55 protein-coding genes and 1 tRNA gene (1 of these 56 running past the window's edge) are annotated in these 55,646 nt (G+C 70.5%); 37 read left to right on the top strand and 19 right to left on the bottom strand.

The window, feature by feature from the left end:
• Positions 1-817, top strand: the 3' portion of a protein-coding gene (locus ACFVNO_RS27615; RefSeq protein ID WP_220564114.1) for an Lrp/AsnC family transcriptional regulator. The gene continues 140 nt to the left of window position 1, outside the view; only the last 817 of its 957 coding nucleotides appear in the window; its start codon lies beyond the left edge, outside the window; the stop codon is at positions 815-817.
• Between the two features lie 76 nt (positions 818-893).
• Here the strand turns inward: ACFVNO_RS27615 and ACFVNO_RS27610 are convergent, their stop codons facing one another.
• Positions 894-2,351 (bottom strand): amidase family protein, encoded by a 1,458-nt coding sequence (locus ACFVNO_RS27610; RefSeq protein ID WP_355268395.1) that lies wholly within the window; start codon positions 2,349-2,351, stop codon positions 894-896.
• A 241-nt stretch (positions 2,352-2,592) separates the two neighbouring features.
• Here ACFVNO_RS27610 and ACFVNO_RS27605 point away from each other — a divergent pair, with 241 nt between their 5' ends.
• The 5 genes from ACFVNO_RS27605 to drt3b all read left to right on the top strand — a co-directional run bounded on the left by ACFVNO_RS27605 (position 2,593) and on the right by drt3b (position 9,391).
• Positions 2,593-3,381: a DUF5058 family protein gene (locus ACFVNO_RS27605; RefSeq protein ID WP_355268398.1), complete on the top strand. Its 789-nt coding sequence runs from the start codon at positions 2,593-2,595 to the stop codon at positions 3,379-3,381.
• A gap of 28 nt (positions 3,382-3,409) precedes the next feature.
• Positions 3,410-4,165, top strand: coding sequence for a hypothetical protein (locus tag ACFVNO_RS27600; RefSeq protein ID WP_378896904.1), 756 nt, complete (start codon positions 3,410-3,412; stop codon positions 4,163-4,165).
• Positions 4,162-5,376, top strand: coding sequence for an amidohydrolase (locus ACFVNO_RS27595; RefSeq protein WP_355268404.1), 1,215 nt, complete (start codon positions 4,162-4,164; stop codon positions 5,374-5,376). Before ACFVNO_RS27600 ends, ACFVNO_RS27595 begins: the two co-directional genes overlap by 4 nt.
• Positions 5,377-6,018: 642 nt before the next feature.
• Positions 6,019-7,371 (top strand): antiviral reverse transcriptase Drt3a, encoded by a 1,353-nt coding sequence (drt3a, locus tag ACFVNO_RS27590; protein ID WP_378896899.1) that lies wholly within the window; start codon positions 6,019-6,021, stop codon positions 7,369-7,371.
• On the top strand, positions 7,352-9,391 hold the full coding sequence (drt3b, locus tag ACFVNO_RS27585) for an antiviral reverse transcriptase Drt3b (RefSeq protein WP_378896896.1): 2,040 nt from the start codon (positions 7,352-7,354) through the stop codon (positions 9,389-9,391). Before drt3a ends, drt3b begins: the two co-directional genes overlap by 20 nt.
• A 317-nt stretch (positions 9,392-9,708) precedes the next feature.
• Here the strand turns inward: drt3b and ACFVNO_RS27580 are convergent, their stop codons facing one another.
• Entirely contained in the window at positions 9,709-10,254 is a 546-nt protein-coding gene (locus ACFVNO_RS27580; RefSeq protein WP_378896893.1) for a flavoprotein, read from the bottom strand.
• Complete coding sequence (locus ACFVNO_RS27575) at positions 10,247-11,662, bottom strand: helix-turn-helix domain-containing protein (protein ID WP_378896890.1); 1,416 nt, start codon at positions 11,660-11,662, stop codon at positions 10,247-10,249. Before ACFVNO_RS27575 ends, ACFVNO_RS27580 begins: the two co-directional genes overlap by 8 nt.
• A gap of 492 nt (positions 11,663-12,154) precedes the next feature.
• Here ACFVNO_RS27575 and ACFVNO_RS27570 point away from each other — a divergent pair, with 492 nt between their 5' ends.
• The 6 genes from ACFVNO_RS27570 to ACFVNO_RS27545 all read left to right on the top strand — a co-directional run bounded on the left by ACFVNO_RS27570 (position 12,155) and on the right by ACFVNO_RS27545 (position 16,107).
• Positions 12,155-12,397 carry a hypothetical protein gene (locus tag ACFVNO_RS27570; RefSeq protein ID WP_378896887.1) on the top strand — a complete coding sequence of 81 codons (243 nt, stop codon included), beginning with the start codon at positions 12,155-12,157 and terminating at the stop codon, positions 12,395-12,397.
• The gene (locus ACFVNO_RS27565; RefSeq protein ID WP_378896884.1) at positions 12,394-12,825 is read left to right on the top strand and encodes a hypothetical protein; all 432 of its coding nucleotides are present in this window, start codon (positions 12,394-12,396) and stop codon (positions 12,823-12,825) included. Before ACFVNO_RS27570 ends, ACFVNO_RS27565 begins: the two co-directional genes overlap by 4 nt.
• A 219-nt stretch (positions 12,826-13,044) precedes the next feature.
• The gene (locus ACFVNO_RS27560; RefSeq protein WP_378896881.1) at positions 13,045-13,785 is read left to right on the top strand and encodes a GntR family transcriptional regulator; all 741 of its coding nucleotides are present in this window, start codon (positions 13,045-13,047) and stop codon (positions 13,783-13,785) included.
• A 115-nt stretch (positions 13,786-13,900) separates the two neighbouring features.
• Positions 13,901-14,308, top strand: coding sequence for a plasmid replication, integration and excision activator (locus ACFVNO_RS27555; RefSeq protein WP_378896878.1), 408 nt, complete (start codon positions 13,901-13,903; stop codon positions 14,306-14,308).
• Positions 14,309-14,413: 105 nt separating this feature from the next.
• Positions 14,414-14,674, top strand: coding sequence for a hypothetical protein (locus ACFVNO_RS27550; protein WP_378896875.1), 261 nt, complete (start codon positions 14,414-14,416; stop codon positions 14,672-14,674).
• Entirely contained in the window at positions 14,674-16,107 is a 1,434-nt protein-coding gene (locus ACFVNO_RS27545) for an FtsK/SpoIIIE domain-containing protein (RefSeq protein WP_378896872.1), read from the top strand. Before ACFVNO_RS27550 ends, ACFVNO_RS27545 begins: the two co-directional genes overlap by 1 nt.
• Here the strand turns inward: ACFVNO_RS27545 and ACFVNO_RS27540 are convergent.
• Positions 16,065-16,424, bottom strand: a complete 360-nt coding sequence (locus ACFVNO_RS27540; RefSeq protein WP_378896869.1) for a hypothetical protein — start codon at positions 16,422-16,424, stop codon at positions 16,065-16,067. The two genes, ACFVNO_RS27545 and ACFVNO_RS27540, sit on opposite strands and share 43 nt — an antisense overlap.
• A 99-nt stretch (positions 16,425-16,523) precedes the next feature.
• A complete protein-coding gene (locus ACFVNO_RS27535) occupies positions 16,524-16,805 on the bottom strand; it encodes a hypothetical protein (protein WP_378896865.1) in 282 nt (93 codons plus the stop codon).
• 71 nt (positions 16,806-16,876) lie between these two features.
• Here ACFVNO_RS27535 and ACFVNO_RS27530 point away from each other — a divergent pair, with 71 nt between their 5' ends.
• The 3 genes from ACFVNO_RS27530 to ACFVNO_RS27520 are packed head-to-tail and all read left to right on the top strand — an operon-like array spanning position 16,877 to position 20,016.
• Positions 16,877-18,562, top strand: a complete 1,686-nt coding sequence (locus ACFVNO_RS27530; RefSeq protein WP_378896862.1) for a replication initiator — start codon at positions 16,877-16,879, stop codon at positions 18,560-18,562.
• Positions 18,559-18,768 (top strand): helix-turn-helix transcriptional regulator, encoded by a 210-nt coding sequence (locus ACFVNO_RS27525; RefSeq protein ID WP_378896859.1) that lies wholly within the window; start codon positions 18,559-18,561, stop codon positions 18,766-18,768. The genes ACFVNO_RS27530 and ACFVNO_RS27525 overlap by 4 nt, the downstream gene beginning before the upstream one ends.
• Positions 18,769-18,813: 45 nt before the next feature.
• Positions 18,814-20,016, top strand: coding sequence for a tyrosine-type recombinase/integrase (locus tag ACFVNO_RS27520; RefSeq protein WP_378896856.1), 1,203 nt, complete (start codon positions 18,814-18,816; stop codon positions 20,014-20,016).
• 123 nt (positions 20,017-20,139) lie between these two features.
• Here ACFVNO_RS27520 and ACFVNO_RS27515 read toward each other — a convergent pair.
• Positions 20,140-20,213 (bottom strand) — tRNA-Pro (locus ACFVNO_RS27515).
• Between the two features lie 74 nt (positions 20,214-20,287).
• On the bottom strand, positions 20,288-21,217 hold the full coding sequence (locus ACFVNO_RS27510; RefSeq protein ID WP_378896853.1) for a metallophosphoesterase: 930 nt from the start codon (positions 21,215-21,217) through the stop codon (positions 20,288-20,290).
• Between the two features lie 159 nt (positions 21,218-21,376).
• Between ACFVNO_RS27510 and ACFVNO_RS27505 the strand changes: the two genes are divergently transcribed.
• On the top strand, positions 21,377-21,832 hold the full coding sequence (locus ACFVNO_RS27505; RefSeq protein ID WP_355268418.1) for a GatB/YqeY domain-containing protein: 456 nt from the start codon (positions 21,377-21,379) through the stop codon (positions 21,830-21,832).
• A gap of 72 nt (positions 21,833-21,904) precedes the next feature.
• Here ACFVNO_RS27505 and ACFVNO_RS27500 read toward each other — a convergent pair whose 3' ends face one another.
• Positions 21,905-24,289 carry a penicillin-binding protein gene (locus ACFVNO_RS27500; RefSeq protein WP_355268421.1) on the bottom strand — a complete coding sequence of 795 codons (2,385 nt, stop codon included), beginning with the start codon at positions 24,287-24,289 and terminating at the stop codon, positions 21,905-21,907.
• Positions 24,290-24,720: 431 nt separating this feature from the next.
• Here ACFVNO_RS27500 and ACFVNO_RS27495 point away from each other — a divergent pair, with 431 nt between their 5' ends.
• Positions 24,721-25,086: a WhiB family transcriptional regulator gene (locus ACFVNO_RS27495; RefSeq protein WP_355268424.1), complete on the top strand. Its 366-nt coding sequence runs from the start codon at positions 24,721-24,723 to the stop codon at positions 25,084-25,086.
• Positions 25,087-25,362: 276 nt separating this feature from the next.
• Here ACFVNO_RS27495 and ACFVNO_RS27490 read toward each other — a convergent pair whose 3' ends face one another.
• Both ACFVNO_RS27490 and ACFVNO_RS27485 read right to left on the bottom strand, forming a co-directional pair.
• On the bottom strand, positions 25,363-26,493 hold the full coding sequence (locus tag ACFVNO_RS27490; protein ID WP_355268427.1) for an ArsA family ATPase: 1,131 nt from the start codon (positions 26,491-26,493) through the stop codon (positions 25,363-25,365).
• Positions 26,490-27,527 (bottom strand): ArsA-related P-loop ATPase, encoded by a 1,038-nt coding sequence (locus tag ACFVNO_RS27485; protein ID WP_378896848.1) that lies wholly within the window; start codon positions 27,525-27,527, stop codon positions 26,490-26,492. The genes ACFVNO_RS27490 and ACFVNO_RS27485 overlap by 4 nt, the downstream gene beginning before the upstream one ends.
• 114 nt (positions 27,528-27,641) lie before the next feature.
• Between ACFVNO_RS27485 and ACFVNO_RS27480 the strand changes: the two genes are divergently transcribed.
• From ACFVNO_RS27480 to ACFVNO_RS27465, 4 genes are read left to right on the top strand one after another with little or no spacing between them, the layout of a single operon-like run.
• Positions 27,642-27,815: a DUF4177 domain-containing protein gene (locus tag ACFVNO_RS27480; RefSeq protein ID WP_013156298.1), complete on the top strand. Its 174-nt coding sequence runs from the start codon at positions 27,642-27,644 to the stop codon at positions 27,813-27,815.
• Between the two features lie 2 nt (positions 27,816-27,817).
• On the top strand, positions 27,818-28,279 hold the full coding sequence (locus tag ACFVNO_RS27475; protein ID WP_220564127.1) for a RidA family protein: 462 nt from the start codon (positions 27,818-27,820) through the stop codon (positions 28,277-28,279).
• A gap of 14 nt (positions 28,280-28,293) precedes the next feature.
• Complete coding sequence (locus ACFVNO_RS27470; RefSeq protein ID WP_355268435.1) at positions 28,294-29,097, top strand: NUDIX hydrolase; 804 nt, start codon at positions 28,294-28,296, stop codon at positions 29,095-29,097.
• A 6-nt stretch (positions 29,098-29,103) separates the two neighbouring features.
• Positions 29,104-29,910, top strand: coding sequence for an MBL fold metallo-hydrolase (locus ACFVNO_RS27465; RefSeq protein ID WP_220564129.1), 807 nt, complete (start codon positions 29,104-29,106; stop codon positions 29,908-29,910).
• A 253-nt stretch (positions 29,911-30,163) separates the two neighbouring features.
• Here ACFVNO_RS27465 and ACFVNO_RS27460 read toward each other — a convergent pair whose 3' ends face one another.
• Complete coding sequence (locus ACFVNO_RS27460; RefSeq protein WP_218619586.1) at positions 30,164-30,838, bottom strand: Crp/Fnr family transcriptional regulator; 675 nt, start codon at positions 30,836-30,838, stop codon at positions 30,164-30,166.
• 290 nt (positions 30,839-31,128) lie between these two features.
• Here ACFVNO_RS27460 and nth point away from each other — a divergent pair, with 290 nt between their 5' ends.
• The 3 genes from nth to ACFVNO_RS27445 all read left to right on the top strand — a co-directional run bounded on the left by nth (position 31,129) and on the right by ACFVNO_RS27445 (position 33,992).
• A complete protein-coding gene (gene nth / locus ACFVNO_RS27455) occupies positions 31,129-31,872 on the top strand; it encodes an endonuclease III (RefSeq protein ID WP_355268441.1) in 744 nt (247 codons plus the stop codon).
• Between the two features lie 233 nt (positions 31,873-32,105).
• On the top strand, positions 32,106-32,759 hold the full coding sequence (locus tag ACFVNO_RS27450) for a CoA pyrophosphatase (RefSeq protein WP_355268444.1): 654 nt from the start codon (positions 32,106-32,108) through the stop codon (positions 32,757-32,759).
• A 54-nt stretch (positions 32,760-32,813) separates the two neighbouring features.
• A complete protein-coding gene (locus ACFVNO_RS27445) occupies positions 32,814-33,992 on the top strand; it encodes a MarP family serine protease (RefSeq protein ID WP_355268449.1) in 1,179 nt (392 codons plus the stop codon).
• Between the two features lie 81 nt (positions 33,993-34,073).
• Here the strand turns inward: ACFVNO_RS27445 and ACFVNO_RS27440 are convergent, their stop codons facing one another.
• Both ACFVNO_RS27440 and ACFVNO_RS27435 read right to left on the bottom strand, forming a co-directional pair.
• Positions 34,074-34,616 (bottom strand): ATP-binding protein, encoded by a 543-nt coding sequence (locus ACFVNO_RS27440; protein WP_220564133.1) that lies wholly within the window; start codon positions 34,614-34,616, stop codon positions 34,074-34,076.
• 13 nt (positions 34,617-34,629) lie between these two features.
• Complete coding sequence (locus tag ACFVNO_RS27435) at positions 34,630-34,977, bottom strand: STAS domain-containing protein (protein ID WP_073381848.1); 348 nt, start codon at positions 34,975-34,977, stop codon at positions 34,630-34,632.
• A 170-nt stretch (positions 34,978-35,147) separates the two neighbouring features.
• Between ACFVNO_RS27435 and ACFVNO_RS27430 the strand changes: the two genes are divergently transcribed.
• Positions 35,148-37,415 carry a DEAD/DEAH box helicase gene (locus tag ACFVNO_RS27430; RefSeq protein ID WP_355268452.1) on the top strand — a complete coding sequence of 756 codons (2,268 nt, stop codon included), beginning with the start codon at positions 35,148-35,150 and terminating at the stop codon, positions 37,413-37,415.
• Between the two features lie 5 nt (positions 37,416-37,420).
• Here the strand turns inward: ACFVNO_RS27430 and ACFVNO_RS27425 are convergent, their stop codons facing one another.
• Complete coding sequence (locus tag ACFVNO_RS27425) at positions 37,421-37,936, bottom strand: hypothetical protein (protein WP_355268455.1); 516 nt, start codon at positions 37,934-37,936, stop codon at positions 37,421-37,423.
• 235 nt (positions 37,937-38,171) lie between these two features.
• On the opposite strand from ACFVNO_RS27425, the gene ACFVNO_RS27420 reads away from it, so the two are divergent.
• The 5 genes from ACFVNO_RS27420 (at position 38,172) to ACFVNO_RS27400 (ending at position 40,820) form a co-directional block, all read left to right on the top strand.
• On the top strand, positions 38,172-38,396 hold the full coding sequence (locus ACFVNO_RS27420) for a DUF4244 domain-containing protein (RefSeq protein ID WP_355268458.1): 225 nt from the start codon (positions 38,172-38,174) through the stop codon (positions 38,394-38,396).
• On the top strand, positions 38,374-38,736 hold the full coding sequence (locus ACFVNO_RS27415) for a TadE family type IV pilus minor pilin (protein ID WP_355268461.1): 363 nt from the start codon (positions 38,374-38,376) through the stop codon (positions 38,734-38,736). The genes ACFVNO_RS27420 and ACFVNO_RS27415 overlap by 23 nt, the downstream gene beginning before the upstream one ends.
• Positions 38,733-39,188 carry an Rv3654c family TadE-like protein gene (locus tag ACFVNO_RS27410; RefSeq protein ID WP_378896836.1) on the top strand — a complete coding sequence of 152 codons (456 nt, stop codon included), beginning with the start codon at positions 38,733-38,735 and terminating at the stop codon, positions 39,186-39,188. The genes ACFVNO_RS27415 and ACFVNO_RS27410 overlap by 4 nt, the downstream gene beginning before the upstream one ends.
• Complete coding sequence (locus ACFVNO_RS27405) at positions 39,185-39,811, top strand: hypothetical protein (RefSeq protein WP_355268467.1); 627 nt, start codon at positions 39,185-39,187, stop codon at positions 39,809-39,811. The genes ACFVNO_RS27410 and ACFVNO_RS27405 overlap by 4 nt, the downstream gene beginning before the upstream one ends.
• Positions 39,812-40,382: 571 nt before the next feature.
• Positions 40,383-40,820, top strand: coding sequence for a hypothetical protein (locus tag ACFVNO_RS27400; RefSeq protein ID WP_220564138.1), 438 nt, complete (start codon positions 40,383-40,385; stop codon positions 40,818-40,820).
• Between the two features lie 89 nt (positions 40,821-40,909).
• Here ACFVNO_RS27400 and ACFVNO_RS27395 read toward each other — a convergent pair whose 3' ends face one another.
• The 5 genes from ACFVNO_RS27395 to ACFVNO_RS27375 form a co-directional block, all read right to left on the bottom strand.
• Complete coding sequence (locus ACFVNO_RS27395; RefSeq protein WP_378896831.1) at positions 40,910-41,614, bottom strand: type II secretion system F family protein; 705 nt, start codon at positions 41,612-41,614, stop codon at positions 40,910-40,912.
• A 357-nt stretch (positions 41,615-41,971) separates the two neighbouring features.
• A complete protein-coding gene (locus ACFVNO_RS27390) occupies positions 41,972-42,661 on the bottom strand; it encodes a type II secretion system F family protein (protein WP_378896828.1) in 690 nt (229 codons plus the stop codon).
• A gap of 162 nt (positions 42,662-42,823) precedes the next feature.
• On the bottom strand, positions 42,824-43,963 hold the full coding sequence (locus ACFVNO_RS27385; RefSeq protein WP_378896994.1) for a TadA family conjugal transfer-associated ATPase: 1,140 nt from the start codon (positions 43,961-43,963) through the stop codon (positions 42,824-42,826).
• 104 nt (positions 43,964-44,067) lie between these two features.
• A complete protein-coding gene (gene ssd, locus ACFVNO_RS27380; protein WP_355268477.1) occupies positions 44,068-45,156 on the bottom strand; it encodes a septum site-determining protein Ssd in 1,089 nt (362 codons plus the stop codon).
• Positions 45,157-46,136: 980 nt separating this feature from the next.
• Positions 46,137-46,961, bottom strand: a complete 825-nt coding sequence (locus tag ACFVNO_RS27375; RefSeq protein WP_378896824.1) for an oxidoreductase — start codon at positions 46,959-46,961, stop codon at positions 46,137-46,139.
• A 213-nt stretch (positions 46,962-47,174) separates the two neighbouring features.
• Between ACFVNO_RS27375 and acs the strand changes: the two genes are divergently transcribed.
• From acs to ACFVNO_RS27340, 7 genes are all read left to right on the top strand, one after another.
• Positions 47,175-49,145 (top strand): acetate--CoA ligase, encoded by a 1,971-nt coding sequence (gene acs, locus ACFVNO_RS27370; protein WP_355268483.1) that lies wholly within the window; start codon positions 47,175-47,177, stop codon positions 49,143-49,145.
• 201 nt (positions 49,146-49,346) lie between these two features.
• Positions 49,347-49,832, top strand: a complete 486-nt coding sequence (locus ACFVNO_RS27365) for a phage holin family protein (RefSeq protein WP_220564142.1) — start codon at positions 49,347-49,349, stop codon at positions 49,830-49,832.
• Positions 49,833-49,842: 10 nt separating this feature from the next.
• Positions 49,843-50,748, top strand: coding sequence for an alpha/beta fold hydrolase (locus ACFVNO_RS27360; protein ID WP_355268487.1), 906 nt, complete (start codon positions 49,843-49,845; stop codon positions 50,746-50,748).
• Positions 50,749-50,756: 8 nt separating this feature from the next.
• Entirely contained in the window at positions 50,757-51,251 is a 495-nt protein-coding gene (locus ACFVNO_RS27355; protein WP_220564144.1) for a DUF309 domain-containing protein, read from the top strand.
• 398 nt (positions 51,252-51,649) lie between these two features.
• The gene (locus tag ACFVNO_RS27350) at positions 51,650-54,076 is read left to right on the top strand and encodes a sodium-translocating pyrophosphatase (protein WP_355268491.1); all 2,427 of its coding nucleotides are present in this window, start codon (positions 51,650-51,652) and stop codon (positions 54,074-54,076) included.
• Positions 54,077-54,243: 167 nt separating this feature from the next.
• Positions 54,244-54,720, top strand: a complete 477-nt coding sequence (locus tag ACFVNO_RS27345; RefSeq protein ID WP_378896817.1) for a SixA phosphatase family protein — start codon at positions 54,244-54,246, stop codon at positions 54,718-54,720.
• Positions 54,721-54,770: 50 nt separating this feature from the next.
• The gene (locus ACFVNO_RS27340; RefSeq protein ID WP_355268497.1) at positions 54,771-55,199 is read left to right on the top strand and encodes a VOC family protein; all 429 of its coding nucleotides are present in this window, start codon (positions 54,771-54,773) and stop codon (positions 55,197-55,199) included.
• The last annotated feature ends 447 nt before the right edge of the window (positions 55,200-55,646 follow it).

Here is a 55,646-nt window from a genome sequence, read left to right as displayed (position 1 = left end):
CTCCGGGGACGTCACCGTCGCCGGGATACTCCCCCAATCGGCGTCCACCCTGCTGCGGGTCCGCTGCGCGCCCGGCACCGCGCGCATGACCACCGAGTCCCTGGCCCAGCGCGCCGACTGCACCTTCGCCTACATGACCACCGGCGGCACCGACTGCGTCGCCGAGCTGATGTTCGACGCGGAGCGGCTGCCGCAGGTGCTCGGCACGGAGATCCCGGCCACCGTGGGCCTGCGGGCCGCGGTGAGCTACCCGGTGCTGCGGTACTTCCGCACCATCCGCGGCTGGCGCTTCGGGCCGTTGACGACCGCCCAGTCCGACGCCCTGGCCCGCGAGTACTCCGCGGACCGCGGCGGGTTCCCGGACCAGGGCGAGCTCACCGCGCAGGACCTCCAGATCGCCGGGGTGCTGGCGGAGAACGGGCGGGCCGGGTTCGAGGAGATCGCCCGGCGCACCGGCGTCTCCGAGAGCACGGCGAGCCGCCGCACCGACTGGCTGCTGCGCCGCGGCCACATCCACCTGCGCGCCCTCGTGGAGCCCGCGCTGGTCGGGCTGCCGGTGGAGGCCATGCTGTGGATCCGCTCCGCGCCCCACCGGGTGGACGGCATCGGCCGGGAGCTGGCCGGGGCGCGGGAGGTGCGCTACGCCGCCGCGCTGGCCGGGGACCACCAGATCGTGGCCAACGTGACGGTGCCCGACACCGCGGCGCTCTACCGGTTCGTCACCGACACGCCCTGGGCCGAGCAGGTCGACGCCGTGGAGACCACCCTGCTGCTGCACGCCCGCAAACGCGGCGGCCGGATGCTGTCCGCGGGCTGATCCGGCCGCCCGCCCCGGCGGCCCGCCCGGCGCGCCACCCGGACGGGCCGCGAGCCGGACGGGCCCCTGCGGCCCGCTACGCGGTGGCCGCCGCGGTCGCCACCGGCCGCAGCCGCTGGCCGGCGCCGATGTCCGGCCTGCGGTCCGCGCACCGCGTCCGGTCCTCGAACGCCTTGGCGTAGCGGAGCAGCTCCACGTCCCGGTAGTGGTCCACCGCCATCTGGAAGCCCACCGGGAGCCCGCCCGGAGTGAACCCGGCGGGCATCGCCAGCACCGGCAGGCCGGTCGCGGACAGCAGGCAGGCCGACCGCATCCAGTCCAGGTAGGTCGTGGACTCCACGCCGTTGATCCGCTCCGGGTACCGCAGCCGCGCGTCGAACGGCAGCACCTGCGCCGCGGGGGAGAGGAAGAGGTCGTAGCGCTGGTAGAACCGCCGGACCGCGGCGGCCAGCCGGGTCCGCGCCGCGGCCGCGTCGATGATCCGCTGAGCGCTCAGCCCCCACCCCGCCTCCACGTTCCAGACCACCTCCGGCTTGACCAGGTCGCGGTGGGCGCGGACCAGCGGGCCCAGCGCGGAGGCGAAGTCCAGGGCCCGGGTGGTGTGGAACACCTCGTCGGCTCCGGCGAGGTCCGGGGCGGCCTCCTCCACCACCGCACCCGCGTCCTCGAACACGCGCAGCCGCTCGGTCAGCACCGCCAGGACCTCCGGTTCCACCGGCACGCCCATCCCCAGGTCCGGGCTCCACCCGATCCGCACCCCGCGCAGGTCGCCGACCACAGGGCCCGCGAAATCGGCCCCGGTCAGCGGTGCCGGGGGCAGCACCCGCTCCGACGGGCCGGCGACCGCGGACATGAACAGGGCGATGTCGGACACCTCGCGGGCCATCGGCCCGGTACGGGCCAGCCACGCGTGGTCGTTGTCGGCGGCGGGCGCCGGGATCACTCCGTAGGAGGGACGGAAACCGACCACGTTGCAGAAGGACGCCGGGATGCGCAGAGACCCGCCCATGTCCGAGCCCTCGCCCAGCGGCTGGATCCCGGCGGCGATCGCCGCGGCCACCCCGCCCGAGGAGCCGCCCGCGCTGCGCGAGGGGTCGTACGGGTTGGTGGTGGTGCCGAAGACCTCGTTGAACGTGTGCGACCCGGCACCGAACTCCGGGACGTTGCTCTTGCCGGTGGCGATGACCCCCGCTCCGCGCAGCCGGGAGACGAGCAGGTCGTCCTCCTCCGGCACGTGGTCCGCCAGCACCGGGGAGCCGTTGGTGCTGCGCATCCCCGCCACCGCGTGCGTGTCCTTGTGGGTCATCGGCAGGCCGTGCAGGGGCGGCAGGTCCGCCCCCGAGGCGGTGAGCCGGTCGGCCGCGTCGGCCGCCTCCAGAGCCCGCTCCGGGTCCACGGTGACCACGGCGTTGACGGCCGGGTCCACCTCCGCGATCCGCTCCAGGTGCGCGGTGACGGCCTCCCGCGCGGAGACCTCGCGTCGGCGGATCGCACCGACCAGCTCCGCCGCCGACATCCGCTCAATCCCGTCCATGGGTCCTCCGAATTCCTCCACCGCTCCGGGCCCGTCAGCGGCCCGGACTCGACGCGCCCAGTTTCCGCGGTGGCGGCGCGCGCCGGAACGGTGCGGGGTGATGTGTCGCACTTTGCGGGAAACGGCCACGTCCGTGGCGATTTCCCGCATCCCTTGCCACCCCGGAGACCACTGCCCGAGGGTTGGCGCAATCGGGGAGCAGAACGCACCCCGCCCACCTCGGGAAGGAGCGTCCTCAGGTATGGCACCCCCTGTCCCCACGGTCGCCGCCACCGCGCTCACCTCCGCGGCCGAAACCGTCCCGGCGCCCGCCGCCGCGGCGGCGGACGGCATCGCGGAGGTGTCCGGGACCCCGGTCCTGTGGCTGTGCGCGCTCGGCGTCTTCGCCGTCATCTTCGTCCAGACCTTCATCTACATGCGGGCCGCCCGGGTCGCCGGACCCGACGTCGGCATGAGCCGGGACGAGCTCCGGAACGCCTACCGCGCCGGGGCCGTGGCCTCCATCGGACCCTCGCTCGCCGTCGTCCTGGTGGCGGTCGCCCTGCTCGCCCTCTTCGGCGCGCCCGCCGTGCTCGTCCGCATCGGACTGATCGGCTCGGCGAGCACCGAGGTCGCCTCGGCCGGCGTCGCCGCGGGCACGGTCGGCGCCACCCTGGGCGGCGACGGCTACTCCCCCTCCGTCTTCGCCCTGGCCTTCGTGGCCATGAGCCTGTCCGGCGGCATGTGGATGCTCGCCACCCTGGTCCTGACCCCCCTGCTCAAGCGCGGCGGCAAGAAGCTGGACGCGGTGAACCCGGCCGTGATGGCGGTCGTCCCCGCCGCCGCACTGCTCGGCGCGTTCGCCATGCTGACCGTCACCGAACTGCCCAAGTCCGGGATCCACGCGGCCACCGCGCTCACCTCCGCCGCCGTGATGGCCGGGTGCCTCGTCCTGGCCCGCGCCCTCAAGGCGTCCTGGCTCAAGGAATGGGCGCTCGGGTTCGCCGTCATCACGGCCCTGGCCGTCGCCTACCTGGCCCACACGGCGTGAGCCCCCGCAAGCGAGTGGAGAAGACGACATGACCGCGGACGACACCGGCGCCACCGCCATGGCGGCGTTCGAGAACACCACCTCACGGTGGGGACGGGCGACCATGGTCGCCGGGCTGGCACTCTCCCTGGCCGGGCCCCTCTACCTGGCGTTCTTCGCCGACCTGGGACTGGACGCCGCCCGGATCTGGGTCGCGTTCCTCGCCGTCGCCGCCACCTTCGGCGTGTTCTGGGTGCTGGAACCGCTGACCTACTACCCCATCCTGGGCCCGGCGGCCATGTACCAGGCGTTCATGATCGGCAACATCTCCAACAAGCTGCTGCCCGCCGCGGTCGTCGCCCAGGCCAGCGTCGACGCCCGGCCGGGCACCCGGCGCGGCGACCTGACCGCGGTGATGGCCATCTGCGGGGCGGCCACCGTGCACCTGACGTCGCTGCTGGTCGGCGTCGGGCTGCTGGGCACCTGGCTGATCTCCGCGCTGCCCGCCGGGCTGATCGAGGTCGCCCGGCTGTACATCCTGCCCGCCGTCATGGGCGGGGTGCTGGTGCAGTGCATCGTCACCATGCGCCGGTACCGCACCACCGCCATCGCCGTGGCCGTGGCGCTGGCCGTACAGTTCGCCCTGCTCCCCCTCGCACCGGGGCTGGCCCTCTTCTCCACCGCCCTGTGCGTGGCGGTGACGATGGTCCTGGCCTGGTTCCTGCGCGACCGCCGTATCGTGCACGGGACCGCCGCCGACAACGCCCCCGAACCCGCCCCGACCCCAGAGGAAGGCCGCCGATGACCGCCGAGACAGTACCCGCCGTCACCGACCCCGAGCGCATGCACCGGATCTACCGGCACCTGCACACCCACCCCGAGCTGTCCATGCAGGAGCACGCCACCGCCGACTTCATCGCGGCCGAGCTCGACGACCTGGGCATCGAGAACTTCCGCTGCGGCGGCACCGGTGTGGTGGGCGTCGTCCGCAACGGCGAGGGGCCCGTCGTCGCGTTCCGCGCCGACACCGACGGGCTGCCCATCGCCGAGGACACCGGACTGGAGTACGCCAGCACCGCCACCGGCACCCTGGAGGACGGCACCGAGGTGCCCGTCATGCACGGCTGCGGGCACGACACCCACGTCACGTCCCTGCTCACCGCCGCCCGCGAACTGCTCGGCCGCGCCGGCGAGTGGTCCGGGACCCTGGTGCTCGTGTTCCAGCCGGGGGAGGAGACGGCCGCGGGCGCCCGGGCCATGGTCGACGACGGCCTGTGGGACCGCGCCCCGCGCCCCGAGGTAGTCCTGGGCCAGCACGTCATGCCCTCGCGCGCCGGGAGCGTCACCATCTCCCACGGCACCGCGATGGCCATGGCCGACGCGCTGCGCGTGACCCTGTACGGCAGACAGTCCCACGGTTCGCAGCCGCAGTCCTCGATCGACCCCATCGTGCTCGGCGCGCACGTGATCGCCCGCCTCCAGACCATCGTGTCCCGCGAGCTGGACCCGCGCTCCCCGGCGGTCATCACCTCCGGCACCTTCCACGCGGGGCTGAAGGAGAACATCATCCCGGACCGGGCGGTGCTCACCCTCAACATCCGCTCCTTCGAGGAGGACGTGCGCGAGCAGGTGCTCGCAGCGGTCCGCCGGATCATCGCCGCCGAGGCCGCCGCCTCCAACGCCCCGGAGCCGCTGGTGGAGGAGATCTACACCTTCCCGCGCTGCTACAACGACCCCGGCGCCGCCGCCCGCGTCGAGGCGGCGCTGCGCGCCGAGCTCGGCGAGGACAACGTGTCCGTCGGCGAACCGGTGATGGGCAGCGAGGACTTCGGCCACCTGGCCGACTCCATCGGCGTGCCCGCGGTCTACTGGATGTTCGGCGGCTTCGACCCCGACGCGGGCGAGCCCCCGGTCAACCACTCCCCGTTCTTCGGCCCGCTCATGGAACCCACCCTCACCACCGGCACCCGCGCCGCCGTCGCCGGCATCCTCGCCTACCTCGGCACCAAGCCCTGACGGACCCCGCGAACGCCGAGAGGCCGGTCCCGAAGGACCGGCCTCTCGCTCTGTCGGGGTGGCGGGATTTGAACCCACGACCCCTTCCCGTACCGGGGCCCTCCGGCGGTCTGCGGCCCGAGCCCGGAAACCGTCCCTGACCTCGACATTCTCCCCGGACGCTTCCCACCGCTTCCCGGCCTCTCTCGGACCCATGTGCATTGAATGTGCATTGCTCCGGCCCCAGCCGCAGGGCGTCTACCTCGAGTGAGCTGGCCTGCTCCGCACGCCTGAACCATGCTGCCTCAGCCCAGGTCTTCGGTAACCATCGTCTTCGGTCCGGGGTGCCCGATGGCGCCGGGGCCGGCCACTCCAGACAGTCCGTGCCGCGCCATCGGGTGCCCCGGGATCTGAACACGTCATCAACCATTGGGACCAAAGGTCCTGACAGGCACCTGTGCCCTGAGTCACCATAGATGTCTCGGGTGGCTCTGGTCCCGCTCGCCGTACGGGCTCGTCCGAGAGACGTTGCGTGCGCACGGCCACCGGCCGTGTGCTCGGGACCGGGCGTCAGCCCGCAGCCCGAGCCACGGACGAGGGCCACCGCGACGGCGCTTGCGCCGTCGCCTTGATCCCATACAGCTCGACTCAGCAAAGATACTGATGGATTATAGCTTCTCCCTAGTAAACCTCCGTCGAATCTGGGACATCCAGACACGCAAAGGAAATTATCTATTCTCTCTTTTTCCTGAACTTGAAGAAAGTTATAAACTTTATAAAAGCGAAAGGGATGGGCTTCGAGCTGTAATAAGGGAAGGTGGGCTTGATCAAGAGACCTACAATCGGACCCGAAAAAAGCTTGGTGAAATAAAGAGGGAAGCCGAAAAGCTTATTTCTGAATACTTGACAGCGACAAGCCTGGAGATCGTATCCGATATGGAGGAGGATATTTTTTCTTGGTGCTTGGAACTCGGATCCGAGGTCGGCGGGAGGCAGACCTATCGCCTTGGAGAGGGGCCGAAATTTTTCTTTGTTGATAAACAAATGCAAAGGAACCTGCAAAGTGTTATGCCGCGACGCCAAAATTCAAGAAGTCAGATCATTTCTTCGCTCGTCGCTGTAATCGATAATGATATGCCTAAGGTAGTCGTGAGGACGGATGTTAAGGATTTTTATGGCAGTATCGATCATTCTATTATCTCCGCTATGATTGCGGATTCAAAATTGAATCCCCTTTCCAAGAAATTAATCGACAAGCTGCTTCATGAGTACTCCGAAATAACTGGAAGCCGCAGAGGTCTGCCTGTTGGTGTAGGGCTCAGCTCAAAGCTAAGCGAGCTATTCATATCTCACGTGGATAGATCCTTGCAGGAGGCTGAGGATGTACTCTACTATGCCCGTTATGTGGATGATATAGTAGTCGTTTTCAGTGCGAATGATGCAAATCCTCGATCCAAAGAAGACTTTTTTAACGTCATAAGGGAAAAGCTATCAGAAATTGGCCTGGAGGCGAACGATAAGAAAGAGTTTTTTCGAGAATTAGATGATTCAAACTCATTTTCTAGTTTTGAGTTCCTCGGCTACTCGATATCTTATTCAGGAAGAGTCAAAGTTAAGATGAGCAGTCGCAGGGTGAGGAGAATTAAGGATAGGATCGATCGGTCGTTGAAAGCTTGGTCTGTGGCCGAGAAAAATGGTGCGAACCATGCAAAGAGGAAGTTGCTTATAGACCGTTTGAAGTTCCTGACTGGAAATACCAAGCTTTTTAATAATAAAAGAAATGCCTTGGTTGGCGTGTATTTTACGAACTCTCATTTGACAGATTTCAAAGATCTGCAAGGACTCGATAAGTATTTAGATTACTGTTTGTCCCGTTTTGAAGTTCCAGAAGACCTCAGAGGGAAGATATCCAAGCTCTCTTTCGAAGAGGGTTTTCAGAAGCGGTCATTCTATAATTTCTCGGCAACCCAGTTGCGCAGGATAGTTGGAGTCTGGCATGAGCAAGAAGAAAATTAATATCAGAAAAAAAGATTCTCGAGTTCTACTTAGTGAAGTGCTTCCTTATGAAGTGCCTCCCAGTTTCAACAACAGAGGTTTCTATGATTTTCTGAATGCCAAAAGAGTCGTTTGCTCTGAAAGTGAAATTAAGGCTTTCGGGTTGAGTTCTCTTGAGGTGGCCTATCTTTCTATAATCCTCGGCAAAAAGATAGAAGTTAAAAAAGATGACAAAAAGACCAATCGAATAAATGTTGTGCTCCCGAGGGGAAGGTCAGACTTCACGGTTCCTTTTAATTTCACTATCAGGCATCAGTCTAATAAGCTGGTAACGCTTTCTATGCCTCACCCCAGGGCTCAAGTGGAAGTGATGGATTTCTATTCGAGGTACTCAAATTTGATGCTTTATTACACATCTAGGGGGTCTTTCTCTTTGAGGTCCCCTGTTCGAGTTGCTCGCTACAGCGTTGTCCGGGATTGGCTATTCGATGATAGAAGAAAAGAGCTAGACGGGGCCGAGGAAGATCGGCATGAATATGAGTGGCTCCGTTCCTACTTTAAGTATGAGAAATATAGTCTTTTGTATAGGTTCTATGATTCCAAAGAGTATCGATCCTACGAGCGAAAGTTCGGTTATCTCTTTAAAGCGGATGTCACCAAATGCTTCGATAGTATTTATACACACTCAGTGGCCTGGGCTGTTCATGGTCACGAGTTTGTCAAAACCAACATTGTGAAATCCAAAGGAAGCTTCGGTGGAGGTTTTGATAATTTAATGCAGCGAATGAATCATAGTGAGACTAGCGGTATCCTGATTGGCCCAGAATTCTCTAGGATATTTGCTGAACTTATATTGCAATCCGTCGATGTAGAAGTGGAGTCGGAACTCAGAAAGAAAAACTTGCTTAATGATAAGGACTATAAGATTCTGCGGTATGTTGATGACTACTTTGTTTTTTTGGCCTCCGAGTCAAACAAGCAAGCAATTCTCGATGTTCTCGCGCGTAGTCTTCGCAAGTTCAAATTGCACTTGAACCCCAATAAAGAAGAGGGGGAATATACGCCTTGGCTATCCCCCATCACGGTCGCCAAGCAGCGTATACCTAATCTAATTCTCGAGGGCGTAAGCCGGATAGGTGATGAGAACCCTAACGAGGGCCTTCCAAGGCCGTACATCAAGGCCAATAAAATAATCGTTGATTACAAGAGTTTGCTAGTAGGCACAGGAGTTAAACACTCTGACGTGGCTAGCTTCGCGCTGACTCACACGGAGACTCTTGTCGAGAAGCTTATTGGTGTAGCTAAAGAATCTTGGGGCAATTATGAAAATTTTCCCATTGAGGAGCAAATAAAGAGTGCCAGGTCTATTACCGGCGCGCTAATGGCTCTAGTCGAACTAGCTTTTTTTGTATATTCAGGGGATCCACGAATGACGCCGTCGGTCAAGGTGGCGAGAATAGTTAGCTCGGTTCTCAAATACTGCAAATCCGATGGCGTTCCACTGCATGAGCGTGAGCGACTGGAGATGGGGATCCGAGAAGAGTTGGTATTTCAATTGGATAGGTCCAGGGGCGGCCATCAATCCAGTGTAATCACTGCCACACTTCTAGACTGCCTGAGTGACTTGGGTCCTTCATATTCTTTGAGCGAACAAGAGTTAGCAGATTCTTGCGGTTTCTCGAAGGAGGGTAGTGATTTTTTTCCTCCGGTTGATATGAATGCATTCATGCTCTTTAGTATGCTTCTGCATATGAAAAATTCTGGAGAATACCCCGGACTTCGTGAAGCTTGCATGCAGTGGATTGATTGTCTTCAGAGCCGTCCAATTAACGACGCCGAGCGCTCTATTGTGAATCTTAATATAGTAACCTGTCCTTTTGTTGATGATGATTTCAAGAAGATAATTCTTGGATATTACGGATATCGTGGGAGTGGTGATCCTCAGGAGCTTTTCGGGAGGGGGGTCTATGGAAATATCAATTGGCAGCGCTTCAGTCTGTACTCTGCCTTGCAAGAGAAGCGGCAGCATGAGGTATACTGACCCCGCGCGTGGGCAATCCCTCTATAGGGGCACACACCAGCGCTGAGCATGATGCCCACAGAATTGCTCCCTTGGGCAGGCGTCTCTAGGCGCCTGCCCAAGCACCCAAGTTGACCGAGCAAGCGAAATCAATACCCATTGTATCCGTGAATGGTCAGCGTGTTAGGCATTAGTGTGCTTGGCGGGCGGGTATTATATTTTTCTGAATCTCGTTCGGCAAGCTGCCCGAGTTCGTGTGGATCGCCCCCGTTGCTTTGGGCAACGTAGCTCATTTTGCTTTCGTTGGGATTGTGTTCCGTGTTTCCTCGCCCTTTGTTCTAGGGGTTTTTTATATGCTTTAGAGTCATGCGCCAAGGGAATTCGCTGAGCTTTCTCGATCCACTTCTGGCTTCGTGTGGAATAAACATTCCTTGTCCAATCAGCACTTTTACATTTTCTTCTTGAAGTCTTTTTGTGTTCTCCTGGAAAGGAGTGCGGCTGGCATAGGCTGAGTTCACGAAAGGAAGTACCACGATTGGGATTCCAAGACCAATCGCCTCGTTCACAACATCCAAGGCGTAGTTGTCGGCGATGCCGTTGGCCAGTTTGTTGATCGTGTTGAAGGTCGCCGGAGCGACGATGATGGCGTCCGCTTTAGGGGAGCGAGCATCTCCCGGTACCCGATGCTGACTCCGGACAGGGCGGCCGGTCTGCTTCTCTAGTGCGTCCACGTCGATGAAGCCGACAGCGGTCGGGGTAGCCATTACTTGAACGGCCCACCCCTGCTCCTGCGCCAACCCCACGAGTGTGCCGACCTCCGAGGCCGGCCCCGCTGCGCACACCACCACGTAGAGCGTCTTTTGATTGCTCACTGATTCAGGCACCGACCCTTTCCGCGAGTTCGCTGACATTCCCATAGAGATGCCCACTCGCCCGACTGCGTATGTCATTGATTAACTGGTGCACCACCGGCCGCGCGCTCAGCTCCTCGCTCGCCATGTCCTCGACGTTGCGCAACGCCTGGTACGCCTGTTCAGTCTTCCCCCACTGCTGGTACGCGCGGGCCGCGTCGATGAACAGGGTCACACGGCGTTCCATGACCTCGATGTTCTCCAACCGCACCTGTCGCGCGTAGTCGATCGCGCTCCCCGCGTCCCCCATCTCAACCGCCGCGCTCACCCGGTGCAGCAGCACGTTCGTAGGGCCGAACGCCGTCCACTGGTAGTTGAAATCCCCTCCGAGTCTGGCGCCCGCTTCGCCAGCCTCATCAAGCAGGCCGAGCGCCTGACCCCGTTTCTCGCTCTTGGCCGCCGATACTGCTCCGCTCAGCAGCAGTGACCCGTACACCGATAGGGATTCGGGCGTGGGCTGGTCCATCGCCGCGTCCACCCGCTCTGCGGTACTCGTCGCCAGTTCCGTCGCCGCCTTGTAGTGGCGCTCTCGCATCAACGCCCGGGTGAAGGCCCGAGCGCTGGCGCCTACCACCTCGGGCCGCTCGCTGGCCTCCGCTGCCCGCATGCTCCGGTCGGCTGCGAGGTAGGACAGCCCGCGCTCTTCGCATTTCAACAGCAGGCTCGCCGCCACGTGGTAAGCCTCTGCCCGTAGCGCATGCACCCGTCCGACCTCGTCCCCCTCCACACCGGTCGCCGCGTCGTCCAACCCCCGCAGCAGGGCAGGAAGCCGTTTCGCCACCTCCGTGTAGTGGCACGCCTGGTATCCGGCCTTGGCCGCTCTGGTCCTCCGGGCCAGTTCACGCAGGTTCGTCGCCGGATGCGCCGCACCCTGGCTGCCTCCGGCGTACCGGGTCAGCGCTGCGGCTATCTCGTCCATGTCGAACAGGGAACCGGTACTCGCCTGGAACAGGGCGGTGCCGGCCAGTCCGACGAATTCGCGGCGACGCACGTTCGAGTCCTCCCCGGGGCGTGGGCTGCTCCTCGGCGCGGGCCGCATCTCTGGGATGACCGGCACCGTGCTCTCGGTGCCAGTGAACGCGCCAGGAATCACCGGTGCAAGGCCGAACAGCATCCGCGCGGTGTCCGGCATCCCGAACCCGTCGGCGATCCGCTCATAGACCTCGAACGCTGTGATGGTCTTGCGGCCGTTCAGTACCTCGCTGACACGCCCTTGCGAGATGCCGGTTGCGGCTGAGATCGCCATCTGACTCGCGCCTGCGTACTGCTGCGCGAACTGGAAAAGCGCCTGGACATCACGCCTGCGCAGGAACTCCGCTGTGCGCTCTCGCTCCCAAGCCCACGTGGGGATGGTGATCCGGCTCGTCGCGGGTCCCGTCATCCTGACTCCTCGGCGCTGCGAGTGCGGGGGGTGAACGCCAGTATCCACCTTCGTTATCCCCATCAGGAATGGGTTTCGGGAATCCGTATCGGGATTCTTGGGCCATGGACAGCAGCAGCGGAACCACATGCAGGGCATGTCGTGGCCGGGGGCGGAAGTCTCTGCGGCCTCGCCGCCTGGTCGTCGTCCGGCTCTCGACGGACAAGCAACCGGCGGTGCGTCAGGTCGTGTGCTCCTCCTGCAAGGGCACGGGCATGGACCCCGCTTCCCTGACCCCTCCGGGCAGCGGTCTCGCCTGCTGATCCATGACATGACAGACCCCCGCGACGCGGTGGAAGGCGTCCGGGGGCACGGCCAACCTGAAGGAAGCAGGCTGACGTGAGCGACCTTATCGCCCTGATTCGGGCTTTGGTGACTCTGGTACGACCGAAACGACACGGCAGGCACCACCGGACCGGCCCTCGGCCGTTCCATCTGCCCCAGCCTGCGCGGGTGGAGCTGTGGCCAGAGCCGGAACCGATCGTCATGGACGGTGGTGACCCCCGGGCCTACTCCCTGCACCGTGGCCCCTTCGTTCACTGGGAACACAGGCGCACCCTGGAGCGCGCAGAGCGGGACCGGCGGGGCCTGGACCTGCTGTTGAGCATCTCCGCTGCTCGCAGGGTTCCCGACGACCTGGCCGAGCTGCGTGACCTGGTGCGCACGGCCATCGCGGTCGGGGCGGTGCGGCGATGAACGGCGATGGCGGGCCCCTCCCCGACAGCCGCGAACCCTTGGCCGCCTGGGCGCGTGAACGGGGTGTGCGGGTGCGGGTGGCGGCTGAGGACTGGGAGTCGATCACCTATGAGGCCATCGCCTCCGGCCCGGACGGTCCCCACGTGGTGGACCGGGTCCGGTGCGCTCTCCCCGAAGCCGTGGTGCGCCGCCGCATGCTCGCGACCTACCTGGTGGGCCTGTCCCATGAGGTGGGCGGGGCCGAGTGCAGCCATGTCCGCCGCGTCGTTCCTCCGGCGCTTTTTTCCTCGGACGAGGCCGACCGCCATGACGTGACGCTCGTGGCCGCCGCCCTGGTGGAGAGCGAACGCCGCGCGGTGTGCGGTGCCACGGTGGACAACCTCACCGTGTACACGGTGCAGCGTGCCAAGGACTGGCGGCCGTTCTAGAGACCCCCGCGTGCCCTGACGTCTTTTCGAGACCACGGGGCCCAGGGCACGCGGGCCTTTCCCTCTTCAACGACGACGTGTCCGCGCCTTCGCTGCTGTCGGACTTCCCGTCGTTCGCTCTGTTCAGTGTGCTTTCGGGGCTCATATGTGGCCCCACCTGCTGACAGGGCGGGATCGTGTCAGTAAGCTACTCGACCACACGAGTACTAGAGTCACCAGGTGGACAACGTGTCGAATCTGGAGTTCGCTCCGCCCAAGTACGCGCAGATCGTGCGGGCGATCCAAGAGCGCATCGAAGACGGAACCTATCCGCTGGGGGAGATGCTTCCCTCCGAGTCCCGTATGGTCCGCGAGTTCGGGGCCGGCCGCTCCACGGTGGTGCGGGCCTTGCAGATCCTGAGCATGCAGGGGTGGATCGAGCGTGAGCACGGGCGCGGTTCGTTCGTGCGCGGTGTTCCGCAGCAGACCTCCGAGCGCTCGCATGCCGGGGCCAGTGCGTTCGACGCCTCCGAGAACAGCGTGCGCAGCCGCATCCTGTCGGCCGGTCGTGTTCCTGTGGCCGGTGCCGTGGCCGAGGCGATCGGGGTTCCCGAGGGCTCTCCGGCGGTCATGCGCCGCCGCCTGGTCCTGGACGAGGGCGAACCGAGTGAGCTGGTCACCCTGTGGTTCCCGGTGGACGTGGCCGAGGGAACCGACCTGGCGGATGATCAGCCCATCAGCATCGGGGCCCGTGAACACGTGCAGATGGTCAAGCAGCTCCGTCCCTCGACCGTGGTGGAGCGGCTGTGCGCACGGCTGGCCAATGGCACCGAACGCGAAGCCCTGGGGCTGGACGAGGGGACCCCGGTCCTGGGGATCACCGCGCGGATACTGGACGCCTCGGGAGATGTGATCGCGGTGGCCGAGGTGGTTCTCCCCGGGGATCTGCACGAGTTGGAGGACTCCTACCCGGCGGTTTGAGGGGGTCCGGGAACCGGTCGGCTTAGTCACTTGTCCGATTAAGTCTGGCCGGTTATCCTGACTTTCACTCGATCGGACAAGTAGTCGAGTGGTTATCGGAAGAGAGGAAGTGCCCATGGCTGTTCAGGGTGCGTTGCCGGTGGCGTTCGGGACCGTGTTCCCACACGGTGCGTTCGCGCTGGGGGTGGAGCCGATCACGGACTTCGAGACCAAGCGGCCCCAGCTCGACAAGGACACCGGGCTCCCCTTGTGGGCGGTGGACGTGATCGACGCCGACCCCGAGGCGCGCGGCAAGGCCAAGAGCGTGAAGGTCAAGATCGCCGCCGAGCACTGCCCGACCCTCCCCGACGAGGTCCCCGGGCTGCCGTTCCGCCCGGTGGAGTTCGAGCACATGGCGGTCATGCCCTACGTGGACGACTCCGGCCGCCGCCCCCGCGTCGCCTACTCCCTGCGCGCCCGGGGTGTGAAGGACCCCGGCGCTGCTGCGGGTGCCCGTCGCGCCCCGGCCAAGGACGCCGCCTAACCCACACCACATGAGACGGGGCGGCCTGGTGCTCCAACACCCTGGCCGCCCCTGGAACCCCTCCCTCAAGCCCTTCCACAAGCTTCACGAAGAGGTGTCTTCAGTATGTCCGACTACCCGAGCGACCTGTCCACGCTGACCGGCCCGCAACTGGTCCGCGCGTTCCTGGCCGAGATCGACAAGCCCCGCACCACCCCCGCCGAGAAGGCGGCGTTCTTCGACTTCAAGGCCCAAGTGTTCGCCGCCCTGGCCCAGCGCAACGGCGACCCCGAGGCGTTCAAAGCCGCCGAACGCGCCCGCACCCACCGAGACCGCCTCCTCGCCAAGATCGCCACCGGCGAGACGTTGAGCGGCGGTGACCTCTAATGCAGTTCACCTCCAAGGTCGGCTCCGCCCAGACCTCCCCGACCCTGCCGTCCCCTGCGCAGGGGGTGCGGTGGACGACCCCGATCGTGGAGACCCCCGGGATCGTGGTCCTGGCCTCCTGGATCTACCGCCTGGTCCGCTTCCTGGTCACCCTGCCGTTCCGCTTCCCCGTCCTGGTCGCCTGCACGACCGCGTCGGCCGTCTCCTGGTGGCTGGGGGACTGGCCCGCCCTCGCCGCCCTCTGGGGATTCACCTCCGTGGCGTCTCTGGTGTGGTGGCGCGCCTGGCCCGACTCCCACCGTCGGTGGGTGACCCTTCGGCTGCTCGCCTGGTGGCGGCACGTGTTCGTGTACCGGCGCCACTGGCAACCGGTCCTGGTCATCTCCGGGCTGGCCGAGTCCTACCAGGAACGCCGCTACCTCCCCAGGATTCGCCGCGTTGTCTGTGACACCTGGGCCGACCGGGTCAAGGTCACCCTCGTGGCCGGGACCTCCCCGGCCGAGTTCGAGACCCGCGTGGCCGAGCTGGCACACGGCTTCCACGCACCCTCCTGCCGGGTGATCGTGGACGGCCCCCGCAAGATCACGTTGGAGTTCCCCCGCTACGACACCTTGGCCGAACCCCTGGACGCCCTGCCCGTGCCCGACACCCCGGCCCTGGGTGCGCTGCCGGTCGGCCGCTGCGAAGACGGCTCTGCCTGGAACCTGTGCCTGCACGGCACGCACGTCCTGGTCGCCGGAGTCACCGGCTCCGGCAAGGGCTCGGTGCTCTGGTCCGCCATCCGCGCCATGCTCCCCGCCGTGGCCAAGGGCACCGTCCGTATCTGGGCGATCGACCCCAAGCGCATGGAGCTGTCCTACGGGCGGGACCTGTTCGCCCACTACGCCGACACCGGGGAATCCGCGGTGGCCCTGCTCGAACAGGCGGTGGCGGACATGCAGGCTCGGGCCGAACGCTACGCGGGCAGGCACCGTTCCCACACCCCCACCCGGACCGATCCGTTCGTGGTCGTGGTCCTGGACGAGGTCGCGTTCCTGACCGCCTACCACCCCGACCGCGACGTGCGCCGCCGCGCGGAGAACGCCATCGCCACCCTCACCTCCCAGGGCCGCTCGGTCGGCTTCGCCGTCCTAGCCGCGCTCCAGGACCCGCGCAAGGAGGTCATGAACCTGCGCAACCTCTTCCCGGACAAGGTCGCCCTGAGGTTGGACGAGGCATCCCAGGTGGACATGGTCCTCGGCGAAGGCGCACGCGACCGGGGCGCCAACGCTCACCTGATCGACCCCACCCTGCCCGGTGTCGGCTACGTCCGCCTCGAAGGTTCACCCGCCCCCGTACGGGTCCGGGCTTCTTACGTCTCCGACGAGGACATCACCGCCATGGCCCACGGCTACGGGGCGGGCTTCTCCTCGGGCTCTGAGGAGGGCGCATGACGGTTCTTGCGGGCAACGGCGAAGTCCCAGGTCCACAGAGCTGCGAGGGAGAGCACTGCGAATATCAGCGCCGACCGGAGTTGTCCGGAACCGATCAACATCATCACCCAGGCGAATTGGGCCATCCAGAGCATGTCACGGAGGCTCGGAAGCGTGAACTCCGCGTGGGGCGGTTTCTCATGACGGTTCTTGCGGGCAACGGCGAAGTCCCAGGTCCACAGAGCCGCGAGGGAGAGCACTGCGAATATCAGCGCCCACCGGAGTTGTCCGGAACCGATCAGCGCCATCGCGCAGCCGAATTGGGCCATCCAGAGCACGTCACGGATGCTCAGAAGTGTGAACCCCGCGCGGGGCGGTTTCGGTGGCATGGGGTGGGGGCTCCTGCTCTGTGGCCATGGTGGGTTGGTGACGCCGCGTCAATGTGGTGTCTTCTCGGGGCTGTTGGCCGCTCGGTACCGCGAGTGAGAGTGGGCTTCCCGGATGAGGTTGATCGAGTGGATCAGTGCGCTCAGCCCTACGAACCACATCGCGTACCGGTGCTCGAACCACACGAAGACCCCGACCGCAGCGGTGAGCACCAGAGCGGCGATCGAGAACTTCACCATCCACCAGTTCGCGGGCTCGGGATCACGGGCTGCACGCTCGCGTTCGAGCCTTTTCGCCTCGGGGTCGTGCGGGGCGCGATGCCGACCGGCCACGTGGGGGTTCCTTTCCGAGCCGTGCGGGCTGGGTGCTTCTGGGGTGCGAAGCGGTTCGGGGCGGTGGGTTGATGCCGACGCCTACCGGTAAGTCCACCCGGGCCGAACGCCTCGCGCAACCCCTGGCTCGTGAGGTGGCCGAACAGGTCGCCGTCGAGCACGGCGTGTGCATCCGGCCCGTGTCCCTCCGACGCACGAACCTCGCGACCGGTGCCACCGAGGTGATCGACGTGCCGTGCGGGTCCACCCTGGAATCCCGCTGTCCTGCCTGCGCGAAACGGAAGCGGTCGCTGCGGCGGACCCAGTGCGAAGAGGGCTGGCACCTGGACACCGAACCCGTGGTCCAGCCCGACCCGCCCACCGACACCCAGCGGGCCTGGGTGGAACAGCGGGCCATGGTGACGGCCGAGCGGGATCGGCTCGCCTCGACAGGGGCGGCCTCGGTGGAGGACCTGGCCGCGCTGGACGCCGCGATAGCCGATCTGGACGAGGAGATCACCGCCTCCGGGCTCCGGGGCTCGGTCACTCGCTCCTCGGACACCGCCACGACCAAGCCTCGGCGGGTGCGTTCCACCAAGCGACGGCAGGATGCCCCCGACCTGCCCAAGCGGCCCATGACCCGCAAGACGGTCGGGCGGGCCTACACCGATCCGGCCTCTGGCAAGGTGTTCCGGCCCTCGCTGTTCATCACTCTGACGTTGGACTCCTACGGGCGGGTCCGCTCCGACAGCACCCCGGTGGACTTCTCCACCTACGACTACCGGCGCGCGGCCCGGGACGCGCTGCATTTCTCCAAGCTGGTGGACCGGTTCGTGCAGAACCTTCGGCGTGTGGTCGGGTTCGATGTCCAGTACTTCGCCGCCGTTGAACCCCAACGACGGTTGGCCCCGCACCTGCACATGGCCACACGCGGCACGATTCCCCGGGCCGAGCTGCGCCAGATCGCCGCCGCCACCTACCACCAGGTGTGGTGGCCGACCGCTGACCGGGTCGTCTTTGCGGGGGAGAACCTGCCTGTCTGGGACGAGGCCACCAGTGCATATGTCGACATATCGACTGGTGAAGTGCTGCCCACCTGGGACGAGGCGTTGGACGCCCTGGACGAGGATCCCGATCCGCAGCCCCATCACGTGGTGCGCTTCGGCCGACAGGTGGACGCCAAGGGGGTCGTGGCCGGGTCCGCCGACGCAGACCGGTGCGTGCGCTACCTGGCCAAGTACCTGACCAAGGACATCGCCGAGTGCCACGCCGCCGAGACGACCCGGCAGGAACAGCACGTGGACCGGCTCTTGGACGCGCTCCGGTTCGAGCCGTGCTCGCCCCGGTGCTCCAACTGGCTGCGCTACGGGGTCCAGCCCGAGGGGGCCAAGCCGGGTATGCGCCCCGGGTTCTGCCGCTCCAAAGCCCACCGCCGTGAACACCTGGGCTACGCGGGCCGCCGCGTCCTGGTCTCCCGCAAGTGGTCCGGCAAGACCCTCGCCGACCACAAAGCCGACCGGCTCGCCTGGGTCCTGGACGCGCTCGGCGTCACCCCTGGCGATGACGGCCAAGAGGACGAGGACAACCCGCGTTTCGCGCTGCTGACAGTGGCCTCCGGCTCCTACGCCTGGGAACTCGCCCGCCCCACCGATCCCGACGTGGCCCCTCGGGAACAACGCCTCCTCCGTGCCGTCGGCGAAGCCCTCAAACGCCGCGCGCAGCTCCACGCCGCCCGGCAGAACGAACTTTCGGCAACTCCAGAGACGAGGGCGGCATGAGTGCGTCCACGGCCGGTGTGGACATCCCCGAACAGCGCCCATCCGATGCCCTGTGGTCGGTGGAGGACACCGCCGCCTACCTCCGCGTTCCGCCCAAGACCCTCTACGAGTGGCGCTACAAGGGCGACGGACCGCCCTCCCACCGCATCGGCCGGTACGTCCGCTACATCCCCGCCGAGGTCCGCACCTGGGTCCGCTCCCGCTGAACCCGAACCCGTCCCCGACAACAACCCCGGAAAGGAAGTCCCCCCATGGCCCGTGCCTGGGTCTACGACCGCACCAAGGAGAAGTCCTACGTGGAGGCCGTGAAGAAGGCCAAGGAGACCAAGCGCACGCCTCCCGCCCGCTGGATGGTCCGCTACTACGACCCCTCCGGCCGCATCAAGAGCGGCGGAACCTTCAAGAAGAAGCCCGACGCCGAGAAGAAGCAGACCGAGATCGAGAACAGCCTCCACGAGGGCAGCTACCGCAACCCCCACGACGCCAAGGTCACCGTGGCCGAGATGGCCGAGAAGTGGCTGAGCACGCGCACCGACATCAAGCGCTCCACCTGGTGGAAGTACCGGGGCCTGCTGGACGCGCACGTGCTGCCCCGCTGGGGGGAGCACCCCCTGTCGGCCGTCCACTCCGAGGACGTCGCCGTGTGGGTGGCACAGCTCCAGAAGCCCCGGGACGAAGACGGGGGCAACCTGGGCGCCTCCCAGACCCGCCACGCCTACGGCGTCCTCTCCATGGTCCTGGAGTGGTGTGTGCCTCGCCGCCTCCCGGGCAACCCGGCGCGCGGGGTCCCGCTGCCCAAGCCCTCCGAGGCCGAACACGTCTACCTCGACCACCGCCAGGTGGAGGCGCTGGCGAACGCGGCCGGCGCGCTGCGCACCAAGTACGGCCAGATCGCCGCCGCCGCGAACATCAACCGGCCCCTGATCCTCCTGCTGGCCTACACCGGTCTTCGCTTCAACGAGGCCGCCGCCCTCCGCGTGGGCAGGGTGGACCTGGACACCCGGCGCATCCGGATCACGACCGCCTTCGCCGAGGTGGAGGGCAAGCTCGTGGAACAGTCGCCCAAGACGGGCAAGAGCCGGACCGTTCCTATCCCGCCGTCCCTCGTCGCCGAGCTGCGGCCCCTGGTGGACGGCCGGCCGGACTCGGCGCTCGTGTTCACCACCAAGCGGGGGACGGAGGTGCGGCTCCGCAACTGGCGCAACCGGGAGTTCGGCAAGGCGCTCAAGGAGGCCGGACTCGACGGCATGGGCCTCACTCCGCACAAGCTCCGGCACACCGCCGCGTCACTGGCGATCGCCGCCGGCGCGGACGTGAAGGTCGTACAGGCCATGCTCGGCCACGCCACCGCCACGATGACCCTGGACCGCTACGGGCACCTGTTCCCCGACCGCCTGGACGAGGTCGCCGAGGCCATGGACGCCGCACGCCTGCGGGTGCTCGCCGCCGCCTGACCGGCTCCGCGACGGGCCTCGTCCGGCCCGTTCATGTGCAACGAATGTGCACCGCGCCCCCAGGCGCCCCGGGCCGGGAAAACGAAGAACGGGTGCCCACCTGCGTGGACACCCGTTCCTTTGTCGGGGTGGCGGGATTTGAACCCACGACCTCTTCGTCCCGAACGAAGCGCGCTGCCAAGCTGCGCTACACCCCGAAGCAACGAGCCCAAGTCTAGCGGACGTCGGGAGTGCTCGGGTAATCGATTACGGGACTGTGGCCCAGGCCTCCTCAGGCCCCTTCCGGGCCCGCCACGAGGTCCAGCAGCGACGCCTCCGGGCGGCAGCAGAACCGCACCGGCGCGTACGGCGACGTGCCCAGCCCGCCCGAGACGTGCAGCCACGCCCCCGCGTACTCGTGCAGCCCCCACGCCCGCCGCCGGTCGATGCCGCAGTTGGTGACCAGCGTCCCGTAGAACGGCAGGCACAGCTGGCCGCCGTGGGTGTGCCCGGCCAGCATCAGCTGGTAGCCGTCGGCCGCGAACCGGTCCAGGTTGGCGGGCTCGGGCGAGTGCAGCACGCCCAGCCGCAGGTCCGCAGTCGGGTCGGCCGGGCCGGCGATGTCGTCGTAGCGGTCCAGCTTGATGTGCGAGTCGTGCACGCCGCCCAGCGCCACCTCCAGGCCGCCCGCCTTGAGGGCGCCCTTGCGGTTGTTCACGTCCAGCCAGCCCGACGCGGACATCGCCGCGCCCAGCTCGCGCCAGGGCAGGTCCGGCACCCGGCGCTTGTTGTAGTCGGTCTTGCTGGTCCGCCACAGGTAGCGGGCCGGGTTCTTCAGCTGGGGGGAGAACAGGTCGTTGGACCCGTACACGAACGCGCCCGGCCGGTCCAGCAGCGGTCCCAGGGCTTCGATGAACGGCTCCACCGCGTCCGGGTGCGCCAGCGAGTCCCCGGTATTGACCACCAGGTCGGGCTCGTAGCGCTCCAGGCCGCGGATCCAGTCGATGAGCATCCTGCGGCCCGGCGTCAGGTGCGCGTCGGACAGGTGCAGGATGCGCAGGCGCGGGCTGCCCGGGGGCAGCAGGGGCAGCTCGTAACGGCGCAGCCGGAACCAGTTGCGCTCGATGACCGAGGCGTAGGTCAGCCCGGCGACCCCGAGGGCTCCCGTGACCGCGACCGCCCGGCCGGTGTTGCGCAGGAGTCGTCGCTTGTCGATGCCCATGCGGCCTTCTTCCTCGTCGGGCTCGGATGAGGGGCGGCGGGTGCGTCGTCCGGGACGGAGAGGCCGCGGAACGACGTTCCGGCACCCACGACGATGGTCTCACGCCGTCCGGGCACAAAACGTTGGTGGGCCGACGGGGGACCGCCGTAGGATCGGCCCATGTCCGAACTCAAAGACCGCCTGAAGAACGACCTGACCACCGCCATCAAGGCGCGTGACAAGGTGCGCACCGGCACCCTCCGCATGGTCCTGGCCGCGATCTCCACCGAGGAGGCCGCCGGCTCCAGCCAGCGCGCCCTGGGTGACGACGAGGTCGTCAAGCTGCTGACCCGCGAGGCCAAGAAGCGCCGCGAGGCCGCCGAGGCGTTCGAGAAGGGCGGCCGCCCCGAGCAGGCCGAGGCCGAGCGGGCGGAGAGCGAGGTCATCTCGGACTACCTGCCCAAGCAGCTCACCGACGAGGAGCTGGCCGACCTGGTCGCCGCCGCCGTCGAGGAGGCCGGCGCGCAGACCCCCCGGGACATGGGCAAGGTCATGAAGGTCCTCAACCCCAGGATCGCCGGGCGGGCCGAGGGCTCGCGGGTGGCGGCCGAGGTCAAGCGGCGGCTGGCCGGCTGACCCCCGGTAGGGGACCCCGGAACGCCCGAGGGGGCCGCGGCGTGCGCCGCGGCCCCCTCGCCGTACGTCCCGCTAGTCGCGGGTGGTGGTCGGCGTGTGCGCCGGCCGGACCCGGAACCAGCCGTCGTCGTCCTCGCCGGTGCCCGCGCCCGCGGTCCCGCCGCCCCGGCTCAGGAACACGTTGACCGTGGCCCCCTCCGGCAGGCGTGTGCCGGGGTCGGGGTTGACCGCGGCCACCGCGCCCTCCGGCTCCGGGGAGTTCAGGCGGGTGCCGGACACGTTCGCCGTGTACCCGGCCTCCTCCAGGGCCGCCACCGCGTCCGCCTCGGTCAGCCCGACCACGTCGGGCACACCGCCGTCGTCGGACGCCGGACTGGGGTCGTCGTCGGGCTCGGAGGGCGCCCTGGGCACCGACGTGGAGCCGAACCTGCCCGGTGCCGAGGGCAGCTGCTCGACCTCCAGGCCCTCGTGGGCCGCCCGGAAGCTCTCCTGCCAGATCCGGCCCGAGATCGTCGCCCCGTAGACCACCGAGAAGTAGCGGTCGCCGATGGTGACGTTGCGCAGCGGGTACTGCTGGGGGCCGCGCGGGTCGGCGACGAACACCGCGGACGCCATCTGCGGCGTGAACCCGGCGAACCAGGCCGCCGCGGAGCCGTCCGTGGTGCCGGTCTTGCCGGCCGCCGGCCGCCCGATGCCCAGGGAGCTGGCGGTGCCGCCGTTGAAGGTCTGCGACAGCAGGTAGGCGACGCCGTCGGCGACCTCCTCCTCCAGGACCCGCTCGCACTCCGGCTCGATCTCGATCGTGGAGCCGGCCTGCTTGTCCTCGATCATGGTGATGGCCTGCGGCTCGCAGTACATGCCGCCCGAGGCGAACGTCGCGTAGGCGTTGGCGACCCGCAGCGGGGACACCTCCTCGCTGCCCAGCGTGAAGCTGCTGTTGGCCAGCGAGTTCTCGTTCTCGGTGAACAGGGTGCCGTCGGCCCGTTTCAGGCCCAGCTTCTCGGCCATCTTCATGACGTCGCAGATGCCGACCCTGGCCTGGAGCTGCGCGAAGTAGGTGTTGGACGACGCCTTGGTGCCCGACACCATGTTGTGCGTGGTGCCCGCGGCGGTGTCACCGGCGTTGCTCGGCGTCCACGTGGCCAGGTACCCGCCGTTGCAGCTGCGCTGCCCGGACACGGACACACTGGTCGGCGAGTTGAACGCGGTGCTGAACGGCAGGCCCTCCTCCAGCGCCGCGGCCAGGGTGATCGCCTTGAACGTCGACCCGGCCTGGAAGCCGGTGCTGCCGCCCCGGTCGGAGTCGGTGGCGAAGTTGATGGAGGTCTCGCCGAGCTTGCTCTCGTCGGGGCCGTAGTTGCGGCCCTGCGCCATGCCGAGGATCTGGCCGCTGCCCGGTTCGATGATCACCTGGGCGGACACCTTGCGGGACTCGTTCTCGCGCGGCACCCACTCGTCGACGGCGGTCTGCGAGGCCTCCTGGACCTGCGGCCGCAGCGTGGTGTGGATCTCCAGGCCCGCGGTGCGCAGCCAGCGCGCCCGCTCGGTCTCGTTGGGGCCGAACCGCTCGTCCTTCTCGATCTCCTGGACCACGTAGTCGCAGAAGAACGGCTCGTCGCTGGGGACGCACCCGTTGGGCGGGGTGTCCAGGTCCACCTCCAGAGGCTCCTTCTTGGCCTCTTCGGCCTCGGCCTCGGTGATGGCTCCGGAGGCGACCATGCGGTCGAGGACGACGTTGCGGCGCTCGACGGTCTGCTCGGGGAAGAACCGGGGGTTGTAGAGGTAGGGGTAGCGGACCAGGCCGGCGATGGTCGCCGCCTGGTGCAGCTCCAGCTCGCTGGCGGGGATGTTGAAGTAGTGCTGGGCCGCCGACTCGACGCCGTAGGCGCCGTCGCTGAAGTAGGCGATGTTGAGGTAGCCCTCGAGGATCTCGTCCTTGGTCATCCGCTTCTCCAGCGCCACGGCGTACCGCAGCTCCCGGATCTTGCGGGCGATCGACTCCTCGCGGGCGGCGTCCAGCTCCTCCTGGGAGGTGGCGGCCTCGATCTGGACGTTCTTGACGTACTGCTGGGTGATCGACGAGGCGCCCTGGGTGTTGCCGCCCAGGGTGCGCACGGCGGCGCGCAGCGTGCCCGCGACGTCCAGGCCGCCGTGCTCGTAGAAGCGGGCGTCCTCGATGGCGAGGATGGCGTCGATCATGACCGGGGACACGTCCTCGAGGGGGACGAGTTCCCGGTTCTGGTCGAAGATCTCGGCGATGACACCGCCCTCGGCGTCATAGATGGTGGAGCGCTGCGGGGGAGGCGGCGTCTCCAGGTTGCTCGGCATGTCGAGGAACCCGGCGGCGACGTTGCGGGCGGTGATGCCCACGCCGCCGACGGCGGGCAGCGCCAGCGCGGCGACCAGAAGGCCCGCGATCGCGCTGACGACGACAAGTTGGCTGATTCTCTGAAGCAATGTCCCCTGACCCACCCCATCAGACTAAGTGACCACATGAGCGCGAAGAGGTGCGCTGTGGAACGGATGGTGCTCGGACGTACCGAAACGCCCACGGCACCGCGCGGGCCCTGCCCCCAGACCATCTTTTCACGTGCTATCGCAGCCCCTGTGTCCTTCGGTTCGGCCGTACAGGGGTTCCGGGGCATCGCGGCCGGAAGGGCTCGCGCCGGTCGCGCAATGGCCCGAGCGGACCATATTCGGTGAGATGGAATGTGGGTCGAGTGGGTTCTGTCGCGACGGCCCCGAAGTCCGTAACTTTCTGCACAGCGGGGCGGGCCTTCGTCCGTCCCACTCGTCAGCCGGAGCCTACCCGTTCCCGGCACCCGCTCGGAGCACACGGATACCCGGGCTCCCCGCGATCACGGCCCACCCACGGGGGTGCAGCGCACATGTGGATTCACCAGTGGACGACCCGGGCACGCTGCCGCCGGGTCGACCCCGACGCACTGTTCGTCCAGGGCGCGGCCCAGAACCGCGCCAAGCTCATCTGCCGGGACTGTCCCGTGCGCACCGAATGCCTGGTGGACGCGCTGGACAACCGGGTGGAGTTCGGGGTGTGGGGAGGGATGACCGAACGCGAGCGCCGGGCGCTGCTGCGCAAGCACCCGCAGGTCACCGACTGGGCCCCGGTCCTGGAGGAGGTGGCCTGCCGGGAGGGCGAGCGCGAGGGCGAGGAGGACCTCGTCCGCGACCTGGTCCGCTTCGCCGACGCCGCGGTGGCCGCGGCCGCGGGCACCGACGCCGACCGCTCCTGACCACCGGCCGTTCGGGCCGTGTTCTCCGAATCCTCGCCCCGCTTCGGCCCGCCCGTCGCCCGCCACCGCCCTCGGCGGACGACCCGCGGCCACGGGCTTTCCCCGAGCACCGGCTCCCCGGGGCTCCCGGAGCCCCGCCCAGGCGCCTCGCGACCCCCCACGACACGGGAGGACATGCGAAGCAGGCCCCGACCGTCGGGACCGCCGTCATCCCCTGAGTCCCCCCGGGTCCCCTGAGTTCCCCCGGGTCCCGCGGCTCCTCCCCCGCCCCGGCCGTCACGCGCCGCGGGCCAGGGCCTCCCCGATCCCGCGCAGTCCGTCCAGGTCGTGCACGTCCTCCGGCAGGGCCGGCACCTCCGCCACCGGCACTCCCGGGTGGTCGGCCGCGGTCCGCTCCCGCAGCCCCCGCTCCCGCCGGTGGGTGCGCACCAGCTCGGCGTGCAGCCGCAGCGCCGCCGACGCCCCCGGGTGCGTTCCCGCCGCCTCCAGGGACTCCGCGGCCGCCGTCGCCGCCTCGGCGTCCAGCCGCGCGCCCGCACCCTCCGGCAGCGGATGCGTCCGGTTGACCACCAGCCCCGCCAGCGGCATCGCGTCGGTGGCCAGCCGCCGCATGAAGTACGACGCCTCGCGCAGCGCGTCCGGCTCCGGCGCCGCCACCACCACGAACGCCGTCCCCGGCGCCTGTAGCAGCCGGTAGGTGCGCTCCGCGCGCTCCTGGAACCCGCCGAACACCGTGTCGAACGCCGCCACGAACGCCCGCAGGTCGTTCAGCAGCTGCGCCCCCAGGATCTTGCCCAGCACCGAGGTGACCAGCCCCATGCCGGCGCCCAGCAGCCTGAACGCCCCGCTGGGGGCGGGCGCGCTCAGGAACTTCACCAGCCGCCCGTCCAGGAACCTCCCGAGTCGTTTCGGCGCGTCCAGGAAGTCCAGCGCGGACCGGCTGGGCGGGGTGTCCACCACGATGAGGTCCCACTCCCCGGACTGGCGCAGCTGCCCCAGCTTCTCCATCGCCATGTACTCCTGCGTGCCGGAGAAGCTCGTGGAGAGGGTCCGGTAGAAGGGGTTGGCCAGGATCTGGCGGGCCCGCTCGGGGTCGGCGTGCTCCTCGACGACCTCGTCGAAGGTCCGCTTCATGTCGAGCATCATCGCGTGCATGCTCCCGGGGGTCCCCTCCGGCAGCGGAACCGGGCTCGGGGTGTTGTCCAGCGTCTCCAGCCCCATCGACTGGGCCAGCCGCCGGGCCGGGTCCACGGTGATCACCACGGCGTGCCTGCCGCGCTCGGCGGCCCGCAGCCCCAGGGCGGCGGCGGTCGTGGTCTTGCCGACCCCGCCCGCCCCGCAGCACACCACGATCCGGGTCGCCGGGTCGTCCAGCAGCGCGTCCACGTCCAGGCGTCCGGCGCTCACCGGCGCACCCCCTGTCCGGCCATGCGGCCGGCCAGCCCGTCCAGCGCCGCCCGGTCCGCCCCGCCCTCCAGGAGGGGAAGTTCCAGCAGCGGTGCCCCGGCGTCCGCCAGCTCCCCGCGCACCCGCTGCTCCAGCAGCACCCGCCGGGCGTGGGCGCCCACCTCCTGGGCCAGCGACTCCGCCAGCTCCCCGGGATCGTCCAGTCCGGCGGCCTTGAGCCCGGCGGCCAGCTCCTCCAGGTCGGCCTCCCCGGCGGCCGCGGCGGCCAGGAGGTCCTGCGGCAGCAGCGGCGGCCGCACCATGTTCACCACGACCATGCCCACGTCCAGGCCGAGGGCGGAGACCTCGGCGATGCCGTCCCGGGTCTCCTGGGCGGGCATCTCCTCCAGCAGCGACACGAAGTGCACCCGCGTCCGGCCGGAGCGGATCACCTCCATCACCTTGTCGGCGTGGTTGCGGATCGGTCCCACCCGGGCCAGTCCGGCCACCTCGGAGTTGACGTTGAGGAACCGGCCGATGCGCCCGGTGGGCGGGGCGTCCATGACCACCGCGTCGTAGTGGAAGGGCCCCTCCGCGCGCCGCCGGCCGCCCTCCCGGCGGCGCACCGCCTCGGTGGCCTTGCCGGTGAGCAGCACGTCCCGCAGGCCCGGGGCGATGGTGGTGGCGAAGTCGACGGCGCCCAGCCTGGTGAGGGCCTGCCCGGCCCGGCGCATGCCGTAGAACAGCTCCAGGTACTCCATGAGCGCAGACTCGGCGTCCGCGGCCAGTGCGAACACCCGGCCGCCGCCGGGCACCGCCTCGATCTCGCGCTCCTCGTACGGCAGCGGCGGTATCCCGAACAGCGAGGCGATGCCCTGCCGCCCCTCGACCTCCACCAGCAGCACCCGCCCGCCGTCGGCCGCCAGGGCCCGGGCCAGCGCCGCCGCGACCGTCGTCTTGCCGGTGCCCCCCTTGCCGGTGACGATGTGCAGCCGGGCGCCCGCGCACGCCCGTGCGGGGTCGGGGTACCGGCCTCGGTCCTCTCGCTCGCTCACTCCACGGAGTCTATGCGGGCGTCCTCGCCGCACGCGGTGGGCCGCCCGGGTGAGTAATGTGGCGGCGTCGACGTGCCCGGACCCGCCGGGCGCACCGCACAGGGGGTAGTCACCTTGAGCAAGTGGGAGTACCAGACGGTGGCGCTGCTGTCGCACGCCACCAAGCAGATCCTCGACAACTGGGGCGCCGACGGCTGGGAGCTGGTCTCCGTCGTCCCCGCGCCGCTGCCCGAGGGCACCGACCCGCGCAACCAGCAGTACGTCGCCTACATGAAGCGGGAACTCTAGCCATGGCCACCCCCGAAGCCCGGATCGCCGAGCTCGGCCTGACCCTGCCGGAGGTGGCGGCCCCGGTCGCCTCCTACGTCCCGGCGGTCCGCAGCGGCTCCCACGTGTACGTGTCGGGCCAGCTGCCGTTCGTGGAGGGCCGGCTGCCCGCCACCGGCAAGGTCGGCGCCGAGGTCTCCCCGGAGACCGCCAAGGAGCTGGCGGCGGTGTGCGCGCTCAACGCGATCGCGGCCGTGCGCGCCGAGATCGGGGAGCTGTCCGATGTCGTGCGCATCGTCAAGGTGGGCGGGTTCGTGGCCAGTGCCCCGGACTTCACCGGGCACCCCGGGGTGATCAACGGGGCCAGCGACCTGCTGGCCGCGGTGTTCGGCGACGCGGGCGTGCACGCCCGGGCGGCGGTCGGTGTCGCGGCCCTGCCGCTGGACTCGCCGGTCGAGGTTGACATGATCGTCGAGGTCGTCTGAGCGAGGGGGAGCCGATGTCGAGCGGTTCGGGCCGGAGCGGGGCCGTGGTGCCCCGTCCGGCGGCCACGGTGGTGCTGCTGCGCCCGGCGGGCGCGGGCATGGAGGTCCTGCTCATGCGCAGGGTCCGCTCCATGGGGTTCGCGCCCGGCGCCTACGTCTTCCCCGGAGGCGGGGTGGACGTGCGCGACGAGGCCGGAGACCTGCCCTGGACCGGACCGTCGCCGCAGGAGTGGGCGGACGTGCTCGGCGTCGACGTCCCGCGTGCCAGGGCCCTGGTCTGCGCCGCGGTCCGCGAGACCTTCGAGGAGACCGGGGTGCTCCTGGCCGGGGAGCCCGGGAGCGACGACCTCGTCCTGGACACGACGTCGCCGGAGTGGGAGCGGGACCGGCTGGGGCTGATCGACCGCTCCCGCTCCTTCACCGAGGTGCTGTCCCGCCGCGGCCTGGTGTTGCGCTCGGAGTGGCTGCACGCCTGGTCGCGGTGGATCACCCCGGCGGCGGAGAAGCGCCGCTTCGACACGTGGTTCTTCGCCGCGGAGCTGCCGCGCGGACAGGTCTCCCGGGACGTCGGCGGCGAGGCCGACCTGACCCGGTGGATCGATCCGGCGCTGGTGGCGGGGGAGTGGGAGCAGGGGCGGATGCCGATGCTCCCGCCGACCCTGGTCACCTGCGGACAGGTGGCCGAGTGCGGCACCCTGGACGGGGTGAAGCGCGCGAAACGGGATATCGTCCCCATTGAGCCCGAAGTGCGCGTGGTCGACGGCCGGCTCCGTGTCTTCGTCCCCGACGGGATCGACTACCCCCTTCCCAGTGAGTGAGGTGCGATGAGGATCGACGGTTCCGGCACGTTGCGCGCCGGCTGTGTCCTGTGCCCCAACCCCGGTCCGATGACCCTGGAGGGGACCAACACCTGGATCCTGCGCGAACCCGGCTCCCGCGGGGTCGTGGTGGTCGACCCGGGCCCGCACGACGAGCGGCACCTGGAGCGGGTCGCGCGCACGGTGCAGGAACAGGGCGCCCAGGTGCTCATGGCGGTCCTCACCCACCGGCACCCCGACCATTCGGAGGGCGCGCGCTACTTCTCCGAGCTGACCGGCGCCCCCGTGCACGCGGTCGACCCCGAGATGCGGGTGGGCGGCCGCGGGCTGGCCGACGGCGAGCTGCTGGAGGCCGACGGGCTGCGCCTGCGGGTGCTGGCCACCCCCGGGCACACCGACGACTCCGTCTGCCTGTACCTGGAGGCGGACGGGGCGATCCTCACCGGCGACACCGTCCTGGGGCACGGCACCACCGTCATCGACGGCGACGACGGACTGGGCCCCTACATGGAGTCGCTGTACCGGCTGCGCGACCTGGTCCGCGAGAACCAGGTGCGCACCCTGCTGCCCGGCCACGGGCCGATCCTCACCACCCCGGCAGCGGTGCTGGACTCCTACATCGACCACCGCGAGTCCCGGCTCGCCCAGGTGCTGGACGCCGTGAACTCGGGCGCCGTGCGGGTGGAGGAGATCGTCGACCGGGTCTACCCGGACATCACCGAGCAGATCCGCTTCGCGGCGATGTCGTCGGTCCGCGCCCAGCTGCGCTACCTGTCCCTCAACGGCGGCCTCCCCGACGGCGTCGAGGTCTGACCGGGCTCCGCGCGGCCCCGGCCGCGCGCCTTCCCGGGCGCTTCGCGCCCTGCCGTGCCGCGCCTTCGGTGTGGCCCGCTGCCGTGCTCCCCACCGGTCCCCTCGGCCGGGCTTCCCGTACCGCCCCCTCGCACCGGACCCGGAAACGGCGACGGGCTCCGGTCCGCGCGATTCCCGGGAGGGGATTCGACGCGGGCCGGAGCCCGCCGTGGCCCCCGCAGCGCGGGGCCGGGCACAGCCGGTGCGGCCGCTCCTAGCGGGCGCGGCGGCGCATGCGCTCGACGTCCAGCAGGACCACGGCCTTGGCCTCGATCCGCAGCCAGCCGCGCAGGGCGAACTCGGCGAGGGCCTTGTTGACCGTCTCGCGGGAGGCGCCGACCAGCTGGGCCAGCTCCTCCTGGGTGAGGTCGTGGTGGACGTGCAGGCCGTCGTCGCCCTCCTTGCCGAACTTCTCGGCGAGCTCGAGCAGGGCCTTGGCGACCCGGCCGGGGACGTCGGTGAAGACCAGGTCGGCCATCACGTCGTTGGTCCGGCGCAGGCGCTCGGCCAGCGACTTGAGCAGCTGGAGCGAGACCTGCGGGCGGCTGGAGAGGAACGGGCGCAGGTCGTCGTGGCCCAGGCCGGCCAGGACGGAGTCGGTCACCGCGACGGCGCTCGCGGTGCGCGGGCGCGGGTCGAACAGCGACAGCTCACCGAACATCTCGCCGGGGCCGAGCACCCCGAGCAGGTTCTCGCGGCCGTCCACGGCCGTGCGGGTCAGCTTCACCTTCCCGTTGAGGATGACGTACAGGCGGTCGCCCTCGTCGCCCTCGTTGAACAGGGTCTGGCCCCGCCCGAGACGCACCTCGTTGACCGAGGAGCGCAGCGCGGCGGTGTCCTCCTCGTCCAGGGTCTCGAACAAGGGGGCCTTGCGCAGCACCTCGTTGATGTCGTCCACCACGTCCTCCTAAAACCTGACCGCCAACAGTGTGACGTATATCGCACCCGGGTGTGAAACCGGGTCGTTACCGCGGCTTGTCCGCCGGGAGACCACGCGCCCACGATTGGCCGGCGTCAGCCCCTGCGATCTTAGTCGTGATCGGCTTGTAGCAGGGATGTCCGCGCCGTGCCAGCGGGACATTGGTTACATAATCCCGACGTCCGACCCCCGCCCCGGAAGGCGGGTGCCCGATCGGCGTTTCCGAGCGGATCCTCCCCACGGCCCCCTACCCTGTGACGATGCCCCGTGACACACCGAACGCGAGCGACCCCGCGCCCACCCCCACGGGTGAGAGCCGCCTCGCACTGGTCCGCCGAGCCCGCAGGATGTACCGGGAGCTCTCCGAGCTCTATCCGGACGCCCACGCGGAGCTGAACTTCACGACCCCGTTGGAGCTGCTGGTCGCCACGATCCTGTCCGCGCAGTGCACGGACAAGCGGGTCAACCAGGTCACCCCGACCCTGTTCGCGCGCTATCCCGACGCCGAGGCCTACGCCTCCGCGGACCGGGACGAGCTTGAGGGGATCATCCGACCTCTCGGCTTCTTCCGCGCCAAGGCGAACAGCCTCATGGGCCTGGGGCAGTCCTTGTGCGAACACCACGGAGGCGAGGTCCCGGGGAACCTCGCCGACCTGGTCAAACTACCCGGTGTAGGGCGGAAAACCGCAAACGTACTGCTCGGTAACGCCTTCGGTGTGCCCGGAATCACGGTGGACACCCACTTCGGGCGCCTCGTCCGGAGATTCGGGTGGACCGACGAGGAGGACCCGGTCAAGGTCGAGCACGCCGTCGGGGAGCTGTTCCCGCCCAAGGACTGGACGATGCTCTCCCACCGCGTCGTCTGGCACGGCCGCCGCGTCTGCCACGCCCGCAGGCCCGCCTGCGGGGCGTGCGTGGTGGCCCGGTGGTGCCCCTCCTTCGGCGAGGGCCCCACCGACCCGGAGGCCGCGGCCAAGCTGCTGCGCATGCGCTCCTTCGCCTGACCGGAGGGCCCGCGGCCCGGGGCGCCCGCGGGGCGGGCCCCGTCCGGGGCCTCGTTCGCCTGTCAGGAGGGGGTGCCGTGCTTTGTAGTCTGATGGTGTGAGCGTTGACACCGCCAGAGTCCTCCTGTCGGGGTCCCATCACGTGACGACCCAGGGGAGGGACGGGCCGGAGCGGTGCCGACGGCCCGCGGCGCCCCGCCGACCCGCCCCCTCTCCGAAGGCAGGTGCCGACCATGAACCCGATGCCGTCCTGGCTCGCCTCACTCGCCGACGCCGCGTCCGGTATGACCGTGCCCCCGCAGATGCGGCCGCCGCGCGACGGCGGCCGCGAGTCCGCGGTCCTCATCCTCTTCGGTGAGGGCCCCCAGGGCCCCGACGTGCTGCTCATCCAGCGCAACGCCGGACTGCGCAGGCACGCCGGCCAGCCCGCCTTCCCCGGCGGCCGGATCGAGCCCACCGACCCCTCACCCGAGGCCGCGGCCCTGCGCGAGGCCGCCGAGGAGACCGGCCTGGTGCCCGACGGCGTGGACGTCGTCGGCCGCCTCCCCGAGCTCTACCTCAGCTACAGCGACTTCCGGGTCGCCCCCGTCCTTGGCTGGTGGCGCGAGCCCTGCGAGGTGCGCCCCACCGACCTGGGCGAGGTCGCCGCCGTCTCCCGGGTCCCCGTCGCCGACCTGGCCGAGCCCGGCAACCGCGTCATGGTGCGCTACGGGGACGGCACCCGCTGGGGACCCGGCTTCCGGGTGGACGGCATGCTCGTGTGGGGGTTCACCGGTGCCATCGTCGACCGCCTGCTCGTTCTGGGCGGCTGGGAACTTCCCTGGCGCAGGGAGGGTCTCACCGATGTGTTCGAGGCGACGCCGCACGGACTGCGCCCCGTCGGCTGAGGCCCGACCCGCTCACCTCGCTCCCGTGGGTAGCGCACACCTTTGGAGGGCAATGTGCTCGACGTGATCCTGATCGTCCTGTTGCTGCTTTTCGCGGTGACCGGGTACCGACAGGGTTTCATCGTCGGTGTCTTCAGCTTCGCGGGATTCATCGGCGGCGGCGTGCTCGCGGCGCTGACCTGCCCGGAGTACATCCAGCGGTGGGTGGAGGACCCCGGCCGGCAGGCCCTGGTGGCCATCGCCGTGGTGTTCCTGTCCGCCGCCCTGGGCCAGTTCCTGCTCTCCTACCTGGGCACGATGGTGCGCAACAAGGTGACCTGGGACTCGGCGCGGGTCGTCGACGCCATGGGCGGAGCCGTCGTCAGCGGCCTGTCGGTGCTGCTGGTGGCGTGGTTCATCGGCAGCACGGTCGCCAACTCGGCGCTGCCGTTCGTCGCCGACCAGGTGCGCGGCTCCCGCATCCTCCAGTCCGTCGACACGCTCATGCCGGAGTCGGCGCACAGCGGCTTCTCGACGTTCCGCAGGGTGGTCGACCAGAGCGCCTTCCCCCAGGTCTTCAGCGGACTGGGAACGGGGGAGCTGGCCGAGGTCGACCCGCCCGACCCCGACGTGCTCACCACGCCCGAGCTCATCGAGGCCAGCCGCAGCGTCGTCAAGGTGCTGGGCACCGCCCCGTCCTGCCAGCGGCGGGTCGAGGGCACCGGGTTCGTGTACTCCGACGGCCGGGTCATGACCAACGCCCACGTGGTCGCCGGCGTCACCGACGACCTGCGGGTGGTCACCCGCGAGGGGTACCAGCTGGAGGCCACCCTGGTGCTCTTCGACGCCCAGCAGGACCTGGCCGTGCTGCACGTGCCCGAGCTGGACCTGACGCCGCTGGAGTTCACCGCCGACGCGCCCCAGGGCGGTGACGCCGTCGTCGCCGGGTTCCCGCGCAACAGCGGGTTCACGGCGGTCCCGGCCCGGGTGCGGGCCCGCCAGACCGCGCAGGGCCCCGACTTCTACCACTCCCAGCAGGTGAGCCGGGAGATCTACCAGGTGCGCGCCGTGGTGCGTCCGGGCAACTCCGGAGGCCCGCTGCTGGCCCCCGACGGCACGGTCTACGGGGTGGTGTTCGCCGCCGCCACCAACGAGCCCGAGACGGGGTACGTCCTCACCTACGACGAGGTCGCCGCCAACGCGGAGAGGGGTCTGACCGCCACCGCCGAGGTGTCGTCCCAGACCTGCGACTGACCCGCCCCGGGGGCGTGCCCCGAACGAACGAGGGCGCCCCCCTGCCGGGGGGGCGCCCTCGTCGCAATCGTGCCCGGAACCCTAGTTGGACCTCGGGTCCGGGGTGATCGGCCAGCTCATGCGCACGATGGTGCCGTGCTCACCGGGGTCGATCTTCACCTCGTCGGCCAGACCGGTGATGACCGCCAGACCCAGCCCCGGGGAGAACCCCGAGATCCCGCCGGGAGGGGTGTCCTCCCCGTCGAGGAAGAGTCCGTCGAGAAGGGGCTCGGTGTGGTCGGCCGGTTCCGGGACCTCCGTGGCCGGGGCCCGGTCGGAGACGACCACCTCGAAGCGTCGGGTCGCGCTCCCGTTGGCGCGCAGGATACGGCTCGCGGTGTCGGCACGGGGGTCCGACGCCGGATCAGGCCCGCCGTCGTCGATCAGCTGGAGCAGGATCGGCTGCGTCGGGCAGTGCAGCTTGTGCGCCGCCACCGCCCGGGAGCACGCCTCACCGACCGCCAACCGGATCTCGTCGATGGTGGAGGCGGGGATGCCCGCCCGCCGGGCCACGGTCGCGGCCATGAGCCGGGCCGTGCGCACGTGGGCCGGAAGCGCACTGATCGTGAGCGTGATGGTCGCCATCGCTCGCTCTGTACTACTTCGCCGAACGCTTGTCGATGGCTTCCTGAACCGTGTTGTGGATACCGAACACCTTGGTCAGGCCGGTGATCCGGAAGATCTTGAGGATGCGCTCCTGGGTGCACACCAGGTCCAGGGTGCCGTCGTGCGCGCGCACGCGCTTGAGGCCGCCCACGAGCACGCCCAGACCCGTCGAGTCCAGGAACTCCACCTTCTCCATGTTGACCACGAGGTGGAAGTTGCCCTTGTTGACCAGATCGATCAGCAGCTCACGGAGCCGGGGTGCGGTATAGACGTCGATCTCACCCTCAACGACGACGATCTCGGTGTCGCCCTCGGTGTAATGATCAAGCTTCAAGTCCACTAGTCCTCCAGCGCCGATGATCTCTGCCGGGCGTTACCCCACCAGCACGCATTCAACCACGGGTGGCGTGCCGGTCCTCCCGTGATGCACGGAAAAACGGTGACACCGCGCGACCGTTCCCCCGGATGACACACTGAAACCAATGTCCGCCCAGTGAGGAGGGGTCCCGGATGACGCGACCGGAGTCCGTGCTTCCCGGTGTGTGGCGTGACGATACCCGGTACCCGCAGGTGACCCACGTCGAGCACGTGGCGCGGCACGACGGGGTGAGCGGGCGGTGGCCGGAATGGACCCCGGCCCTCCTGGTCGAACGCCTGGCCGACCGGGGGATCACGGAGCCGTGGTCCCACCAGGTGGCCGCCGCCGACCTCGCCCGCTCGGGCCGTGATGTGATCATAGCCACGGGTACCGCCTCGGGAAAGTCACTTGGCTTCCTTATGCCCGCGGTGGAGGCGGTTGACGCGGGCGGAACCGTTCTCTATCTCTCACCGACCAAAGCGCTGTCCCGGGACCAGCTCCGCGCCATCGAGGACCTGCGGCTGCCCGGCCTGCGGGCGGCCGTCTACGACGGCGACACCCCGCCCGAGGAGCGCACCTGGGTGCGCGAGCACGGCAATTACGTGCTCACCAATCCGGACATGCTCCACCACGGCATGCTGCCCCGGCACGAGGCATGGCGGCGCTTCCTGAGGCGGTTGCGCTACGTGATCGTGGACGAGGCGCACCTGTACCGCGGGGTGTTCGGCTCGCACGTCGCCCAGATCCTGCGCCGGCTCCGGCGGGTGTGCGCCCGGCACCGGTCCGAGCCGGTGTTCGTGCTCGCCTCGGCCACCTCCGGGAGCCCCGGGGAGAGCGCCGGCCGGCTCACCGGGATCCCGGTCACCGCCGTCACCGAGGACGGGTCGCCGCGGCCGGGGATGTCGGTGGCGCTGGTGGAGCCGGAGTTCACCGACCTGACCGGCGAGCACGGCGCCCCGGTGCGCCGGACCGCGCCCTCCCACGCCGCCGAACTGCTCGCCGAGCTGGTCAGGGAGGGTGTGCGCACGCTCGTGTTCGTGCGCTCCCGGCAGGGCGCCGAGCTGGTGGCGCTCACCGCCCAGCGCCTGCTGGAGCCCGATCTGGCCCGCCGGGTGGCCGCCTACCGCGGCGGCTTCCTGCCCGCCGAGCGCAGGCGGCTGGAGGAGGCGCTGCGGACCGGGGAGATCCTCGGGCTGGCCAGTACCAACGCCCTGGAGTTGGGGGTGGACATCACCGGCCTCGACGCCGTGATCATCGCCGGGTGGCCCGGCACCCGGGCCTCCCTGTGGCAGCAGGCGGGGAGGGCCGGGCGCGGGGACGACGCGGCACTGGCCGTGTTCGTGGCCCGGGACGACCCCCTGGACACCTACCTGGTGCACCACCCGGAGGCGATTTTCGGTCAGTCCGTAGAGACCGCCGTACTGGATCCGGAAAACCCGCACATCCTCGGCCCGCACCTCTGCGCGGCCGCCCAGGAGTTCCCGATCACGGAGGACGACTTCTCCCTCTTCGGACCCACCACCCGGGAGCGGCTCGACGAACTCGTTCACCGGAAATTCCTCAGGAAGCGGCCGAGGGGGTGGTTCTGGACGAGCAACGAAAGGGCAAGTGACCTGGCCGATATCCGGGGTTCCGGGGGGTCGCCCGTGCAGATCGTCGACACCTCGACGGGCGGACTGCTCGGAGAGATCGACGAGGCGGCCGCCCACGGCACCGTCCACCCCGGGGCGGTGTACCTCCACCAGGGCGACACCTACCTGGTCGGGGAGCTGGACCTCGACGAGGGGGTCGCCCTCGTGCGGCCGGCCGAGCCCCCGTACAGCACGTGGGCGCGCGACACCACGGACATCACGGTCCGGTCGGTCATCCGTGAGGAGCGGTGGGACAGCGGGGTGGTGCTGCGCTTCGGCGAGGTAGAGGTGGTCCGGCAGGTGGTCGGCTACCTCAAGCGGGACGTGCGCACCGGCGCGGTCCTGGGCGAGCAGTCGCTGGACCTGCCCGAACGAACCCTGCGCACCCGCGCCGTGTGGTGGACGCTGCCCCCCGAGGCCGAGGAGCGCCTGCGCAAGGAGGAGGTCGGCCTGCTCGGCGCCGCGCACGCCGCCGAGCACGCGGCGATCGGCATGCTGCCGCTGCTGGCCACCTGCGACCGCTGGGACATCGGCGGGGTGTCCACGGCCACCGGCCGGGTGGAGGTGTTCGTCTACGACGGCCACGAGGGCGGCGCCGGGTTCGCCGAACGCGGCTACGCGGCGGCCCGGGAGTGGCTCACCGCGACCCGGGCGGCCATCGCCGACTGCGCGTGCGAGGCGGGGTGCCCGTCCTGCATCCAGTCGCCCAAGTGCGGCAACGGCAACGAACCGCTGAGCAAGTCCGGCGCCCTGCGCATGCTGGACGAGGTGCTGGGCGCCGCAGGCTGAGGCGTTCAGAGACCCGGGAGCGGTCGGGGGCGCGCGTCGAGGCGGGGAGCGCGCCCGGGCGGGGCCGGGGGCGCCGGGAAGGGGGCGTCGCCCACGGCGGCGTACAGCAGGAGCGGCAGCTCGGCGTCGTCGTGGACGAGGGCCAGCGCCGCCCAGCGGCCGGTCTCCGGGAGGCTCCACACCCGTAGGTCGCAGACCGCCGTGTAGAGGTGGCCGAGCGCGGACGGGAGCTCCGCGCCGTCGAGCGCGGCGTCCGCGTAGGGGGCCGGGTCGACGAGCCCGGGGGCGCCCCAGCGTTCGGTGAGGGCTGCCTCGACCTCCGCCAGGTCGGCCTCGATCGCGGCCTGGGCGGCCTCGACGGTCCCGGGCGAGCGGTCGTCCCAGAAGTCCCGGCTCATGGCCAGGAGCGCCAGGTGGAAGTCGGCGCCGCCGGAGGGCTGGGGCCGCCCGGGGGAGTAGGGGCGGGCCAGGTCCGCGTCGATCAGGCGCAGGCGGGCGCGGACGTCGGCGGGAGTGTTCACACGGATCCTTCGGGCGTCGGGTTCTCCCGGCGGGCTCTTCCCGTCCGGGGGCGGCGGCCGCGGGGCCCGGCGGCGGCCACGGCGCCATCATCGCGCGGGACGGTCCGGCAGGGGCGGGGTGCGGGCCGGGCAAAGTTATCCACAGGCTGGGGAAAGCCCTTCCGTCGCCTCCCCGGGCCGCCCACCCTGGAAACCGGGGCGACATCCCTGTCACCCCTCCTACCAGGGAGGTTCCGTGTTCTCTTCGGCATGCCTTGCCGCCGTCACCCGCTGTCCGCTGCCCCTCGCGCGGCGGCACCCGGCCGCGGACGCCGACCGCGGCATCACGACGACCGAGTACGCCCTGTGCATTCTCACGGCGGCGGCCTTCGCCGGGGTCATGTACGCGATCGCCAAGAGCCAGGCCGTCAACGACGCCTTCACCGGGATCGTCGTCAATGCGCTCAACAACGGCTTCTGACCGGGGGGCCGTCACCGTCGAGTTCGCCCTCACCCTGCCGGCCCTCCTCCTCGTCCTGGCGCTGGCCGTCGGTGCGGTCACCGCCGCCGACGCCCGGCTCGCCTGCGCCGACGCCGCACGCGTGGGCGCCCGGTCCCTGGCCCGTGGCGAGAGCGAGGCACAGGCCCGGGAGCTGGCCCGCGCCGCCGCCCCGGACGGCGCCCGGGTCGGCCTGGGCCGGGACGGCGGGACGGCGCGGGTCACCGTCACCGCCCGGGTCCGGTTCGGCCGCGTCCACCTCCACACGGTGGAGGTGAGCGGCACCGCCGCCGTCCTCCTCGAACCAGGGGTCCCACCATGACCCCGGGCCCTCGGAGCGATGTCCGGGCCGGACCCGGGCCCCGGCCCGGGGGCGTTCGGGGCACGACCGGGTCCCGCCCCGGAACCGGACGCGACCCCGCTCCCGACACCGGGGCGGCCGCCGTCCACTGGGTGGCCATGGCGGTCCTGCTGTGGACGGTCGCCCTGGCCGCCGTCCTGGCGGCGACCGCCCGGTTCGACCGGGACCGCGCCGGCACGGCGGCGGACCTGGCCGCCCTCGCGGCGGCCTCCGTCGCCGTCCACGGGCGGGACACCGCCTGCGAGCGGGCCCGCCTCACCGCCGAGGCCAACGGGGCCTCCCTCGACACCTGCGAGATCACCGGCCACACCGCCGAGGTGGTGGTCGCCGTCCCCTCTGTTCTCGACCTGTCCGTCAGCGCGGGCTCACGTGCCGGGCCGGTCCACGGAGCCCTTCCGGAGGAAGCACCATGACCCTGCCCGCCCTGATGTGCGCCCTGCTCCTCAGCGCCGCCCCCGACCCCGCCCCGCCGTCCCCCTGCCCGCCGCCCACGGAACTGCGCGCCCACCCGCCGGTGCACGCCGTGCCCTGTACCCGCCCGTGGACGGAACCCCCGGAGTGCGTGCCGCTCCGGCTGCCCCTGTCGGCGGTGTCCGGCTCCCCCCGGCCACCGGAGGAGAGCGCGGCGTCGGTGGCGGACGCGGAGCCGACGGCCCCGCCACCGGCGCGTCCGGCCTCCGGCGACGGCGGCCCCGTCCGGGCGGTCTCCAGCGGGGAGGCTCCGGCGGCGGAGCCGACCTCCGTGCCGGCGGTGCTTCCGAGCGGCGGCCCGAGCCCGACTGCGGAGCCGAGCGAGGCGGAGTGGAGCGGCGGCCCGGACGCCGAGACCGGCGCCGTCCAGGTGGTGCACCACGTCTCCACCACGCCGGCCCCGGCCGACACCGTCGCCCGGGTTGTCGGCAACACCTCCACCGTGCTCCTGGCCCTGCTCGCGGTGACGTCGCTCGCCCTGCGCCTCACCGTGGGCTGGCCCCGCTTCCCGGAGCCCTACCTGGGCCGCCGCCGAGCGGGAGGAGACCGCGACACCCACTGGTGACCCCCCACGCCCCGCCGAAAGCCCCGCCCCGGCCCGCCGCCGGATGAGTGCGAGCGTCACTCGTGTCCGCGCGCCGCCGTGGGTAACGCCCTTATGCCTGTGGGGTGCCCGCCGTGACACGGTGATGGAGGCATGCGCAGATGTCGATCGGTCCGTCCTCATCCTGGCCCGCCGCCAGGCGGGCGCGGGTGCTGCCGACCCCCGGACCCGCCCTTGCCCGGATCCCGGCCACCGCCAGGTGGCTGCTGCCCGGGCCCGGCCTCGTCCAGGACAGTCTCCGGGCGGGTGCGCGGGGGCGCGATCGGCCTGGGGTGTGGCCGTCCGGGTGGGGCTCGGGTGCCGTCGCGACTGTTGTGGGGTGGGCGGGCAGGCGCGGTTCCTGAGCCGGGGGGCGGATGGCCGGGGCTACGGCCGGATGGATGAGCGGGGGTCGTCGCCGGGCGGGGCGGGGCGGCCCGGGGGCGGTGCTTCGGGCCGTCGTGCCCTGGTGGGTGGGCTTCGGGCGCCCTCCCGCGTTCCGGAAGCCGCAGGTCGGCCACGGCGGGGCCGTAACGGTCGTACCCTCCGATGTATGGGACACCGACACCCGAGCAAACTCAAGAACACCGAGGTAGGCCATGCCCGGGCGCGGTGGCTGCTGCGGGCGGAGTTGGCGGGGTGCGCCGAGTGCCGGGCCGAGGGCGACCGGGAGGCCCTGGCCGACCTCGACCAGGAGGGCGTGTTCGACTCCCTGATCAGCGGGTTCGTGCTCGCCCGGGTCCAGCAGTGGCGGGCGCCGGGCCGACCTCCCCGCTACCCGGCCACGGTGTACCGCCTGGCCCCGGTGGACGAGCGCGACTTCTGGCGCGCGCCCACCCAGCACTGCATGCGCCTGTGCACGGTCGAGGGACCGCGCGGCACCCGGGTGAACACCCTGCCCGCCCTCAAGGAGTTGCGGCTGATGCCTATGCGGGACCGCTCCCTGGTGCTGGACGACATCATCGACGGCCTGAGCGAGGACGAGGCCTGACCCGCCGCCTCTCGGCAGCCTGACGCCGATCCCCTGTCCCGCGCCACGCCCCGGTACCGGCGGCCCCCGCTCCGGTGGCTCGGCCGGGATCACCCGCCCAACGCGCGCGACAGCAGGTCCACCACCATCGGGACCACCCCCACCAGGAGGAAGGACGGCAGGAAGCACAGCGCCAGCGGCATCACCACGAGCACCCCCAGGCGTTCGACCCGCGCCGACGCCAGAGAGCGCAGCTCCCTGTGCAGGTCCGCCACGTGCCGGTCGAGCAGGTCGGCCACCGGCGCCCCGGTGTCGGCGGCGCGGGCCAGGTCGCGCCCGGCCGCCACCAGCGGCTCGGGCAGCACCCCGGCAGACTCCGACCAGGCGGAGGCCGGATCCGCCCCCAGGCGCAGCCGGTCGGCCACCGATGCCAACTCCGCCCCGAGCCTGCCGGGGGCGGCCCGCGCCACGGCCGCGAGGCAGGACACCAACGGCGCCCCGGCCCGCATCCCGGCGGCGATGAGCCCGATCACCACGGGGACGTCGCCGGTGAGCGCGATCCGGTCGTCCCGCGTTCTCCCCCGGGCGCGCACCCACCATCCGACCCCGCAGGCCGCGACCACGGCCGCGCCGAGCGGCCCGAACAGGGCCCCGGCCACCGCCGCCGCACCCGCCGCGGCCGCCGTCAGGACCAGCAGCCGACCGGGGAGGCGGGGCTTCGCCTCCGTTGGCGGCCGCAGCCGCATTCCGGGGCCGCCGCCCATCGCGATCCACACCCCCACGGCCCCGCACACCACGGTGATGACGATGAACACGCTCCCCCCTCACTTTTCCGTCCCTGCCATCCGTTGGCCACGGGTGCCCCGAGCCTGTCCGGCGGACGCCCCCGGCCGGTCCGGCGCGTGCGCCCGGCGGGCGCGGGATCCGCATCGGACCGCCCCTCACGATGGCCGCTGCGGGCCCTCCCGTGCGCGGTCACCGCGGAGGGCGGCCGTGTTCCGACGAGCCGGGCATGCCTAGTCCTCCCGGTCCCCTGTGGGCCCTCCCACGCGCGGTCACCGCGGAAGGCAACCGCGCTCTGACGAACCGGCACGGCTAGTCCCCCGTTCTACTGCGGGCCCTTCCCGCGCGGTCACCGCGGGGGGCGGTCGCGTTCCGACAGCCGGGCACACCTAGTCCCCCCGGTCTACGGCGGCGCGCACCAGCCGCGAGATCCACCACAGCCCGGTGAGGTTCAGCAGCACACCGAGCACCAGGCAGAGCAGCCCCAGCGGGGTCGTGAACAGGAACACCAGCGGCGAACCCCCCAGCCCGGCCGACAGCAGCAGCCCCACCACGGGGAGCAGGCCCAGCACGATCGCCGTGGTCCTCGGGCCGCCGGTGCGCGCCGAGATCTCGGCCCGCACCTCCTCCTGCGCGGTGAGCTCGTCGGCGAGCGCGTCCACGACATCGGCCAGCCCGGCACCGGTGTCCGAGGCCACCTCCCAGCACACGGCCAGGTAGGCGAGGGCGCGCAGGTCCGGATCCGCCTCGGCGGCCCGCACCGGGGCCCGGGTGCCGAACCCGTCGCCCACCGCCCGGGCCACCTCCGGCCCGGCCTCGGCGAGCGCCGCCCCCAGCGCGTCCTCGGGCGGCCTCCCGGACCGCAGCTCGGCGGCCAGCACCCGGCACAGGGTGATCACCCCGCGCCGTTTCTCCCGGCCCGGCGCCGTCCTCCGCCGCAGCACCGACGCCCGCACGCGTTCCAGCACCCCCACCGGCCCCGGACCGCGCGGCACCTGCCATCCGATCCGCCCCGTCCCGGCGTCGACCAGCACCCCCAACAGCACCAGCCCCACCGCGCACACCCACACCCCGACCACGCCACGCCCCCGAACGTCCCTCGTCCCCGCCCCGCACACCCGTGTTCTCCGAAGACCCCGCGCACCCCGGCCGTTCCGCGGTTCCCGGGCCCCGGCCCGGCCGGCGCGCAGTCCTCGGGCGCCGCCGCCACGGCTCCCTCGCGGTGCCTCCCGCGCCGGTGCTCATCGGCGCCAGCCGTCGCCGACACGGGCGGTGAGGACGCCGACCCCCGGGTGCTCGCGCTGGGCCCCGCCCGCGGCGAACGACACCGCGGGCACCGTGTGCACCAGCCCCTGGCGGTCGTGGTCCAGCACCCGGACCTCGGCCAGCCGCCGGACCCCGGCCTCCCGCACCAGGTGCACCACCAGCACCCCGGTGGCCGCCAGCTGGCTGTGCACCGCCTCCCGTCCGAGCCCGGCCGCGCAGCCCAGGGCCTCCACCCGGGCCGGCACGTCCCCCGCGCCGTTGGCGTGGAGCGTCCCCGCACCGCCCTCGTGGCCGGTGTTGAGCGCGCCCAGCAGGGACACGATCTCCGGCCCCCGCGCCTCGCCCACCACCAACCGGTCCGGGCGCATCCGGAGAGCCTGGCGGACCAGCACCTCCAGGGTGACCTCGCCGCTGCCCTCGATGTTGGCGGGACGGGTCTGCAGGCGCACCACGTGCGGATGGTCGGGGCGCAGCTCGGGGGAGTCCTCGGCCAGCACGATCCGCTCGCCCGGGTCCACCAGGGACAGCAGCGTCGAGAGCAGGGTGGTCTTCCCCGTCCCCGTGCCACCGCTCACCAGGAAGGCCGCCCGCGAGTCCACCACCGCCCGCAGCAGCGCCGCCCCGCGCCGGGTGAGCGTCCCGCAGTCCACCAGCCGGTCCAGGGTGAACACCCGGCGGGGCGGCATCCGCAGCGACAGGCACGCACCGGTGGGGGAGACGGGCGGCAGCACCGCGTGCAGCCGCGCTCCGTTGGGAAGGCGCGCGTCCACATAGGGCACCGCGGCGTCCAGCCGCCGCCCGGCCTGGGCGGCGAGCCGCTGGGCCAGCCGCCGCACCGCCTCCGCCGACTCGAACCGCACCTCCACCCGGCGCAGCCCGCCGCCGTCGTCCACCCACACCTCGTCCGGCCCGTTGACCAGGATGTCCGTGACCCCGGAGGTCATCAGCTCCTCCAGCGGCCCGGCACCGGCCAGGTCCGCGGCCAGCCGCCGGGTCAGCGACAGCACCTCGGCGTCGCCCAGCACCCCGCCCTCCGCCCGCAGCGCCGCCGCCACGTTGCCGGGGCTGACCACCACCCCCGAGGCCACCAGTCGGTTGCGCACCGCCTCCACCAGGTCGGGCCCGGCGGAGCCGCCGGTGCGCCGGGGCGGCGGCCCGTCCCGGAGGAGGGTGGAGCCGGTCACCGACGGCCGCCGCAGCGCCCGCTCGGTCAGCGCGCTCACCGCGGCACCCCCGTCAGTTCGGCGACGAGCCGGTCGGCGAACCCGGCCAGCGGCGAACGCGGGTGGTCCGCGGGCCGCCGTCCGGCGGCCAGCGCACGCTCCAGGCCCGGCTCCGGCGGCAGGTCCGCTCCCAGTGCCAGCCCCAGCCCCCGGGCCACCACGTCGGCGGTCAGCCCGCCCGAGGCCCCGCGCACCACGGCGCGCACCTCCCGGGACTCCGCCCGCAGCCGCGGCACCATCGCCGACGCCGACACCACGGCGGCCACCTGCGCGGGCACGACCAGCAGCACCAGGTCCGAGCGGTTGAGGAAGGCCGTGACCGCGGCCCCGAACGACCGCGGGAGGTCGACGACCACCAGGTCGCACCCCTGCCGGGCCGACTCCAGCATCGACCGGGCGGCGGCAGCGGGCAGCGGACCCCGGCGCGCGTCCGGCCCGTGCACCCAGGTGAGCACCGAGATCCCGGCCGGTCCGGGCAGCCGCGCCGCCACGTCCGACCAGCGCAACCGGCCGCGCCGGTCCGTCAGGTCGTCCCAGCCGAGCCTGCCGTCCACCGGGTCGCGCTCGCAGCCGAGCAGGATGTCGGGACCGCAGCCCAGCGGGTCGGCGTCCAGCAGCGCGGTGCCGTGCCCGCCCCGCGCCCCGGCCAGTGCCAGGGCGACGGCGAGCAGGCTCGCCCCGGCCCCGCCGCGCCCGCCCATCACGGCCACGGTCGGCGCCCGCCGCCCGGGCTGTCCGCTCGCGGAGATCAGGCCGGTCAGCAGCATCTCGTCCCGGGGCAGCAGCATGGTGCCGCCCGCCCCGCCCGCACCGTTGGGCCCGCCGTGTCCGGGACCCGGCCCGGGCCCCGCGTCCGGACCGCCGCGGGCCACCACGACGAACCGGGCGTGCGGCGGCCGCTCACCCGAACGCAGCTCCGGGTACAGGTCGGCGCCCAGCACCACCAGCGGCGAGCGCGGCCACGACAGCAGCGCGCGGTCGACGGTGTCGGCGGTGTTGACCCGGACCGAGGCGGCGGCCGACAGCCGCAGCAGGTCGTCGAGCAGTCCGGTGTCGGCGGTGGCGATGAGGGGAACGGCGTCCATGGGGCCTCCGGGCAGGGGGAGGGGCACCCTTCGACCATCGCCGATCCCGGGGGTCGGCGAAAGCCGGACCGTCGATCTGTGGATAACCCGTCCGGGGCGGGGCCGTGGGCCGCACCGGACGGCGGGGCGCCGGTCAGGGCCGGGACGCCGCCTCCGAAGACCTGCGGGCGGGATGCGCACACGGGGGCGGATGCACATCCCACCCGGCAGGCTCGGCGAACGGGCCTCGTGCGATGTCCCGCGTCAGGGGGGCGCGCGGGTGGATCGCCCTCTCGACCCTGGGGGGAGGGCCGGGCCCGCCCTTCGGAAGGGTCGACGAGGGGAGGGGAGCCCCCGGACCACCGAAAAGCGCGTCGGGACATGCGTTCCGCCCGGATCCGGCCCCACCGGGCCGCACACGAAATGCGCGCACGCCACGGCTTTTGCCGAAGTGGTGTGAACCGGTTCCCGTCGGAACGACGGAACCGACGCTACCACGTGACACTGCGTATCGGTTCGGGAATCCAGGATGAAAAGTTGGACCAACCACCTTTTCGAAGCCCGGGGACCGGCGTAGAAAGAAAGGGATCGGTGGCGTAGACCCACCCCGACAGGTGAACCGGGAACCCACGCACCAGCAGGCCTCGTAGGGCCCGCCTCGACCGAGACGCTCGATGAAGCGCCTGGTCAGGACAGACGAATGGATGCTTGTTAACCCGGTGCAGCCGGTCGGAGACGGCGCCTCGCGGATTCCCCGCGGGGCGCCGTTCGCCGTGTTCGGCGAGAGGCCGGGGCAATCCCGAAACATTGGGTAACGGACAAGCGTGACCGAACCGATATCGTTCGTGCCTCTACCCGTTGGTAAATGGACGAGTAACAAGCGCGGTTTCCGTTCACGGACCGCTCCGCGCCGCCCCGATCCGCCGCCGGCCGGGCCGTCCCGGCCGGCCCTCGCCGTGCCCCGGCCCGGGGCCCGCCCCGGCCCGCGACACGCCCGGCCCTCAGCCGCGCTTGAGCGCCTCGCAGGTCGCCAGCGAGTCCTGCGCCCCGGCCCGCACCGCCCGGCAGCAGTACACGACCCACCCGGCCACGCCCTCGGCGGTCCCGGACATGTACCCGCGCAGCGCGGGCGCGTACTCCTCCGACAGCGTCCGGTGGCCCAGCTCGGACGGCACCAGCGATTTGGGGTCCAGCCCCCGCTCGACCAGCGTCAGCCGCTCGGCGGCCCGCGCCACGATCCCGTCGCCCCACCCGAACGGGCGGATCGCCATCAGCTCGCCGTGCACCAGGGCCGACGTCACCAGCGCGGGCACCGAGGTGCGCGCGCCCAGCAGCGCGTACAGGCCCTCCAGACGGGCGAGCGCGGCCTCGGGGGCGAGCGCCTCGCCCAGCTCCAGCGGGTCCTCGACCCGCTCGCCGGCCATGCGCGGCCGCCCCAGGGCGTCGGCGGACACCGCGTCCGCGGCGGCGAGCGTGTGCAGCCGGGCCAGCACCTGCCGCGGCGCCTTGGGCCAGGTCTCCACCAGGGTCCCCAGCTCGCCGCCCACCCGCAGGGCGCCCTTGATCCGGGTGTCGTACACGTGCCCGGCGCGGATCTCGTCCATCGAGACCTCGGCGCCCTCCAGCGCGGCGGACGCGCACGCCCCGCGCAGCGAGGACTCCATGGACACGTCGCTGCTCCGCCGGCGCAGGATCCGGTGACCCAGCAGCCGGTCCACCAGGGTCCGGGTCTCCTCCACGGCCTCGGCCACACCGGGCAGTGCGGCGATCCTGGCCAGCGGGTCGGTCTGGGCGGCAGAAGTCGTTTCGCTCACGAGAACCAACATACGCGCCGGTAACACCGGCCACCGCGTGCCCTCCGCCGGTCGTCCGTCCCCCCGCTCCCGCGCCGGCGACCGTTCGTCGCCCGTCGGCGACCGCTCACCGGCCGTTCGTCGCGCGCCGGGTCGCCCCCGGCGCTGGAACCGACCCTGCCTGTTCCACAGGTCCAGACCACATGATTAATTTGGTGTGAACCAGCCTACGTAAGGAGAATCACAGTGGCCGACAGCACTCCCCCGAGCCAGGAGACACTGTCCAACCTTCTCCATGAAACACGCAGCTTCCCCCCGCCGGCCGATCTGGCCGCGAACGCCAACGTCAAGGCCGACGCCTACGACGAGGCGGCCGGGGACCGGCTCGGTTTCTGGGAGGAGCAGGCCCGCAGGCTCCAGTGGGACCGGCCCTGGGACACCGTCCTGGACTGGCAGCCGCCCTTCGCCAAGTGGTTCGTCAACGGCAGGCTCAACGCCTCCGTCAACTGCGTGGACCGCCACGTGGCCAACGGCCTGGGCGAGCGCGTCGCCTACTACTGGGAGGGCGAGCCGGGCGACACCCGCACGATCACCTACGCCGAGCTGAAGGACATGGTCTCCCAGGCCGCCAACGCCCTCACCGAACTGGGCGTCACGCGGGGCGACCGGGTCGCCATCTACATGCCGATGATCCCCGAGACGATCGTCGCCATGCTGGCCTGCGCCCGCATCGGCGCCGTCCACATGGTGGTCTTCGGCGGCTTCTCCGTCGACGCCCTGGGCCAGCGCCTGGACGACAGCCAGGCCAAGCTCGTCATCACCGCCGACGGCGGCTACCGGCGCGGCAAGCCCAGCGCGCTCAAGCCCGCCGTGGACGCCGCGGTGGCCGACCGCCCGGCCGTCGAGAAGGTCCTCGTCGTCCGCCGCACCGGCCAGGACGTCGAGTGGACCGACCGCGACGTGTGGTGGCACGACCTCGTCGACTCCCAGAGCACCGAGCACACCCCCGAGGCGCACGACGCCGAGAACCCGCTGTACATCATGTACACCAGCGGCACCACGGCCAAGCCCAAGGGCATCCTGCACACCACCGGCGGCTACCTCACCCAGGCGTCCTACACCCACTGGGCGGTCTTCGACCTCAAGCCCGAGACCGACGTCTACTGGTGCGCCGCCGACATCGGCTGGGTCACCGGCCACTCCTACATCGTCTACGGCCCGCTCTCCAACGCCGCGACGACCGTCCTCTACGAGGGCACCCCGGACACCCCGCACCGCGGCCGGTTCTGGGAGATCATCGAGAAGTACAAGGTCACCATCGCCTACATGGCCCCCACGGCGATCCGCACCTTCATGAAGTGGGGCGACGACATCCCCGCAGGGTTCGACCTGTCGAGCCTGCGCGTCATCGGCTCGGTGGGCGAGCCCATCAACCCCGAGGCCTACGTCTGGTACCGCAAGCACATCGGCGGCGACCGGACCCCGGTCGTGGACACCTGGTGGCAGACCGAGACCGGCGCCATCATGGTGAGCCCGCTGCCGGGCGTCACCTCGGGCAAGCCGGGTGCGGCCATGCGCGCCCTGCCGGGCATCGTCGCCGACGTCGTGGACGAGAACGGCAACCCGGTCCCCGACGGCGAGGGCGGCTTCATCGTGATCCGCGAGCCCTGGCCGTCCATGCTCCGCGGCATCTGGGGCGACCCGGAGCGCTACAAGGACACCTACTGGTCGCGCTTCGAGGGCCTGTACTTCCCGGGCGACGGGGCCAAGAAGGACGAGGACGGCGACCTGTGGCTGCTCGGCCGCGTCGACGACGTCATGCTCGTCTCCGGCCACAACATCTCCACCACCGAGGTCGAGTCCGCCCTGGTCTCGCACCCGAGCGTGGCGGAGGCCGCCGTCGTCGGCGCCACGGACAAGGTCACCGGCCAGGCCATCGTCGGCTTCGTGATCCTGCGCAGCGGCGCCGAGGAGGTCTCCGAGGAGACGGTCAAGGCCCTGCGCGACCACGTCGGCGCCTCCCTCGGGCCGATCGCCAAGCCCGCCCGCCTGCTGGCCGTGCCCGAACTGCCCAAGACCCGCTCGGGCAAGATCATGCGCCGCCTGCTGCGCGACATCGCGGAGAACCGCGAGGTCGGTGACACCTCCACGCTCACCGACTCCTCGATCATGGAGGTCATCGCCAAGCAGCTGCCCTCCGTGAAGCAGGGCGACTGACACGCGCACCCGCGTGCGGGGCGCCCCGGGCCGCGGGCCCGGGGCGCCCCCGTCGTTTCCTCGTCCGGGCACGGATGCTCACCCGCGTGACGAAGGCGGAGCCCCGTGTTGTGCGTGCCGTGAGGGACACCGGTGGCGGCCCATGTGCGAGGATGCGGAGGATCGTCCGCGTGTTCTGACCGACAGAAGGGAAACCCCGCGATGGTGGACAAGCCGGGAACCGGCGGGCCGGGTGCCGTCGGAGACACCGACCGCTCCGTCGGTGAACTCGTCTCGGACGTCACCGGGAACTTCTCCCGTCTGGTGCGCCTCGAACTGGAGCTCGCCAAGGCCGAGGCCAAGCTCGAGGCGGCGAAGGCCGGCAAGGGCATCGCGGGGTTCGCGGTGTTCGCCGTCCTCATGCACATCTTCGTCATCCTCCTCTCGGTGACCATCGCCTTCGTCCTGTACGAGGTGGCGGGCCTGCCGGGGTGGGCCTCCTTCGCCATCGTGACCGGCTTCTACCTGCTCGTCGCGATCGTGTTCGCCCTCTTCGGCCTGGTCAGCTTCCGCCGGATGCGCGGCCTGGAGCGGACCCGCCTGACCACCTCCCGCCTGGGCGCCATCCTGCGCCGCGAGATCACCCCGCCGGGCTCGGAGGTCGCCGCCGCCGGCAGGGCCGGGGCCACGGCCACCACCGGAAACTAGACGCCCCACCGTGCTGGACGATTCGGCCGCCTACGTCGAGGGCCCCTGGGCCCACCGGACCGTCGGGGCCGCGGGCGCCCGCTTCCACGCCGCCGAGCTGGGGGAGGGGCCGCTGGTGCTGTTCCTGCACGGCTTCCCCCAGTTCTGGTGGGCGTGGCGGCACCAGCTCACCGCCGTCGCGGGGGCGGGCTACCGGGCGGTCGCCGTCGACCTGCGGGGGTACGGCGGCAGCGACAAGACACCCCGCGGGTACGACCTGGTGACCCTCGCCCAGGACGCCGCCGGACTGGTCCGGGCCCTGGGCGCGCGCCGGGCGGTCGTGGTCGGCCACGGCGTCGGCGGCATGGTCGGCTGGACCATGACCGCCTACCACCCGGGCACCGTGCGCGCCCTGGCGGCGGTCGCGTCCCCGCACCCGGGCCGGGCGGCCCGTCTGATGCTCTCCGCGGGTCCGGGCGCCCGCCACATGCTCCGTGCCCAGCTGCCGATCCTGCCCGAGCACCGGCTCCTCGCCGACGGCTGCGCCAGGGTCGGCGACCTGCTGCGGGAGTGGTCCGGCCCGGGCTGGCCCGACGCCGAGGCCGAGAAGATGTACCGGATCGCGTTCTCCATCCCCAAGGTGTCCCACTGCTCCCTGGAGTACCACCGCTGGATCGCCCGCTCCCGGCTGCGCCCGGACGGCCTGCGTTACCACGCGCGGATGCGGACGCCGGTGCGCGTCCCGGTGCTCCAGGTCCACGGCTCCCTCGACCCCGTCTGCCCGCCGGAGACGGCCCGCGCCTCGGAGCGCTCGGTGACGGGGGCCTACCGTTGGAGGGGGATCCCCGGCGCCGGGCACTTCCCCCACGAGGAGCGCCCGGACGCCGTCTCGGACGAGCTCACCCGGTGGCTCGACTCCCTCCCCGGTGACGACTGAGGAAGAAGGTGGACACGGTGAACGCGGACCGCGACCGCGCCCCGGACGGGCGCGCGCAGAACCAGCGACCCCGCGACCGCTACGGCCGGCCGATGCCGCACGGCAGCGCGGGCGAGGTGGAGCGGGTGCCCGACGACGCCGAATTCTCGGCGGAGGAAGGGCTGGAAACGGCCCAGGACCTCCTCGACCGGGGGTACGCTTTCACCGCCCACGAAGTCCTCGAGGCCGTCTGGAAGTCCTCCCCTGAGTCCGAACGCGAACTGTGGCGCGGACTGGCGCAGACGGCCGTGGGCGTCACCCACGCCCAGCGCGGCAACCTCACGGGCGCCGCCCGCCTGCTGCGCCGCGGCGCCGACCGGGTGGAGCCGTACGGCCCGGACGCCCCGCACGGTGTGGACACCGCGGCGGTGGCGGCCTTCGCCCGCTCCCTCGCCGACGACCTCGAAGCGGGCCGCGCCCGCCCGGGCGACGGGGTGGACCCGTCCCGGATGCGTTTGCGCTGAGGCCCCTGGGGCGGCTTCCCGTTTCATTCCCTTATGGGAACTTTAACGTTAACACCGCATTAAGTCGTTATGCAAGAAGAATATCGCCGATAAATCCATTTATCCGTTTTTCGAGATCACCGATGGATCACATCTTTGATCGTTCTCGAAAAAACCCCTAATCCGCTCTCTTCTTTTTTCTTCGGGCTGCGTAGGATTTCCGGATCACCGCCCGTGAGCACGTGGCGCGGGCAGTGTGCACCAAACCGAAGGTGGCACCGCTTCGACCCCGGACCACGTGCCGTCGGGCCAGTTCAAGGCTCCTTCCGGACGGCGGTACGGGCACGGTTCCGCGCGGGATTCCCCGCGCTTCGCGTGCGCGGGGGAGAAAAGGTCGTGCCCGTCGCAAGGAGGACGGATTGTCTGGGCTCAACCTCGCCGCGCCAAGCGGCACGGCCCTAGAACTGCAAGGCATCGACTTCACACTCGTCATCATCGTCATGGCGGTCGCGCTCCTCGCGCTCGCCGTCGCGGGGATGCTGGTACGTGAAGTCCTCGCCGCCGGACAGGGCACCGAGCGAATGCGCAACATCGCCGTCGCGGTCCAGGAAGGAGCGGGTGCGTACCTCCGACGGCAGTTCCGCACCCTCGCGGTCTTCGTCGTCGTCATCCCCCTGCTGCTGCTCCTGCTCCCCGCCGACTCGTGGGCCATCTCCATCGGCCGGTCCGTCTTCTTCGCCCTCGGCGCCCTCCTCTCCGCCGCCACCGGCTTCATCGGCATGTGGCTCGCGGTCAGGGGCAACGTCCGCGTCGCGGCGGCCGCCCGCGGCGGCACCGCCGCCGACAGCCGCACCGCCATGCGGATCGCCTTCCGCACCGGCGGCGTCGCCGGCATGATCACCGTCGGCCTGGGCCTGCTCGGCGCGGCCGTCGTCGTCCTGCTGTACCGGGGCGACGCCCCGATCGTCCTGGAGGGCTTCGGCTTCGGCGCCGCGCTCCTGGCCATGTTCATGCGCGTCGGCGGCGGCATCTTCACCAAGGCCGCCGACGTCGGCGCCGACCTCGTCGGCAAGGTCGAGCAGGGCATCCCCGAGGACGACCCCCGCAACGCCGCCACCATCGCCGACAACGTCGGCGACAACGTGGGCGACTGCGCGGGCATGGCCGCCGACCTGTTCGAGTCCTACGCCGTCGTCCTCGTCGCCTCCCTCATCCTGGGCCGCGTCGCGTTCGGCGTCGAGGGCCTCGTCTTCCCCCTGCTGGTCCCGATGATCGGTGTCCTCACCGCCATCATCGGCATCTTCATCGTCGCGCCCTCCGCGCGCGACAAGACGGCGATGTCCGCGATCAACCGCGGTTTCTTCATCTCCGCCGGCATCTCCGCCCTGCTCGTCGTCGCCGCCTCCTTCTGGTACCTGCCCGGCAGCTTCCAGGAGCTGTCCGGCGTGAGCCAGAGCGTCCTCGACGAGATCGCCGAGGCGGGCTACACCGACGCCGACCCGCGCGTCATCGCGATCGCCGCGGTCCTGATCGGCCTCGTCCTCGCGGCCGCCATCCAGCTCCTCACCGGCTACTTCACCGAGACCGACCGGCGGCCGGTCCGGGAGATCGGCGAGAGCTCCGAGACGGGCGCCGCCACCGTCATCCTGTCCGGCATCTCCGTCGGCCTGGAGTCGGCGGTCTACTCCGCCCTGCTCATCGCGGGCGCGGTGTACGCGGCGTTCCTCCTGGGCGGCGGGTCCATCACCCTCAGCCTGTTCGCCGTCGCCCTCGCCGGGACCGGCCTGCTCACCACCGTCGGCATCATCGTCGCGATGGACACCTTCGGCCCCGTCTCCGACAACGCCCAGGGCATCGCCGAGATGTCCGGCGACGTCGAGGGCAAGGGCGCCGAGATCCTCACGAGCCTGGACGCCGTCGGCAACACCACGAAGGCCATCACCAAGGGCATCGCGATCGCCACCGCGGTCCTGGCCGCCACCGCCCTCTTCGGAGCGTTCCGCACCTCCGTCCAGGAGCAGCTCGGCGGCGACGAGGTCTTCTCGCTGTCCCTGGACAGCCCGGACGTCCTCGTCGGCGTCATCATCGGCGCCAGCGTGGTGTTCTTCTTCTCCGGCCTGGCCATCATGGCGGTCGGCCGCGCCGCCGGCCGCGTCGTCCTGGAGGTGCGCGAGCAGTTCCGCACCCGCCCGGGGATCATGGACGGCACCGAGAAGCCCGAGTACGCGCGCGTCGTCGACATCTGCACCCGCGACTCCCTGCGCGAGCTCATCACCCCCGGCCTGCTCGCCGTGCTGGCCCCGATCGCGGTCGGCTTCGCCTTCGGCTACGCCCCGCTGGGCGCGTTCCTCGGCGGCGCCATCGCCGCGGGCGTCCTCATGGCGGTGTTCCTCGCCAACTCCGGCGGCGCCTGGGACAACGCGAAGAAGCTCGTCGAGGACGGCCACCACGGCGGCAAGGGCTCGGAGGCCCACGCCGCCACGGTCATCGGCGACACCGTCGGCGACCCGTTCAAGGACACCGCGGGCCCGGCCATCAACCCGCTCCTGAAGGTGATGAACCTGGTCGCGCTGATCGTCGCGCCCAGCGTCGTCATCTTCCAGGACAACACCGTCCTGCGGGTCGGCGTCACCGTCGTGGCGGTCGCCATCCTCGTCGGCGCGGTCCTGTGGTCCAAGAAGCGCGGCTCGGGCACCGAGACCGAGCCGGCCGAGCTCGGCCACGGCGCGCCCGAGAGCGGCGACGACGATGAGACCCCCTCCGCCGGCTCCCCGGCCGTCGGGGGCGGCGGCATCACCGACGAGGCCGCCGGGACCGGTGGCAGGGAAGAGGCCCGCACCAACTAGGCACGCACGACGAGGGGCCGCCGGGAGCACCCGGCGGCCCCTCCTACTCTGGAGCGAAGAACGTACTCAGGGGGGCTCATGTCGGGAATGAAGGGTCTGTTCGTCATCGTGGGGGTGATGGTGGGGTTCATGGTCCTGCTCTCCATCGTCGCGACGGTGATCGCGTCATGACCGACCGGACGCTGCTCCTGCTCCGCCACGCCAAGGCGGAGGCGGGCTACGGGGTCATCGACTACGACCGCGCCCTCACCGACCGCGGCCACGACCAGGCCCGCCGCGTGGGCCGCCTCCTCGCCGAGGCGGGGCACACCCCGGACCACGTCATCTGCTCCGCGGCCAAGAGGACCCGCCAGACCCTCGAAGGAGTTCTGGAGACCCTCGGCACCACACCGGAGATCGACTACTCGGAGTCGGCCTACACCGCCGGCGTCGACTCCCTGGTCGAGCTGATCACCTATGTCGACCCAGGGGTGCGCACCCTCCTGGTGGTGGGCCACAACCCGACCATCGCCCAGCTGGCGGCGACGTTCGTGGGCAACGAGGCCCTGGTGTCGTACTCGCCGGCCACCGTCTCCGCGGTGGACATGGAGGTCGAGTGGCTCTACACGGCCCCGGGCATGGGGTCCGGACGCATCCTCGGCTGAACCTCCCCGCAGGCGAGCCCGCGGGAAGCAGCAGGTCAGAGTGTGCGCCCATGCCATCGATCAAGAAGATCCAGGTCACCTTCGACTGCGCGGAGCCCGAGCGTGTCGCACGCTTCTGGTGCGAGGTGCTGGGGTACGTCCTGCCGCCGCTGCCGGGCGAGTTCTCCACCTGGGAGGACTACAGGAACTCGCTGCCCCCCGAGGAACAGGGCGTATGGTGCGCCTGCGTCGACCCCGCGGGGGAGGGCCCGCGCCTGTACTTCCAGCGCGTTCCCGAGGGAAAGGCCGCCAAGAACCGGGTGCACGTCGACGTGCGGGTCGCCTACGAACTCGCGGGCGAGGAACGCCTCGCCGCCCTCGAAGCCGAATGCGCCCGCCTGGTCCGACTCGGCGGGGCACACGTGGAGACGCTGTACGACGGCAACGACGCCTGCATCGTGATGCAGGACGTCGAGGGCAACGAGTTCTGCCTCACCTGATCCGAAAGCCGGCCGACCACGCCGCCCCGGCCCGGACGATCAGGGGACACAGAGTGAACCCCTCCACCTCGGGACGAACCGCAGCACCACCAGCGGCCTCCGGGCCTGCGCCCCCGAGACCGATGATTGTGACCCAGGACACGCCGACGAACGTTTGCTTCGCTCGCGGTCGAGGGGTAGTGTTCTCCGAGTCGCCTCCAACGGGTCCAAGACCCGAAGGGGCACGACCGAGCGAGCCGAACGCGAAAGCGGGCGGGCCGGTCGATCTTCTTCTCTCCGAAATTCAGCGGTCCGAAGCAGTGCTGCGGACATGTAAACTCGGAGAGTGCTCCCAAAGGAAACAGCGGGAGCGACGCCTTCACTGAAATCAGAAGGACCCGGAAAACGCCGATTTGGCGGGGAACGGGAACACTGATAAAGTGAAGACACAACAAAGCGGAAACGCAG

Origin of the sequence: Nocardiopsis sp. NPDC057823 (assembly GCF_042797335.1) — a bacterium.
GTDB classification, from domain to species: domain Bacteria; phylum Actinomycetota; class Actinomycetes; order Streptosporangiales; family Streptosporangiaceae; genus Nocardiopsis; species Nocardiopsis changdeensis.
The sequence above is the reverse complement of the archived record's forward strand: the minus strand, read 5'-3'. Positions and strand labels throughout refer to the sequence as shown.

Excerpts from the sequence above, each read along its gene's own strand:
- ACFVNO_RS27610 (WP_355268395.1), bottom strand. The coding sequence starts at position 2,351 with ATGGACGGGATTGAGCGGATGTCGGCGGCGGAGCTGGTCGGTGCGATC.
- ACFVNO_RS27605 (WP_355268398.1), top strand. The coding sequence starts at position 2,593 with ATGGCACCCCCTGTCCCCACGGTCGCCGCCACCGCGCTCACCTCCGCG.
- ACFVNO_RS27600 (WP_378896904.1), top strand. The coding sequence starts at position 3,410 with ATGACCGCGGACGACACCGGCGCCACCGCCATGGCGGCGTTCGAGAAC.
- ACFVNO_RS27595 (WP_355268404.1), top strand. The coding sequence starts at position 4,162 with ATGACCGCCGAGACAGTACCCGCCGTCACCGACCCCGAGCGCATGCAC.
- drt3a (WP_378896899.1), top strand. The coding sequence starts at position 6,019 with ATGGATTATAGCTTCTCCCTAGTAAACCTCCGTCGAATCTGGGACATC.
- drt3b (WP_378896896.1), top strand. The coding sequence starts at position 7,352 with ATGAGCAAGAAGAAAATTAATATCAGAAAAAAAGATTCTCGAGTTCTA.
- ACFVNO_RS27575 (WP_378896890.1), bottom strand. The coding sequence starts at position 11,662 with ATGACGGGACCCGCGACGAGCCGGATCACCATCCCCACGTGGGCTTGG.
- ACFVNO_RS27565 (WP_378896884.1), top strand. The coding sequence starts at position 12,394 with ATGAACGGCGATGGCGGGCCCCTCCCCGACAGCCGCGAACCCTTGGCC.
- ACFVNO_RS27555 (WP_378896878.1), top strand. The coding sequence starts at position 13,901 with ATGGCTGTTCAGGGTGCGTTGCCGGTGGCGTTCGGGACCGTGTTCCCA.
- ACFVNO_RS27550 (WP_378896875.1), top strand. The coding sequence starts at position 14,414 with ATGTCCGACTACCCGAGCGACCTGTCCACGCTGACCGGCCCGCAACTG.
- ACFVNO_RS27545 (WP_378896872.1), top strand. The coding sequence starts at position 14,674 with ATGCAGTTCACCTCCAAGGTCGGCTCCGCCCAGACCTCCCCGACCCTG.
- ACFVNO_RS27530 (WP_378896862.1), top strand. The coding sequence starts at position 16,877 with ATGCCGACGCCTACCGGTAAGTCCACCCGGGCCGAACGCCTCGCGCAA.
- ACFVNO_RS27525 (WP_378896859.1), top strand. The coding sequence starts at position 18,559 with ATGAGTGCGTCCACGGCCGGTGTGGACATCCCCGAACAGCGCCCATCC.
- ACFVNO_RS27520 (WP_378896856.1), top strand. The coding sequence starts at position 18,814 with ATGGCCCGTGCCTGGGTCTACGACCGCACCAAGGAGAAGTCCTACGTG.
- ACFVNO_RS27510 (WP_378896853.1), bottom strand. The coding sequence starts at position 21,217 with ATGGGCATCGACAAGCGACGACTCCTGCGCAACACCGGCCGGGCGGTC.
- ACFVNO_RS27505 (WP_355268418.1), top strand. The coding sequence starts at position 21,377 with ATGTCCGAACTCAAAGACCGCCTGAAGAACGACCTGACCACCGCCATC.
- ACFVNO_RS27495 (WP_355268424.1), top strand. The coding sequence starts at position 24,721 with ATGTGGATTCACCAGTGGACGACCCGGGCACGCTGCCGCCGGGTCGAC.
- ACFVNO_RS27475 (WP_220564127.1), top strand. The coding sequence starts at position 27,818 with ATGGCCACCCCCGAAGCCCGGATCGCCGAGCTCGGCCTGACCCTGCCG.
- ACFVNO_RS27470 (WP_355268435.1), top strand. The coding sequence starts at position 28,294 with ATGTCGAGCGGTTCGGGCCGGAGCGGGGCCGTGGTGCCCCGTCCGGCG.
- ACFVNO_RS27465 (WP_220564129.1), top strand. The coding sequence starts at position 29,104 with ATGAGGATCGACGGTTCCGGCACGTTGCGCGCCGGCTGTGTCCTGTGC.
- nth (WP_355268441.1), top strand. The coding sequence starts at position 31,129 with ATGCCCCGTGACACACCGAACGCGAGCGACCCCGCGCCCACCCCCACG.
- ACFVNO_RS27450 (WP_355268444.1), top strand. The coding sequence starts at position 32,106 with ATGAACCCGATGCCGTCCTGGCTCGCCTCACTCGCCGACGCCGCGTCC.
- ACFVNO_RS27440 (WP_220564133.1), bottom strand. The coding sequence starts at position 34,616 with ATGGCGACCATCACGCTCACGATCAGTGCGCTTCCGGCCCACGTGCGC.
- ACFVNO_RS27430 (WP_355268452.1), top strand. The coding sequence starts at position 35,148 with ATGACGCGACCGGAGTCCGTGCTTCCCGGTGTGTGGCGTGACGATACC.
- ACFVNO_RS27415 (WP_355268461.1), top strand. The coding sequence starts at position 38,374 with ATGCGCTCAACAACGGCTTCTGACCGGGGGGCCGTCACCGTCGAGTTC.
- ACFVNO_RS27410 (WP_378896836.1), top strand. The coding sequence starts at position 38,733 with ATGACCCCGGGCCCTCGGAGCGATGTCCGGGCCGGACCCGGGCCCCGG.
- ACFVNO_RS27405 (WP_355268467.1), top strand. The coding sequence starts at position 39,185 with ATGACCCTGCCCGCCCTGATGTGCGCCCTGCTCCTCAGCGCCGCCCCC.
- ACFVNO_RS27400 (WP_220564138.1), top strand. The coding sequence starts at position 40,383 with ATGGGACACCGACACCCGAGCAAACTCAAGAACACCGAGGTAGGCCAT.
- ssd (WP_355268477.1), bottom strand. The coding sequence starts at position 45,156 with ATGGACGCCGTTCCCCTCATCGCCACCGCCGACACCGGACTGCTCGAC.
- ACFVNO_RS27375 (WP_378896824.1), bottom strand. The coding sequence starts at position 46,961 with ATGTTGGTTCTCGTGAGCGAAACGACTTCTGCCGCCCAGACCGACCCG.
- ACFVNO_RS27365 (WP_220564142.1), top strand. The coding sequence starts at position 49,347 with ATGGTGGACAAGCCGGGAACCGGCGGGCCGGGTGCCGTCGGAGACACC.
- ACFVNO_RS27345 (WP_378896817.1), top strand. The coding sequence starts at position 54,244 with ATGACCGACCGGACGCTGCTCCTGCTCCGCCACGCCAAGGCGGAGGCG.
- ACFVNO_RS27340 (WP_355268497.1), top strand. The coding sequence starts at position 54,771 with ATGCCATCGATCAAGAAGATCCAGGTCACCTTCGACTGCGCGGAGCCC.